Here is a 56,225-nt window from a genome sequence, read left to right as displayed (position 1 = left end):
CGCCGTGCGCCTGGTGCCCTCGGAGTCCTGAGACCCGCCGTTCGCCGGGCCCCGGCCACGGGCCGGGGCCCGGCGGCGCCGTGTGCGCCGCCGGTCAGTCGCCGCCGTTGCCGGGGGTGGGGGTGGTCTTCTGGATCTGGAGCAGGAACTCGGTGTTGGACTTGGTCTGCTTCATCTTGTCCAGGAGCAGCTCGATGGCCTGCTGCTGGTCCAGGGCGTGCAGGACCCGGCGGAGCTTCCAGATGATCTGCAGCTCGTCGCCCGCCATGAGGATCTCCTCCTTGCGGGTGCCGGAGGCGTCCACGTCCACCGCGGGGAAGATCCGCTTCTCCGAGAGTTTCCGGTCCAGCTTCAGCTCCATGTTGCCGGTGCCCTTGAACTCCTCGAAGATCACCTCATCCATCCGCGAGCCGGTCTCCACCAGCGCCGCGGCCAGAATCGTCAGCGACCCGCCGTCCTCGATGTTCCGCGCCGCACCGAAGAACTTCTTCGGCGGATACAGCGCCGTGGAATCCACACCACCGGACAGGATCCGCCCCGAAGCCGGGGCCGAGAGGTTGTAGGCACGGCCCAGACGCGTGATGTTGTCCAGCAGCACCACCACATCGTGCCCCAGCTCCACCAGCCGCTTCGCACGCTCGATCGCCAGCTCCGCGATCGTGGTGTGATCCTCCGCGGGACGGTCGAAGGTCGAGGAGATCACCTCACCCTTCACCGACCGCTGCATGTCGGTGACCTCTTCCGGCCGCTCATCGACCAGCACCACCATCAAATGGCACTCCGGATTGTTCACCGTGATCGAGTTCGCGATCGACTGCAGCACCATCGTCTTGCCCGCCTTCGGCGGCGCCACGATCAACCCACGCTGCCCCTTACCGATCGGCGAGACCAGATCGATGATCCGCGAGGTCAGCTGGTTCGGCTCGGTCTCCAGCCGCAGCCGCTCCTGCGGATACAGCGGCGTGAGCTTGTTGAACTCCGCCCGCGACCTGCCGCCCTCCGGCGAGGCACCATTGACCGAGTCCAAACGCACCAGAGCGTTGAACTTCTCCCGCCGCTCACCCTCACGCGGCTGCCGCACCGCACCGGTGACGTGATCACCCTTACGCAGACCGTTCTTACGCACCTGCGCCAGCGACACATACACATCATTCGGACCCGGCAGATACCCCGACGTCCGCACGAACGCATAGTTGTCAAGAATGTCCAGAATCCCGCCGACGGGGATCAGCACATCATCCTCGGCGATCTGCGGCTCAGCATCCTCACGCCCACCACGCTGCCCACGACGATCTCGGTAACGACCCCGACGACCACGCCGGCCCTCGCGTTTGGACTGACGGCCCTGCTCGGCGCCGGGGTGCGCGGACGTTTCGGTGGTGTCGTTCACAGAGGGCCTTCCGGATGGAGGATTCGTACGTACGTCCTCGCCTGCTGAAGCGGGGAGGACGGAGCCTCTGCCGTGCCCCGCGAGGCGGACCGGAGGTCCGGACGGACGGGGAGACGGCCGCAGGCTCTGGACGGTGGACGGACCACACCGTCATGCGTGGACTTCCCACGCTGGCCGCCGGGAAACACCCCGAGCCCGCCTGCTCGTCCCTCCCGCGGCCCGGGCGGAATAGCCGGGCGGAGTGCGGCGGTTCGCTTGTACGTTACAAACGATCCGAACAGCCGTCCGTCACGCAACGGAGTCCGCATGACCCATGCCCGCAGCGCCGCACCGTCCTCCTCCGCCGAGCCGCATCCGCGGAGCTCGGGGGCGGACGACGCCGGGGGAGGCACGAGCACCCGCGGCGGAGTGGCGGGCGCCGGCCCGCCCGGGGAGGGAACACCGAGCGCGAGCAGGGGAGTTGTGGCGATCCTGGCTTTCGCCGGTATCTCCGTCGCGGTCATGCAGACGCTGCTCGTACCCGTCGTGGCACGGCTGCCGCAGCTGCTGGGGACCACCGCGTCCGACGCGGCGTGGGTCGTCACGGCGACGCTGCTCTCCGGTGCCGTGGCCACGCCCATCATGGGGCGGCTCGGCGATCTGTACGGCAAGCGCCGGCTCATCCTCGCCAGCCTCGGCGCGATGGTGGCCGGTTCGCTGATGTGCGCGCTGACCTCGTCGCTCGTGCCGATGATCGCGGGACGTGCCGTGCAGGGGTTCGCGATGGGGGCCATCCCGCTGGGCATCAGCATCATGCGGGACGAACTGCCACCGGCCAGGCTCGGTTCGGCCATGGCGTTCATGAGCTCGTCGCTCGGCGTCGGCGGCGCGCTCGCCATGCCGGCCGCCGCGTACATCGCCCAGCACGCCGACTGGCACGTGCTGTTCTTCGGGTCGGCCGGTCTCGGCGCCCTGGCCATGCTGATGGTCGTCACCGTCGTGCCGGAGTCCGCGCAGCGCACCGGAGGCCGCTTCGACGTCCCCGGAGCGCTGGGCCTGACCGCCGGGCTCGTCATGCTGCTGCTCGCGATATCCAAGGGCGGCGACTGGGGCTGGAGCAGCGGAATCACGCTGGGCCTCTTCGCCGCCGCGCCGGTGGTCTTCGTGCTGTGGGGTCTGATGGAACTGCGCGTGCGCGAGCCGCTGGTCGACCTGCGCAGCACGGCACGCCGCCAGGTGCTGCTGACCAACCTCGCCTCCATCACCGTCGGGCTGGCCTTCTACGCCGCGACGCTGGTGCTGCCGCAGCTGCTTCAGCTGCCCCGGTCCACCGGCTACGGCCTCGGGCAGACGATGGTCGTGGCCAGGATGTGCGTGGCGCCCATGGGCATCGCGATGATGCTCGTCTCCTCGCTCTCGGCACGCATCTCCGAGACCCACGGCCCGAAGGTCTCGCTGATGGCCGGACTCGTGGTCCTCGCCGTCGCCTACCTGAGCGGTACGGCACTGATGGGCGCCGTGTGGCAGGTCGTGCTGACCGCAGTCCTCATCGGCGTCGGCATCGGCATCGCCTACTCGGCCATGCCCGCCCTGATCATCGGCGCCGTCCCGCCGTCCGAGTCGGGGGCGGCGAACGGGCTGAACACACTGATGCGTTCGATCGGCACCTCCACCTCCAGCGCAGTCGTCGGCGTGGTACTGGCACGCATGAGCATCCCGCTGGGCGGCACCGGCGTGCCCAGCCAGGAGGGCTTCCGCGTCTCGTTCCTCATCGCGGCGGGAGCCGCGCTGGCCGGGCTGCTCATCGCCTCGTTCCTGCCGGGGAAGCCCGGACACGACGTGCGCGGCTGACCCGGCGGGACAGGCGGACGTCCTGGGGAAATCCGTTCGCACAGGACCGGGCGCACGGCAAGGATGGGCCGCATGCTGATGACTCTGCTGTCCTTCTTGGGTGCTTGTACGCTGGTCGCCCTCTCGCCGGGCCCCAGCACCGTGCTGATCATCCGCAGCTCTCTGCGCAGCCGCCGCTCCGGCTTCATGACGGTGCTCGGGAACGAGACGGGGGTCTTCATCTGGGGCGTCGTCGCGGCGTTCGGGCTGACGGCGCTGCTTGCGGCTTCCGAACTGGCCTATGACGTACTGCGGTTCGGGGGAGCCGCCGTCCTGATCGTCTTCGGTGTGCAGGCGATCCGCGCGGCGAGGCGCGGCGGCAACTTCGAGGTGGCCGCGAGCTCCGGGCCGACGCAGGAGAGCGGATGGCGCTCCTACCGCGCCGGGCTGCTGCTGAATCTCGCCAACCCGAAGGCGGCGGTCTTCGCGATGTCCTTCCTGCCGCAGTTCGTCCCCAAGGGCGCTCCGCAGTTGCCGCTGATGGTCACGCTGGCGGCGATCTGGGCGGTCTACGAGATCGGCTACTACGGCACGTACGTGTGGTTCGTCGGGCGGATGCGGCGGGTACTGTCCCGCGCGGGGGTACGGCGCAGGCTGGAGCAGATCTCGGGCGGCGTGCTGCTGGCGCTCGGCATCCGGCTGGCGGTGGAGGGCTAGGCCCTGTCTGACGACGGTCCCGTGCGGCAGATCTCTTTCGAACAAGCGGCCGGGACTTGACGGCTTTCTTGATTGATTCCAGTTTTTGAGGCACGCTTCAGGTCGTGCCTACCACCTCGGACGTCGAGCGCATGCTGCGCGGGGCCTCGCTGCGAGTCACGCGGCCCCGTGTGGCAGTGCTGCACGCTGTGCACGACCATCCGCACGCCGAGACCGAATCGATCACCGGTGTCGTCCGTGAGAATCTCGGTGGGGTCTCCCACCAGGCCGTCTACGACGTGTTGCGCGCGCTGACGGCCGCAGGTCTGGTGCGACGCATCCAGCCGCCGGGCTCATTGGCGCGCTACGAGGCGCGGGTCGGGGACAACCACCACCATCTGGTGTGCCGGTCGTGCGGCGTCGTCGCCGACGTCGACTGTGCCACCGGTGAGGCTCCCTGCCTGACCGCGTCCGACGACCACGGCTTTGTGATCGACGAGGCCGAGGTCATCTATTGGGGCTTGTGCCCCGGCTGTTCCGCCGTAACAAGTTCCTGATCATCCCTGATCCATGTGGAAGGAATTCCGTGTCTGAGAACCACGAAGCAGTCGTCGACCAGGCGAACACGGAGAGTGCAGGTGGCTGCCCGGTCGCGCACGGCCGTGCCCCCCACCCGACCCAGGGCGGCGGGAACCGCGGCTGGTGGCCCAACCGCCTCAACCTGAAGGTCCTCGCCAAGAACCCCGCCGAGGCCAACCCCATGGGCAAGGACTTCGACTACGCCGAAGCCTTCAAGTCCCTCGACCTCGCGGCAGTGAAGCGGGACATCACCGAGGTGCTCACGGACTCGAAGGACTGGTGGCCGGCCGACTTCGGCCACTACGGGCCGTTCATGATCCGCATGGCGTGGCACAGCGCGGGCACCTACCGCATCAGCGACGGCCGCGGCGGCGCCGGAGCAGGCCAGCAGCGCTTCGCGCCCCTCAACAGCTGGCCGGACAACGGCAACCTCGACAAGGCCCGCCGCCTGCTGTGGCCCGTGAAGAAGAAGTACGGCCAGAAGCTGTCCTGGGCCGACCTGATGGTCCTCACGGGCAACGTCGCGCTGGAGAACATGGGCTTCGAGACCTTCGGCTTCGCCGGCGGCCGTGAGGACGTGTGGGAGCCGGAGGAGGACGTCTACTGGGGCCCCGAGACCACCTGGCTCGGCGACGAGCGCTACAGCGGTGACCGGGAGCTCGAAAACCCCCTCGGCGCCGTCCAGATGGGCCTCATCTACGTCAACCCGGAGGGCCCCAACGGCAACCCGGACCCGATCGCCGCGGCCCGCGACATCCGCGAGACGTTCCGCCGCATGGCGATGAACGACGAGGAGACCGTCGCGCTGATCGCCGGTGGCCACACCTTCGGCAAGACCCACGGCGCGGCTCCCGACTCCCACCTGGGCCCCGAGCCCGAGGGCGCCCCGCTGGAGATGCAGGGTCTCGGCTGGAAGGGCAACCACGGGACCGGCAGCGGCGGTGACGCGATCACCAGTGGCCTCGAGGGCATCTGGACGAACACCCCGATCACCTGGGACAACAGCTTCTTCGAGATCCTCTTCGGCTACGAGTGGGAGCTGACGCAGAGCCCTGCCGGGGCGAACCAGTGGCAGCCCAAGGGCGGCGCCGGAGCCGGTACCGTCCCCGACGCCCACGACCCGTCGAAGAGCCACGCCCCGACGATGCTCACGACGGACCTCTCGCTGCGCATGGACCCGGTCTACGAGCCGATCTCGCGCCGCTTCCTCGAGAATCCCGCCGAGTTCGCGGACGCCTTCGCACGGGCCTGGTTCAAGCTGACCCACCGCGACATGGGGCCCATCGACCGCTACCTCGGCCCCGAGGTTCCCAGCGAGACGCTGATCTGGCAGGACCCCGTCCCCGCCGTGGACCACGAGCTCGTCGGGCCCGATGACATCGCCGCCCTCAAGAGCCGGATCCGCGACTCGGGACTGACGGTGTCCCAGCTGGTCTCCACCGCATGGGCGTCGGCCGCGTCGTTCCGTGGCAGCGACAAGCGCGGAGGTGCCAACGGTGCGCGCATCCGCCTGGAGCCGCAGAACCGCTGGGAGGTCAACAACCCCGACCAGCTGGCGGCGGTCCTGGGCAAGCTGGAGGGCATCCAGGAGACCTTCAACTCCGCCCAGAGCACGAACAAGAGGGTCTCGCTGGCCGACCTGATCGTCCTCGGCGGCTGCGTGGGCGTCGAGGAGGCGGCCCGCAACGCCGGCCACCAGGTCGAGGTCCCCTTCACGCCGGGACGCACGGACGCGACGTCCGAGCAGACCGACGTGGAGTCCTTCGAGGCGCTGGAGCCGACCGCGGACGGGTTCCGCAACTACCTCGGGAAGGGCAACCGGCTTCCGGCCGAGTACCTGCTGATCGACCGGGCGAACCTGCTCACTCTGAGCGCGCCCGAGATGACGGTGCTCGTCGGTGGTCTGCGCGTCCTGGACGCGAACTTCGACAACTCGTCGCTCGGCGTGCTCACGGACAGGCCGGGGTCGCTGACCAACGACTTCTTCTCGAACCTGCTCGACATGGGTACGAAGTGGGAGCCCGTGACCGAGGCCGCCGAGACCTTCGAGGGCCGCGACACCGCCACGGGCAAGGTCAGGTGGACCGGCAGCCGCGTCGACCTCCTCTTCGGTTCGAACTCCGAACTGCGTGCGCTCGCGGAGGTCTACGCGTGCGACGACGCCGAGGAGAAGCTCGTGCGTGACTTCGTCGCGGCGTGGGACAAGGTCATGAACCTCGACCGGTTCGACCTCGCCTGAGTTCGCTGTCCGGGCCGGCAAGCGCCGGTCCGGACAACCTGGGCCGGGTGCCCGGGCTCCTGTTGCGGGAGCCCGGGCACCCGGCCTGTTTCTATGCGTCCTCCGGGCCGGCCTCGTCAGGGCCGTGCGCAGGCGTCATGCAGTAGCGGTGCTGGATGATGCGGTAGCCGGCCTTCGCGAACGCGGCCGCCATCGGCGCGTTGCCCAGATCCGTGGAGGCGGCGATCTTCCGTGCCCCCTCGGCGACGAGCAGGCGTGTGCAGTCGGCGAGCAGGTCGTAGGCGTAGCCGTTGCCGCGCTGCCGCGGCACCACGCCGATGAACCCGACGGCGTGGCCGCTCGGGATGAGGCCCGGCACGTGCAGACCGGCCAGCTCCCCGTCGGTCGTGTACGCCAGACGCCACCACTCGCGCCCGCCGTAGGAGGTCATCCACTGCAGGTGTTCCAGATCCTCGCGGGCGGCCCGTTCGACTCCGGCGCCAACGGTGTCCTCGGCGCCGAGGGCGTGCCGTGCGTGCGCGTCGAGCGTGCCGTGCTGGATCTGGCGCAGCACGTCGAGGATCACCTCGTCGTCCGGCTCGGGACGGAATCGGAGGCGGCCGGGCTGTTCGGGCAGGCCCTCGGCCCGGTCCTCGCGGCCCGGGCCCTGCCCCGGGGGCGTCCAGTCGTAGCGGAAGCGTTCGACGAGCGGGGCCCAGCCCGCCGCCGTGGCCGCGCCGATGCGTGCCTCGGCCGCCGCCCGCACGGCGGGGTCGTCCCGCCAGCCGGGCGGCAGTACGAGTTCGAACTCGACCTTCGGTGAGACGGCGCGCAGCAGCCGCACGGCCGCCTCGTCCTCACCGGGCTCGAAGTCGAACCAGTCGAGGAGCAGCGGCTGTTGGACGTCGCGCCCCTCGCCCCAGCAGGCTGCGCGTGCGACGACGCGCCCCGCCCGCTCGGCGACCCACGTCCATTCGGGGCGGTACTCGCCGCCCTCGGCGAGGGTGCCGTACGGACGGCCGAGAAGAGCCCGGCCCACGAGGCCGGGGTCGTGCAGGGACGTGAAGACGTCGCGCGCCTCGGACTCGCCGAGGGTGCGGACGACGAGATCTCCGGTCATGCCGGTCATGGTCAAGTGGTCCTTCCGGAAAGAGCGTTGCGCTCCCCGGGCGGACTACCTGTCCTGGTGCCGCTGCTGGGACGACGCCCTGGAGACGAGTCGGGGCACCACCCGGGCCGCGAGGCCCGGCGGGTGGGGGCACCACCCGGGCCGCGTGGCCCGGGGGGAGGAGCGCGTGGATGTGAACGTGCGCATCGGTTCTCGCCTCCTCTCCTCGGTCCTGGGCGTGCCCCCGGCCTGAGGCCGGAGGCGGCTGCAACGTAGCGCGGGGCGGGACCGCACGTCCACGGAGTTTTTCGCGGCGTGCTCCGGGGACGGGGGCCGGGCGCGGATGTATTGGTTCGGCTACTGCACAAGGCCGGGCCTGGACAGCGGGTTTGGGTGTACTGAGAATGCAGTACATGACATCTCTGGAGTTCGGTGCCCACCCGCCGCGGCTTTCCGACGCGGACCGGGAGCGTGCTCTCGAGGCGCTGCGTGAGGGGGCGGCGGACGGACGCATCTCGCACAACACGTTCGAGCGGCGCATGGATGTCATCCTCAAGGCCCAGTGGCAGGGCGAGTTGCACGAGGTGCTGCACGACCTGCCGACGCGGCGTCCGCGCAAGCGGTGGTTCGCGGAAGGCATCACCAGGCTTCTGTCCTTCCACCGTGCGCTGCGGCACGCGTGGCAGTCCGAACGCCTGCCGCAGCTGCTGCTTCCGGCCCCCGGGTCGCACGCGTACTCCATAGGCCGCGCACCCGGTTCGATGCTGCGGCTCAACCACTTCAGCGTCTCCCGCACCCACGCGCAGCTGCGCGCGACCGGTGACGGCTGGAGGCTGCGGGATCTCGGATCGAGCAACGGCACGTGGGTCAACGGCAGCAGGGTGACGGGCTCGGTCAGGGTGCGCCCCGGCGACGTGGTGAGGTTCGGGCAGATCGGCTTCAAGCTCGCCCCGGCACAGCCGCCCTCCCCGGAGCTGCCGCCCCGGTCCTGACGCACCGCAGCACCACGAGGCTGCGGTCCGCCAGCGTGATCCGGTCGCCCGTCCCCGCCTTACGGGGTTCCTGTGTGGACGGCGGCAATTCGTCGGCGGTGTCCAGGACGAGCTGCCACTGGCCCCCGGAGCCGTCGGACCACCCCTCGGGGCCGTCCGGGACGGTGAAGTCCACAGGTGTGTTCCGTGAGTTGAACAGCAGCAGGAATGAGTCGTCGGTGACGGGCTCGCCGCGGAGGCCGGGTTCGGAGATCGCGTCGCCGTTGAGCAGCACCGTCAGCGAGTGGGAGTCCTCCTCGTCCCAGTCCCGCCGGCTCATGGGCTCGCCGTGCGGGGTGAACCAGGCGATGTCCGCGGCGCGTCGGGGCTCCTCGCCGGTGCTCTGGGCCGCCGGTCCCCGGAAGAAGCGCCGCCGCCGGAAGACGGGGTGCTCGCGGCGCAGGGCGGCCATCTCCGCGATGAACGCGCACAGTTCGCCCTCCGCACGGAGTTCGCGCTCGCCGGCATCGCCGTCCGGCCAGTGCACCCACGTCAGTTCGCTGTCCTGGCAGTAGGCGTTGTTGTTGCCGTGCTGCGTGCGTGCGAACTCGTCGCCGTGAGAGATCATCGGCACGCCCTGCGAAAGCATCAGCGTCGCGACGAAGTTGCGCATCTGCCGCCGCCGCAGCCGCAGCACGTCCGGATCGTCCGTGGTGCCCTCGGCGCCGCAGTTCCAGGACCGGTTGTGGTTCTCCCCGTCCCTGTTGCCCTCGCCGTTGGCCTCGTTGTGCTTGCCGTCGTAGCTGACGAGGTCGTGCAGGGTGAAACCGTCGTGGCACGTCACGAAGTTGATGGAGGCCAGCGGACGTCTGCCCTCCCGGTAGAGGTCGGAGGATCCCGTCAGCCGGCAGGCGAACTCCGCTAGCGTGCCCGGCTCGCCGCGCCACAGGTCCCGCACGGTGTCCCGGTAGCGGCCGTTCCACTCCGTCCACAGCGGAGGGAAGTTGCCGACCTGGTAGCCGCCCTCGCCCACGTCCCAGGGCTCGGCGATCAGTTTGACGCGACTGACGACCGGGTCCTGCTGCACCAGGTCGAAGAAGGACGAGAGCCGGTCCACCTCGTGGAACTGGCGGGCCAGCGTCGCGGCCAGATCGAAGCGGAAGCCGTCCACGTGCATCTCGGTCACCCAGTAGCGCAGCGAGTCCATGATGAGCTGCAAGACGTGAGGGCTGCGCATCAACAGTGAATTACCCGTGCCCGTCGTGTCCATGTAGTAGCGCGGGTCCTCCGTCAGCCGGTAGTACGAGGGGTTGTCGAGCCCCCGGAAGGAGAGCGTGGGACCCAGGTGATCGCCTTCCGCGGTGTGGTTGTAGACGACGTCGAGGATGACCTCGATGCCCGCGGCGTGCAGGGCGCGGACCGCCTGCTTGAACTCCAGCACCTGCTGCCCGCGGTCGCCCCACGAGGCGTAGGAGTTGTGCGGGGCGAAGAAGCCGACGGTGTTGTAACCCCAGTAGTTCGCCATCCCCGCGTCGGCCAGCCTGTTGTCGGTGACGGACTGGTGCACCGGCATCAACTCCAGTGCGGTGACGCCGAGTTGCGTCAGATGGTCGATGACGGCCGGGTGCGCCAGGGCCGCGTACGTGCCGCGCAGCTCGGGCGGCAGCCCCGGGTGCAGCATCGTGAGGCCCTTCACGTGCGCCTCGTAGATGACGGTGCGGTCGTATCCGGTGCGCGGCGGCCGGTCGTCACCCCAGTCGAAGTAGGGGTTCACCACCACCGACGCCATGGTGTGCGGCGCGGAGTCGAGATCGTTGCGGCGGTGCGGGGCGCCGAAGCGGTAGCCGTAGACCGCCTCGTCCCAGTCGACGCTGCCGCTCATCGCCTTGGCGTACGGGTCGAGCAGCAGCTTCGCGCTATTGCAGCGCAGCCCGCGTTCCGGGTCGTACGGGCCCTCCACGCGGAATCCGTAGCGCTGCCCCGGCATCACGCCCGGCAGATAGGCGTGCCGCACGTAGCCGTCGGACTCGCGCAGCTCCACCGCCGTCTCCCGCCCCTCGTCGTCCAGGAGGCAGAGCTGGATGCGGCGGGCGGCCTCGGAGAAGACCGCGAAGTTGGTTCCGGCGCCGTCGTAGGTCGCACCGAGGGGGTACGCCCGTCCCGGCCACACCTGCATGCGATGCTCTCCTTCCGCCGCTGCCGTCCGGCTGCTGCCGCCGCACCGGGGCATCCTTGCCCAGGCGACGCGAAAGGGACGGTGTGTCGGGCTGCAATCCCTCGTACGGACGTACGGGCAGGGCAAGTTGATGGGGGTTCAGGGTGCGGCCCTTCCAGGGCCGCAGTAGTCTTCCTTGATCGCTCAACAGGGTCAGGAAGGCGGTGCGCGGGTGGGTGCGGGAGGGCTTGAGCTCCCCCCAGGTGAAGGCGGCGACGACGGTGACGGGGAGGCCGCCGGCGTACCGGCCGGTGCGGTGTCACTGGCGCGTCCCATGGAGATCGGCGCGGACCTCGACTGGGATGCCGACGCGTGGGCCGAGGTGCGCACCCGGGCCCGGCGTGCGGGGCGCGCGTACATCTGGCTGAATCTCGTCGAGCAGCGGCTGCGGGCCGTCGTGTCCGCCGTGCTGCGGCCCATCTACGAGCCGGTGCACGGCGACGAGTGGGTCATCGCCGCGGCAGGTCCCGCCGGTCAGGAGTGGGTCCAACGGGCCGTCGCAGTACGGGAGGTGAGCCGCCGCAAGGGCTATCTGCTCGACCCCGCCGACGACAACGTTCTCTGCTTCCTCACGCTGCCGCAGCTGCGCGAGCTGATGGTGCAGCACTGGCCGTGCTTCGAGCCGTACTTCGACGACCGGCGCGAGGTCGAACTCGCCCTGGACGAGCTGGAGGTGGCGCGCAGCGCCGTCGCCCGCAACCGCGCGCTGTCCGAGACCGTGCTCGCGCAGGCGGAGCGCACGTGCGCCCGGCTGCTGGAACTGCTGGGCGCCTCCCGGGACGACGCGCCCTCCGCGCACCGGCTGCCCGTCGACGCGGTCGAGGATCTCGTCGGTGACCGCTTCGCCGACGTGGTGGGCGTCCACTCCGACCGTGTCCGCCTCCAGCGGCGGCTGCCCGCCGAGGACCTCTTCGGCGGCGCCCGGCGGCTGGACGCCATGGGCATAGGTCTCAATCTCCTGGTGCAGAACTACTCGGGCCGCCGCCTGGTGCGCCTGGCCGCGTCCGGGTGCCGGCTGCGGCTGCTCTTCCTCAACCCGGCCAGCAGCGCCGTGCGCCGCAGGGAGCGCGAACTGGGCATAAAGAAGGGCGAGTTGAGCCGCACCGTGGAGATGAACATCCTCCACATGCGCCGCGTGCGGGCGCGGCTGCGCGACACCGGCGCGTTCGAGATCCATGTCTTCGACGAGACGCCGCGCTTCTCCGCGTACATGGTCGACGGTGACGGCGCGGACGGCCTGGCCGTCGTGCAGCCTTATCTGCGGCGGGTCCGTGGCATGGAGGCCCCCGTGCTGGTCCTGCGCGGCGGGGGAAGGGATCTCGTCCAGCGGCGCGGGGAGCACGACAAGCCGCAGGACGAGGGCGTGCACGGGCTGTTCCAGACCTACCGTGAGGAGTTCGAGTCCGCGTGGACGGACTCGCGTCCGGTGTCGTGAAACGCGGTGCGGCCCACTGCTGGCACACACCTCTTCTAAGCTGCCGCACATGACGACTTACGCGGCGCTACTGCGGGGGATCAATGTGGGCGGCCACAAGAAGGTGCCCATGGGCGAGCTGAGGAACGTCATGGCGGGCATGGGCTGGAGCGACGTCCGCACCTATCTGCAGAGCGGCAACGCGGTCTTCACCACCGACGACGCCGACCCGGGCGACCGCCTGGAGCGGGCCATCGAGGAGCACTTCGGCTTCGAGGTCCGCTGCCTGGTCCGCACGGCCGAGGAGTTGCGCACCGTGGCCGCCGCCTGCCCCTACCCGGCGGCGGAGCTGGACCCGGCCAAGCTGCTGGTCCTCTTCCTCGAAGAGGCCCCCGCAAAGGGGCACTTCGACTCGGTGGACGAGTCGAAGTTCGCCCCCGACACCTTCCAGCACGCGGGCAGCGCCGTGTACTGCTACTTCCCGGAGGGGATGGGCCGCAGCAAGCTCCCCGCCGCTCTCGAGGCCGTGCGCCCCAAGGTGACGATGACCGGCCGCAATTGGCGAACCGTCCAGCGGCTGATCGAGCTCGCGAGCTGAAACGTTCGCGAGCGGATCGCAGTCCGCTCAAGAGTTGAACGTAGGTGAGTCATGGCGGTCAGATATATGACCGAACTGACGCCTCGTCAGGTCAAGTTGGGGTGATACGGGGCGCTTTGGTGAGGCGCTTCGAAAGTTGTGTATGTCACACCCGCTCATACGGGTTGAGGTGAGCGGATCAATCAGACAGTGTTTCGAGTCACCCGGTTGCGGATCTTCGCGCCCGCGGACCGGGGGTGAAAACAGACATAAAACCCCCCACACCTCACGAGGAGGACCCTCGTCATGGCAACCAACACGCCCAGAAGCCCGGAGAAGTCCGCCAGGCGTCGTCGTATCACTGTGGCCACCGGTGTCGCCGCGGCGGTGATCGGGGCGGCCACGCTGCTGACGCTGCCTGCCGGCGCCGCACCGGCTGAGGGCCACGTGTTCGGCACCAAGGCCAAGGGCACTGTCGACGGCAGCTACATCGTCATGCTGAAGGACGACAAGGGTGCCAACTCCGTGAAGGCTGCGGGGAGCGACCTGGCCGAGCAGTACGGCGGCAAGGTCAAGAACACCTACGACTCCGCCATCAACGGCTTCTCCGCCAAGGGCCTCAGCGCCAAGGAGGCCCGCCAGCTGGCCGGCAACTCCCAGGTCGAGAAGGTCGTCCAGAACCACACCTTCACGGTGAACGAGACGCAGTCCAACCCGCCGTCGTGGGGCCTGGACCGCATCGACCAGAAGGAGACCAAGGGCGACAAGAAGTACACCTTCCCGGACAACGCCGGTGAAGGCGTCACGGCGTTCGTCATCGACACCGGCGTCCGCATGACCCACAAGGACTTCGGCAAGCGTGCGAAGTCCGGCTTCGACGCCATCGACGGCGGCGAGGCGGACGACGGCCAGGGCCACGGCACGCACGTCGCGGGCACCATTGCCGGCACCGACCACGGTGTCGCCAAGAAGGCCAACATCGTTGCCGTGCGTGTGCTTGACGACCAGGGCTCCGGCACCACCGAGCAGGTCGTCAAGGGCATCGACTGGGTGACCAAGAACGCCAAGGGTCCCTCCGTCGCCAACATGTCCCTCGGTGGCCCGAAGGACGAGGCGCTGGACTCCGCGGTGCAGAAGGCCGTCGACTCCGGCATCACCTTCGCCGTCGCCGCGGGCAACGAGAGCCAGGACGCCGACAACGCGTCGCCGGCCCGGGTGAAGGACGCCCTGACCGTCGCCGCCAGCGACGACGCCGACAAGCAGGCCGACTTCTCCAACTTCGGCAAGCTGGTCGACATCTACGCGCCCGGCGTCGACATCGTCTCGGCGACCAACACCGGTGACGACGCCACGGAGACGCTGTCGGGTACCTCGATGGCTTCCCCGCACGTCGCGGGCGCCGCGGCTCTCTTCCTCGGCGCGAACAAGGACGCCAAGCCGGCGGACGTCGCCAAGGGCCTGAGTGAGCAGGCGACGAAGGACGCGATATCCAACCCGAGCGAGGGCACGAAGAACGAGCTCCTGAACGTCGGCAAGTGACCGGCGGGTCTGCCCGCTGAGCACTGAGCGGGCAGCACCACGAGCTCCATCAGCACCACGGGCCGCCCGTCGCGCTCCTCAAGGGGCGCGGCGGGCGGCCGCGTTCGTGCCGCGCGCGTCCGGCCCCTACGGGGTCTCGGTGGCCGTTCCTCCTGCGGCCCGGCAGGGGTCCTGTGCGGGGCTTCTGCCCGCCGGTTGCGTCTTCCGCGCCCTCGCCCGGCCCGTGGCTGCGGTTTCCGCGCCGGCCTCTTCCGGTATTCGAGACGTTCCGTGAATTCATTGACGGCGCCCCGTAATTGCTGGCAAGCTCATTTCCGTGAATCAGTCTGCGATTCTTGTAGCGCGTCTGCACGTCGACCTGCGACGGCACGCCAGCGCCATCTGTGCCGCTGGTTCCTGAGCCCTGCGCTCGGCTGATTCCGGTTCCGCTCTGCTCTCCGCTCCGCCCCTCGCGGGGCCGATCCGAGCTGCGGTTCTTCCGTCCGTTCCATGATCACGCGAGGTCTCCGTGAACGACGGCTGTTTCCGGATTCGCCTTTCACCCGTCCACTGAGCGAATTCCCGCCGTTTCACCGCCGCTTGCCGCACGCGAGCCGCAAATCCCCGGTCCGCGTGGCACCGGTGTGCCGTGTCCCTCACGGCAGTTCGGACAGGGGCCTCACCCGTACCGGCCCGCTTTTGAGAATTCTCCGTGAAGGAGCTTCCGAATGACTTCCGCCCTTTCCGCCGCCGCGCGCCATCTGCGCGTGGTCGACGAGACCGCCTCCCACGATCCCGCCGCCCGCGACGAGCCCGGCGACCGGCAGCCCGGCGAACAGACGCCCCTGGTGGGCTACGTCGTGCTCGTCCCACAGGGCACCGACCCGAACGAACTCTTCACCGCCGACGGCACCAGAGTCCGGCTGCTCCCCGCGCTGCCCGCGGACCTGCCCCCGGCGAGGCAGCTGCCCGGCCAGCCGCCGCCGCAGCCCCCGGTCGCGGCGGCGGAGGGGCTGCACGTCGATCCGGACCGGCACACGGCGCAGACCGACGGACGCCAACTCGACCTGACCTACCTGGAGTTCGAGCTGCTGGCCCACTTCGTGGCGCACCCGCACCGGGTGCACAGCCGCAGCCATCTCGTGTCCGCGCTGTGGGGCTACAGCCACGTCGGTGACGGCCGCACCGTCGATGTGCACGTGGCCCGGCTGCGGCGCAAGCTCGGCCGCTTCCGGGACACGATCGTCACCGTCCGCCGCGTCGGCTACAAGTACGAGCCGGGCAGGGCGCTTTGAGGCCTGGCGCCCACGCCCGCTGAGAGGCGGGCAGCCGGAGCCGGGCGCGCGGTCCTTGCAGGGGCCCCGCCCGGCGCCGGACCAGGCCGTCAGGCACTCAGCGCCAGCGGCCCGCGCGCTGCCGCCTCGTCATAGCGCAGCACCAGCAGCTCCGCCAGCTCCGGCGCGGGACCCAGCACCGGTGCCAGCACGTCGGCCCGCGCCTCGATCGCGCCGTTGCGGATGCGGTCGGGAAGATGACCGGGCGCGATGACGTACGGGGCCACCGCCACATGCCGGATGCCGTCGGCACGCAGCCCGCGCACGGCGTCCTCGGTACGGGGAAGGGAGGCGGAGGCGAACGCAGGACGCACGGCACACCAGCCACCGGTGCGCCGCCACTCCCGCGCGGTCTGTGCGATCACTGCGATCGCCTCCGGGTCGGAGGAGCCCGCCGAGGCCAGCACGACCCCGGTCGAGCGGTGTTTCCCGGGCCGCAGGCCGGCCTCGCGCAACCGGCGCTCCAGGGCGCCGACGAGCAGCGGATGCGGGCCCAACACGTCGGCCTGCCGCACGCGCAGCCGCGGCAGCCGGGACGTCACCTCGTTCAGCACGGCGGGGATGTCGGACTTGGCGTGGAAGGCGCGGCTGAGCAGCAGCGGCAGGGCGACGATGTCGCGGACACCCTCCGCGTGCAGCCTCTCCAGGAGCCGCGGCACCGACGGGGCGTTGAATTCCAGATGCGCCGCCTCCACGCGCAGCGCGGGACGCAGCGCCCTCACGCGCGCACAGAGCGCCGCGACGGTCGCGGCGTGCCGCGGGTCGCGGCTGCCGTGTGCGATGACCACCAGAGTGGGTCGTGTCGCATCGTGCATGGCGGTCGTCCGTTCCCTTTCCGTCCGTGCCGGCCCGGTTCCGTTCCGACCGGGCTCTGGTCCTTCGCTGTCTCTCGTTGTTGCTGGTTGTCGTTCTCCGGGTTCAGTTGTCGCTCGTTCCCGGCGGGCCGCGTGCGGGCTGCCGGCGCTCAGTGGGCCGTCGCCAGGAGGCCGCGCTGGCGCAGCACCCTCCGCTCCAGCGGTGCGAAGATGAGCAGTTCGATGCCGATGCCGACGAGGAGGATGAGGAGGATCGCGCCCAGCACCAGCGGCATGTCCTGGTAGGCGCGTCCGGTCTCCAGCAACTGCCCGAGTCCGGCGCCGAGTTCGGGAGACGTGGCGATCAGTTCGGCGGCCATCAGCGAGCGCCACGAGAAGGCCCAGCCCTGCTTGAGACCCGCGATGTAGCCGGGCAGCGCACCGGGCAGCAGCACATGCCTCACCCCGTGGATCCCCGTCGCGCCGATGACGTGCCCCGCGCGCAGATGCAGCGGCTGGATGCGGTCGACGCCCGCGACCAGTCCGTTCGCGATGGACGGCACCGCGCCGAGCAGCACCACCGCGTAGATGGTGGCGTCCGTCAGCCCGAACCAGATGATCGCGGCTGGCACCCACGCTACCGACGGCAGCGACTGCAGCCCCGAGAGGATCGGCCCGATCGCCGCGCGCACGGACTTCACCTGCGCCACCAGCAGTCCGAGCAGCGTGCCCAGGACCAGCGCCACGGCGAAGCCCATCGCACCCCGCGAGACGCTCTGCCAGATGATCGACAGGATGGTGCCCTTGTACCACTCCTCGGCCAGGGCGTCCCACACCATCAGCGGACTCGGCAGCTGGTACGGCTCCTTGATGTGCAGCGCGAACGCCAGCTGCCACAGCGCCAGTACGAGCACGACGGCGATCGTCGGCGGCAGCGCCTTCCGGCGCAGCACCTGTGCGAGCGGCAGACGCGCGGAGGTACGGGCGTCGAGCGCGTCGAGGCCCGCCTCCAGACCCGCCAGGTCCCCGGCGTCGTCCCGCTTCGCATGGCCCGCGGACCGCTTGCTCTCCGCGTCCACGGGCCTGGAGTCAGTGCTGGCCATGGCGGCGGATCTCTCCCCTCAGCTCCTCGGTGATCTCCGCGGACAGGTTCGCCACGTCCGTGTCCTCGATGCGCCGCGGGTGGGGGATGTCCACGGTCCACTCGCGGGCGACACGGCCCGGCCGGGAGGAGAGCAGCACCACGCGCTGCGCGAGGCGCACGGCCTCCCGCACGTTGTGTGTCACGAAGAGGACGGAGACGCCGGTCTCCGACCAGATCCGCGTGAGCTCCTCGTGCAGCACGTCACGCGTGATCGCGTCCAGCGCGGCGAAGGGCTCGTCCATCAGCAGCAGCCGGCTGTCCTGGGCGAGCGCCCTGGCCAGAGCGACGCGCTGCCGCATACCGCCCGACAGCTCGTGCACACGCTTGCGGTGCGCGCCCTTGAGCCGCACAAGCTCCAGCAGCCGCTCCGCTTCCGGCCTCCGCTCGGGCTTGGGCACGCCCCGCAGTTTCAGGGCCAGTTCGATGTTCCGGCCGGCGGTGAGCCACGGGAAGAGCGCGTGCTCCTGGAACATCAGCGAGGGGCGGCCGCCGGGCACGTCGATGGTGCCCGCGGACGGCTTGTCGAGCGCCGCGACGAGGTTGAGCAGCGTCGACTTGCCGCAGCCGCTCGCGCCGAGCAGCGTGACGAACTCCCCGGGGCCGACGTCGAGAGCGATGTCGTCCAGCACCAGCTGCTCCGCGCCCGCGCGACCGAAGGACTTGGAGACGTGGTCGATGCGGGCGGCGTAGCCCGCCTCCTCCATGGCGGGGCGCGCGTCGGCGACGCCCGTGTGCGCCGTGCCGGGCGCGGGCCCGGTGGTCAGTGTCGTGGTCATCGCGCTCACCTCCATGGGTGTGGTGCGTGGTCGTGGAAGGTGCCGGCGGGCGTCAGCGGCCGAGCCCCGCGTCGTCGACGACGGGCCGTCCTTCGCCCTTCAGCACCCGGTTGAGGATCGAGAGGTCGTAGATGCCGCCGAGGTCGGCCTTCTTCATCAGCCCCGCCTCGACGCCGTGCTCGGCCTCCTTCGCCAGCGTCGTGGCCAGCGGGTCGTCGGTGACCTCGATGTCCTTGAAGGAGAGGTCGAGTACGTCCTTGGGCAGCGCCCTGCCCGAGTCCCGCTCCAGAGCGGTGTTGATGTGCTTCTTCGCCTCTTCCGGGTGCTCGCGGATCCAGGCGTTGGTGCGCACCGAGCCGCGGACGACGGCCTCGACCACGTCCGGGTGCTTCTCCAGGAAGTCCTGCCGCACCACCAGGTTCGTGGTGACGAACTTGCCGTGCTTCCACAGCTTCTTCTCGTTCAGCAGGACCTTCCCGCCCCTGGCGACGATGCTGGAGGCGGTGGGCTCGGGCACCCACGCGCCGTCGATGCCGCCCTGCTGGAACGTCGTCGGGATCTCCTTGTTGTCCTGCCGGAGGACGGAGACGTCGCCCTTGCCGGTGTCCGGGCTGACCCGCAGGCCCTTTCCCGCGAGGAAGTCGAGGAGCGCGACGTCCTGCGTGTTGCCGAGCTGCGGGGTGGCGATCCGCTTGCCCTTCAGGTCCCCGAGCGAGGGCACCTTCTTCGGGTTCACGACGAGCGACGCCCCGCCCGAGGTGGCGCCCGCGACGATCCTGAGGTTCTTGCCACCGGACTTGGTGTAGCCATTGACGGACGGGGAGGGGCCGACCCAAGTCATGTCGACCGCCTTGGCGTTGAGCGCCTCGATGGCTGCCGGCCCCGCGTTGAAGACCTGCGTCGAGGCCTTCGTGCCGCCCAGCTCCCGCGGGATCTCACCGCCGTCGCGCAGGCCCACCAGCGGGGTCGCGTGAGTGACGTTGCCGAAGTAGCCGACCTTCACCTCGTCGAGGCCGTCGACCTTCTTGCCGCCCGCGGCCGCCGGGCCGCCCTTGCCCTTCGGCGCCTTGGAGCCGTAGCCGCACGCCGTCGCCAGCAACGGCAGCGCGACCAGCACGGCGAGCGCGCGGAGCGTTCGCCGCTGTGCCGATCTGCTGGCGGGCATGGGGCAGGTCCTCTCGGAAGGCTGCCGGGCCTGGCGGGGCGGTTCTGGCCCGGGTCGGTGTCGGGGCGGTGCGGATACGGGCTGCCGTCTAGAAGTCCCAGCCGTCGTCGTCCGGCGCCCGTCCGGCCTCGGCCTCGGCGGTCTCCCGCACGGCGTCGGCGAAGGCGTGACCGGCCATGCCCGCGGTGAGCGTCGAGCCGTCCGCGGGGTCGATGAGGACGAAGGAGCCGGTGCGGCGCGAGTCGGCGTACGCGTCGACGGGCAGCGGCTCGGACGTGCGCAGTACGACGCGTCCGATGTCGTTGGCGACCAGGCGCCCCGGCTCGGGGTGCTGGGAGAGGTCGTCCAGCGTGAGCCGCGAGGGGATCTCCTTCACGATCGCCTTGACGGTGCGGGTGGTGTGCTTCAGCAGCACGCGGGCGCCGGGCGTCAGAGGCGTGTCATGAAGATGGCAGACGGTCGCGGTCAGGTCCTGGCTGGGAGTGACCGTCGCGTCGGACGGCACGATCATGTCGCCGCGGGAGATGTCGAGGTCGTCGGCGAGCAGCACCGTCACGGACTGCGGCGCCCAGGCCACGTCCACGGACTGGCCCAGCACGTCCAGGCCCTCGATCGTGCTGCTGCGTCCCGAGGGCTGCACCGTCACCCGCTGCCCGACGCGCAGCAGACCGGACGCGATCTGGCCCGCGTAGCCGCGGTAGTCGGGGCGTTCGGCGGACTGCGGGCGGATGACGTACTGGACGGGGAAGCGTGCCGGGTCGTCGCTGGGGTCGTCGCCGACAGCGACGGTCTCCAGGTGCTCCAGCACGGTCGGGCCGCCGTACCAGTCCATGTGGGCGGACGCGGTCACGACGTTGTCGCCGACGAGGGCGGAGATCGGAATGGCGGTGATCTCCGGGACCCCGAGGGAGGCCGCGTAGCGGGTGAACTCCTCGGCGATGCGCGCGAAGACGTCCTCGTCGTAGTCGACCAGGTCCATCTTGTTGACCGCGAGGACGACGTGCGGGACACGCAGCAGCGCGGCGACGGCGGCGTGCCGGCGCGTCTGCTCCACGACGCCGTTGCGGGCGTCGACGAGGACGACGGCCAGCTCGGCGGTCGAGGCGCCGGTGACCATGTTCCTCGTGTACTGCACGTGGCCCGGTGTGTCGGCGAGGATGAACCGCCGCCGCGGCGTGGCGAAGTAGCGGTAGGCGACGTCGATGGTGATGCCCTGCTCCCGCTCGGCGCGCAGACCGTCGGTCAGCAGCGCCAGGTCGGGAGTGTCCTGACCGCGGTTGCGCGAGGCGGACTCCACCGCTTCCAGCTGGTCGGCCAGCACCGACTTCGAGTCGTGCAGCAGCCGTCCCACCAGCGTCGACTTGCCGTCGTCGACGGAGCCGGCGGTCGCGAAGCGCAGCAGCGACGTCGCCGCGAGCGCGGCGTCGGCCGCGGCGTCCACCGGACCCTGACCGGAGAAGGAGGTGGTCATGATCAGAAATACCCCTCGCGCTTGCGGTCCTCCATGGCGGCCTCCGAGAGCTTGTCGTCGGCCCGCGTCGCACCGCGTTCCGTCAGCCGGGACGCGGCGATCTCGGCGATGACCTTCTCGATGGAGTCGGCGTCGGAGTCGACGGCACCCGTGCAGGACATGTCGCCGACGGTGCGGTAGCGCACCTTGCGCAGCTCCACCCGCTCGTCGTCGCCGGGGCCGCCCCACTCGCCGGGGGCAAGCCACATTCCGGAGCGCGAGAAGACCTCACGCTCATGTGCGTAGTAGATGGCGGGGAGTTCGATCTTCTCGCGGGCGATGTACTGCCACACGTCCAGCTCGGTCCAGTTCGACAGCGGGAAGACACGCACGTGCTCGCCCGGAGCATGGCGCCCGTTGTAGAGCTGCCACAGCTCGGGCCGCTGACGGCGCGGGTCCCAGCCGCCGAACTCGTCGCGCAGGGAGAACACCCGCTCCTTGGCCCGCGCCTTCTCCTCGTCGCGGCGTCCGCCGCCGAAGACCGCGTCGAAGCGGTTGGTCTCGATGGCCTTCAGCAGGGGGACCGTCTGCAGCGGATTGCGGGTGCCGTCGGGGCGCTCCCGCAGCTCACCGCGGTCGATGAACTCCTGCACCTCGGCCACGTGCAGCCGCAGCCCGTGCTGCGCCACGACGCGGTCGCGGTACTCGAGCACCTCGGGGAAGTTGTGCCCGGTGTCCACGTGCAGCAGCGTGAACGGCACCGGCGCCGGCGCGAATGCCTTGAGCGCCAGATGCAGCATGACGATGGAGTCCTTGCCGCCGGAGAAGAGGATCACCGGGCGCTCGAACTCGCCCGCGACCTCGCGGAAGATGTGCACACCCTCCGACTCCAGCGCGTCCAGATGCGAGAGCGCGTACGGGTTGTCCCGTTCCTCCAGCGTCGTGACAGCCGTCCTCACAGCAGTCCCCTCTCACTCAGCAGCGCGCGCAGCGCCGCAGCGGATTCCTCCACGCCCTGCCGGTGTGCCTCGATCCGCAGATCCGGCTGCTCGGGGGCCTCGTACGGATCGTCCACGCCCGTCAGTCCGGAGATCTCGCCCGAAGCCTGACGCGCGTACAGTCCCTTCACATCGCGCTGCGAGCACACGTCCACCGGAGTGGCGACGTGCACCTCCAAGTACCCGGTGCCGGCGGCCTGGTGGCGCTTGCGCACCGCCTCACGGCTGTCCGCGTACGGTGCGATCACGGGAACGAGGACGGTCACGCCGTGCGAGGCGAGCAGCTCGGCCACGAAGCCGATGCGCTGCACGTTCAGGTCGCGGTCCTCGCGGGAGAAGCCGAGCCCCGAGGAGAGGAAGGTACGGATCTCGTCCCCGTCCAGCACCTCCACGCGGCGGCCCTGCGCGGCGAGTTGCTCCGCCAGCACGGTCGCGATCGTCGTCTTGCCCGCGCTCGGCAGCCCCGTGAGCCAGACCGTGGCCCCGGACTCCTGCCGCTGTGTCGCTGTCGTCATCTCCCGCTCCCTGTCACGGAGTTCACCCTCACAGGTGGATCCCGCACTCGGTCTTGGCCTGGCCCGACCAGCGTCCGGCACGTGCGTCCTCGCCCTCGAGAACCCGCCGTGTGCACGGGGCGCATCCCACCGAGGGGTAGCCGTCGGAGAGCAACGGGTTGGTCAGCACGCCGTGTTCGGCGATGTAGGCGTCGACGTCGGCCTGACTCCAGCGGGCGATCGGCGAGACCTTGACCTTCTGCCGGCGCTCGTCCCAGCCGACGACGGGCGTGCCGGCACGAGTCGGCGACTCGTCGCGGCGCAGGCCAGTCGCCCACGCGTCGTACTGGCGCAGACCCTCCTCGAGGGGCGCCACCTTCCGCATCGCGCAGCACAGATCGGGATTCCGGTCGTGCAGCTTCGGGCCGTACTCGGCGTCCTGCTCGGCCACGCTCTGCTTCGGCGTCAGCGTGACCACCTCGACGTCCATGACGGCGGCCACGGCGTCACGCGTGCCGATCGTCTCGGGGAAGTGGTAGCCGGTGTCGAGGAAGACGACGCGGACGCCCGGGGCGACGCGTGACGCGAGATGCGCCACCACCGCGTCCTCCATGGACGAGGTGACGCAGAAACGGTCACCGAAGGTGTCCGTGGCCCAGCGCAGCACCTCCAGCGCCGGTGCCTCCTCCAGATCCCGGCCCGCCTCCTCCGCGAGCCGCTGCAGCTCCTCGGCGGAATGCCGTTGTGCGGCTGTGGTCATGGCGTGCGCCGTCCTTCCTGGCTGCTGCCTTCCTGACTGCCTTCGCCGCCCGTGCCGTCCGGGCCGGCGCCTCCGCGCTGCAGGCCCCTGGCCAGCAGCCCGAGGAACGCGAGCTTGAACGCCCGGTTGCAGGCGGTGCATTCCCAGGCCGCGCCCTTGCCCGCGCCCGCTGCCTCACCGGTCTCCTCCGAGGGGCGCAGGTCCTCGTCGCCGCAGTAGGGGCAGTAGAACGGCGCGGCACGCTCGCTCACTGTGTCCCCCGCTCAGCCTTGGCGCGCTTTGACGCGTCGGCTTCCCTCGTTGCTGCTCGCTCCTTCGTCGCTGCGCGGCTCCTTGGTCCAGCCGACGCCGCGCGCCGCGGCTCGCTCACTGTGCCTCCCGCTCAGCCTTGGCGCGCTTGGACGCGTCGGCTTCCCTCGTTGCTGCTCGCTCCTTCGTCGCTGCGCGGCTTCTCGGTCCAGCCGACGCCGCGCGCCGCGGCTCGCTCACTGTGCCTCCCGCTCAGCCTTGGCGCGCTTTGACGCGTCGGCTTCCCTCGTTGCTGCTCGCTCCTTCGTCGCTGCGCGGCTTCTCGGTCCAGCCGACGCCGCGCGCCGCGGCTCGCTCACTTCAGCGCACCCTCTTCCGCGCGAGCCGCCCACTGGGCGAAGCGCTCGCCGTCCTCGCGCTGCTCCTGGAAGTTGAGCAGCACGCGCTCGATGTAGTCGGGCAGCTCCGTGGCGGTGACCTTCAGGCCGCGGACCTTCCGGCCGAAGCCCGGCTCCATGCCGAGGGAGCCGCCCAGGTGCACCTGGTAGCCCTCGACCTGCTCGCCGTCCGCGTCCGTGACGAGCTGGCCCTTCAGACCGATGTCGGCGACCTGGATGCGGGCGCAGGAGTTGGGGCAGCCGTTGAGGTTGATGGTGACCGGCTCGTCGAACTCGGGGAGGCGGCGCTCCAGTTCGTCGATGAGCGACGAGCCGCGTGCCTTGGTCTCGACGATGGCCAGCTTGCAGAACTCGATGCCGGTGCAGGCCATGGTGCCGCGGCGGAAGACCGACGGGCGGGCCGTGAGGTCGAGCGCCTCCAGCGCCTCCGTCAGGGACTCCACCTGGTCCGCGGCCACGTCGAGGACGATCATCTTCTGCTCGGCAGTGGTACGGACGCGGCTCGAGCCGTGCGTCTCCGCGAGGTCCGCGATCTTGGCGAGCGTGCCGCCGTCGACGCGGCCCACGCGCGGTGCGAAGCCGACGTAGTAGTTGCCGTCGCGCTGCTCGTGCACGCCGATGTGGTCGCGCCACTGCTGGACGGGCGCCTCGGGCGCGGGGCCGTCCGCCATCTTGCGGAGCAGGTACTCGTCCTCCAGCACCTGACGGAACTTCTCCGCGCCCCAGTCGGCGACGAGGAACTTGATGCGGGCGCGGGTGCGCAGCCGCCGGTATCCGTAGTCCCGGAAGACCGAGACGATGCCCTCGTGCACGTCCGCGACGTCTTCGATGGGCACCCAAGCACCGAGCCGTACGCCCAGCTTGGGGTTGGTCGACAGGCCGCCGCCGACCCACACGTCGAAGCCCGGGCCCAGCTCGGGGTGTTCGACGCCGACGAACGCGACGTCGTTGATCTCGTGCGCCACGTCGAGCAGCGGCGACCCGGAGACCGCGGTCTTGAACTTCCGCGGCAGGTTCGAATAGGCGGGATTGCCGATGACCCTGCGGTGGATCTCGTCGATGGCGGGCGTGCCGTCGATGATCTCGTCGGCGGCGATGCCCGCGACGGGGGAGCCGAGAATGACGCGGGGGGTGTCGCCGCACGCCTCGGTGGTCGAGAGGCCGACGCCCTCCAGCCGGCGCCAGATCTCCGGCATGTCCTCGATGCGGATCCAGTGGAATTGGACGTTCTGCCGGTCGGTGATGTCCGCGGTGCCGCGCGCGAAGTCCTGCGAGATCTCGCCGATCGTGCGCAGCTGCTGTGTCGTCAGCTGGCCGCCGTCGATGCGCACCCGGAGCATGAAGTACTCGTCGTCCAGTTCCTCCGGCTCCAGCACGGCGGTCTTGCCGCCGCTGATCCCGGGCCTGCGCTGGGTGTAGAGACCCCACCAGCGCATGCGGCCGCGCAGATCGGCGCCGTCGATGGACTCGAAGCCGCGGTGTGCGTAGATCGTCTCAATGCGCGTCCGCACATTGAGACCGTCGTCGTCCTTCTTCGTCTGCTCGTTGCCGTTGAGCGGAGTGAAGTGACCGGCGGCCCACTGCCCCTCGCCGCGATGGCGTCCGGCCTTGCGGCGGCTCGGTGCGGAAGCGGGACGCTTGGAGGTGTCGGCCATGGCAGTTGTCCTTCGGGGTCCTTCAGGTGTCCTTCGGGCGGAGCCCGGCCGGGCGGCCGGGCAGCCGGACACAGCCGGTCGTCGAAGACGGGTGCAGGTCAGCGGGTACGTGCGCGCGACACACCTGTGTTGTCCCTGCGTGCGGCATTTCGCGCACGCGCGGAAGGCAAGGGAGGGCCGCGGCGGTTCAGTCGGTGGGAGCGCTTCCCCCTGGGGGAACCTCCCGGGCCGTCAGGCCCAGGGGACTTCGGCCGGGGGTGCCCCCGCGCGACATTGAGGGGGGCGGCTCGAGATGGTTGGTGCTGGGACTGTCAGCCCGCGCGACAGATGGCGCTGGACATGCGGCCGAAGTCGACGTGGCGTCGACTCACCAAGGCGATTCCAGCGCGAGACATGACGGAAGCCTCGCACGGTGCCGAACGGGCAGTCCACCAATATCCAGTATGTGGACAATCCTGTCCTGAATGACGGGACGATGCCCTCTTGACAGTCAGGCGGACGGGACCCTCACTCCGCAGCCGGGCGCTGTGCCGGCGGCCTCGGGGCGGACGCCGCATCCCCCTTCTCCCCGGGAATTTCACGGGTCACTTCCTTGGCGAAGATGCGGAAGCCGCGCCCCTGGTAATTGCCCAGGGCGTACGGGCCGTCCTTGCTGCATGTGTGCAACCACACGCGGGAGGTCGGCGGGCGCCCGTCCCACCGGTCCGCCAGATCCCAGGCGCGGCGGGTGCCGTGCGCCAGCAGCCGCCCGCCGATGCCGCGGCCCCGGAACTCGGGAAGAAGGCCGAAGTAGCTGATCTCCACCGTGCTGCCCGGACGGGCGCCGCGCCCCGAGGTGTCCTCGGTCGCACCGTCCAGCTCGATGTAGCCGGCGGGCGTGCCCCGTTCATAGGCCACCCAGGTCTCCACGCCCGGGCGCTCCAGCCAGAGGCGCCACTGCTCCCGCGTCCACGGCAGTCGGTCCGTCCACTCCACGTCCTCGCCGACCTCGCAGTAGAGGAACCGGCTGAAGGCCACGGAGGGCAGCTCGGACCGCACGATCCGCAGTCCGGTCGCCTCGTCCACGGGACGTGCGTCGATCAGGTCACCGGGAGCGGTCTGCTCCAAGGACCACGTCGTGACGGTTCGCGTCGCGTTCTCGCTCAACCCGGTCTCTCCGTACTCGCTCCAGGCATGCTTGCCGCTCTGCGGACGCGCAGACCGCGCACACGGTTGAGTGCCGCCGCCGTCTCGAAGCGGCGCGGGACGGCGAAGTCCTCGTCCCGCACGGCCAGCAGCGCGTCCGCGCCCGCCGACGCCAGATCGGCGTCGAGCAGGTCCAGCGCTTCCGCGAGCGTACGCGTGCCGTCCACGTGCCCGCGGCGCACCATCAGGTCGAGCGCGAGGCCGATCCCCGCGACCTGACGGGAGTCCGCGATCTGCTCGACGGAGCGCAGATCGACCTCGTGCTCCCCGAACGTCAGCGCGTCCTCGCCGCGCGAGCGCACGCGCCTGCGCCCGCGCGACTCCGGTTCCAGCGACGCCGGGTCGGGGCTGCGGTGCACCACGGGCGGGAAGCTCTCGGCCTCGGCGTGCCGTCCCGTGGGTACGGAGGCGACCTCGCGCGCGCGTTCCGTGACGTCGGAGGGCCGGTAGGCGTCCATCATCAGCACGAGGTCGGCGACCTCCAGATAGTCGCCGGAGCCGCCCATGACCAGCACCGTCGAGACGCCGTGGTCGCGGTGGAGGGAGCGCACGGAGTCCACCAGCGGCGTCAGCGGCTCACGTTCCTTGGCCACCAGGGCCTGCATGCGGGCGTCACGGATCATCAGGTTGGTCGCCGCGGTGTCCTCGTCGATGAGCAGCACCCGCGCTCCCGCCTCGACGGCCTCGCACAGGGACGCCGCTTGTGAGGTGGAGCCGGAGGCGTTGTCGGTCGAGAAGTCGGTGGTGTCGGAGCCGTCCGGGAGATGGCCCACGAAAGCGTGCACATCCACCCGCTCCACGCGCCGCCCGTCCTCGGCACGCAGCTTCACCGTCTCAGGGCGTGAGACGACGAGTTCACGTCCGTCGCCCGGCACGTGGTCCCAGATGCCCGTCTCCAGGGCGCGCAGCAACGTGGACTTCCCGTGGAAGCCGCCGCCGACGATCAGGCTCACGCCCTCGCCCAGCCCCATGCCGGTCACGTTGCCCGCGTTCGGCAGCCGGACCGTCACCCGCATCCCCCCGGGCGAGGAGAACGGCACGACACCCTCGCCCTTCGCCGGGCGGTCGTCCACGCCGCTGCCCCGCGGCAGCACCGCTCCGTCGGCGACGAACGCGACCAGACCGAGTCCGGGCAGCGCCTCGCGGAGCGCGTCGGAGTCCTCGACCGTCTCCACGAACTCGTCCACGGCCGCCGCGTCCAGCGACACGTACCGCAGCGCACGTTCGGCGATGTCCGGCACGAGCCGGCACAGCAGCCGCTGCGCGGTTCGGGCGTCGATGCGGCGGCCGTGACCGGGGAGCGCGAGACCGAACCGGAGCGTCACCGCGCCGTCATCGGCCGAGACCTGGCACGAGCCACGGTCGAGCACCTCCTGGCCGCCCGCGTCGATCCGCAACGCCCGCTCACCGGCCGCGACCTGGGCCGCGCGGCGCGCGAGGAAGCTCGCGAGGGCGCGGCGGCGGACCGGCGTGCTCCACAGCGCGGACGGGAAACCGGCACGCTCCGCGGGCACCCGCACGGCCACGCGGGCCGGCGGCGCGAAGGGGTCGGACTGGCCGCGCACGAGCCGCAGGCTCTCCCCGGTCGTCTCCGCGCCCGGCATCTCCCATGTACCGACGAGGCCCTTGTACCTGCCGTACGAGGCGCCCTCCAGGCGCGCGAGTTGCTGCTCCAGCCCGGCGCGCGGAGTTCCGTGGGTGTGCGAGTCGCCGTCCCCGCGCGGACCACGGGCGCCGGTGCCTCCCCCTGGACCTGGCCGCCCGGGCGGACCCCCCGCCGGCCGGGCGTGCGGTCCGTGTCCCTCGCGCCGGGCGTACGGTCCGCCGCGGCTGCTTCGCGCTCCGCGGTGCGCCCGGTGGCCGCCGGGGCCGCGGCCTTGCTCACGTGGCACTGCGCCTTCCCTTCCCGACGGAGGCTGTCTGCGTCCGGACGATACATACCGGACGGCTCCGGGGCGGTCGCCGGGGAGCGGCTCACGCCCGGCGTGACCGGGTCACCGGCATGCACCCCGCCCGGTACGCCTGCACGGCTGCCCGCGTCACGCCCGTATGCACGGGGGCCTCGTTGACAGGGTCACAGGCGGCTGCTGGACTCCAGCGCGAGCCGTGCGCCCGGCCCGTCGCCCCCGGTCGCCCCCGGTCGCCGCATCCCGAAGCCACCCCGCCCCGAGCCCGAATCCGTGAGGTCCGCATGCCCGCGCCAGTCCCCGCCGCCGACGCCGCCCCCGTCGCCGTGCTCGGCGAATGCGTCGCCGACGCGTTCGTCAGGCCCCCGGCCACGGAGGCGCAGACCCCGGCGATCGGACTGGACGTGCTGCCCGGCGGCGGCCCCGCCAACACCGCGGTCGCACTGGCACGGCTCGCCACCCCCACCCGCTTCCTCGGACGCATCTCCGGGGACGTCTTCGGGCGGCTCTTCCGCGACCATCTGTCCGGCTCCGGCGTCGACTTGAGCCGAACGGTCGCCGCCCGCGAACCCAGCACCCTCGCCGTCGCCGACGTCGACGAGGACGGCCGCGCCGACTACTCCTTCCACGCGGAGAACACCGCCGATTTCCAGTGGACGCCGCGGGAACTCGCCGCCGCGTCCGACGGGCCCCTGTCCTGCCTGCACACCGGTTCCCTGGCGCTCGTACGGCCACCCGGCGGGAAGGCCGTCGAGGACCTGCTGTCGGATGTACGGGAGCGCGCGACCGTGTCGGTCGACCCCAACGTCCGTCCCCTGCTGGTCGATCCGGCCGCCTACCGCAGCGCTCTGCCGCGCTGGTGCGCCGCGGCCGACATCCTGCGCCTGTCCGACGACGACCTCGCGCACCTCGCCCCCGGCGCCACCCCGGAGCAGGCCGCCGAGACCTTCCACGCGCAGGGCGCCCGCCTCGTTGTCGTCACGCTCGGCGCCGACGGCGTCTTCGCCTCCCTCGACGGCGAGCGACTGCGTGCGCCGGCGCCGCCGGTGACCGTCGTGGACTCGGTCGGTGCGGGCGACTCCTTCATGGCCGGCTTCCTCCACTCCCTGCACGGCGCCGGGGCGCTGGGCGGCCGCCTGGACGGCCTCACGCCCGAACAGGTCGCCGCCGCCCTGGACTTCGGCGCCCGCGTGGCCGCGGCGGTGTGCGCGGTCCGGGGGGCGAATCCGCCCTGGGCGGGCGAGGTCTAGCGGCCCGGCACCGCAAACGCTTTCCTCGGTCCGCGCGGTAACAGCGAGGAATTTCGGGCCAGTTGAAAGCGCGGGTTGCTGTGAAGAGCCTTATGAGAATGCCTTCGGCGGACGACAGGGCTTACCGAAACCGCGGCCCGAACAAGGCGGTCGGCGTTATCGCACGGCGAATTCCATGGCGATCTCCACGGCAACTTGTCGAACTCCTCGGCAGCGAGCAGGCGTTCGTGAGCGGGAGTCGTGCCTTGGTGGTGAGTGCGATCGACGACTTCGCCCGTCGCCTGTACGGACCGGGCAGTAGCCTCGGCTGGGCTTCGGCGCCCGCCACCAACGCCACCGGGGTGGCCTCGGCACTGGGCCGAGGCCACCCCGGTGGCGGATGCCCGGGCGCTTACTGCGCGCCGAGGAGGGACTTCACCGGCTCGATGGCGAAGTAGATGAGGAACAGCGCGGCGCTGCCCCACAGCAGCCAGTGGATCTCGCGGGCCTTGCCCATGAACGACTTGATCACCACGTACGCGATGAAGCCGGCGCCGATGCCGTTGGTGATGGAGTACGTGAACGGCATGACCGCGATGGTCAGGAAGGCGGGGATGGCGAGTTCGTAGCGGTCCCAGTCGATGTGCTTGACCTGGGTCATCATCAGGAAGCCGACCACGACGAGCGCCGGGGACGCCGCCTGGAGGGGCACGATGGTCAGGACCGGGGTGAGGAAGAGGGCGAGACCGAACAGGCCTCCTGTGATGAGGCTGGAGAAGCCGGTCCGTGCGCCTTCGCCCACACCTGCCGCGGATTCGATGTAGGTGGTGGCGGACGAGGCCGATGAGGCGCCGCCGGCGACCGCGGCCGCACCGTCGATGAGCAGGACGCGGCCCAGACCGGGGACCTGGCCGCGCTCGTCGAGGAGTCCGGCCTCGGCGGTGACGCCGACGATCGTGCCCATGGTGTCGAAGAAGTCGGACAGGATCAGGGCGAAGACGAGCAGGACGACCGTCAGTATGCCGACCTGGCCGAACGCGCCGAAGATGTCGAAGGCGCCGATGAGCCCGAAGTCGGGGGCGGCGACGGGGTTGTCGGGCAGGGTCGGGGAGGTGACACCCCAGTTCTTCACCTTGGCGAACTCGTTGATGACGATGGCGACGACGGTCATCAGGATGATGCTGATGAGGATCGCGCCCTTGATCTTGCGGGCGACGAGCACGATCGTCACGAGCACGCCGAGGCAGAAGACCAGCATGGGCCAGCCGGTGAGGGTGCCGGTGCCGAGCTGAACGGGGACGGTGGTCTTCGCGGCGTCCGGGATGCGGGTGACGAAGCCGGCGTCCACGAAGCCGATGAAGGCGATGAACAGGCCGATGCCGACGCTGATCGCCTGCTTGAGAGGTTGCGGGATGGCGTGCATGACGGCCTCGCGCAGACCTGTCAGCACCAGGATGCTGATCAGCACGCCCTCGACCACGATGAGGCCCATCGCGTCTTCCCAGTGCATGAGGGGAGCGACCTGGAAGGCGACGATGACGTTGATGCCCAGACCGGTGGCCAGGGCGAGCGGCAGGTTGCCGCCGACGCCCATGATCAGGGTCATCACGCCGGCCACCAGGGCGGTGGCGGTGGCCAGTTGGGCTCCGTCCAGCTGGTTGCCGAACTTGTCCTCCGCGCTGCCCAGGATGATCGGGTTCAGCACGAGGATGTAGGCCATCGTGAAGAACGTGGCGAACCCGCCGCGTATCTCCCGGTTGAACGTCGAACCGCGTTCGCTGATCCGGAAGAACCGGTCGATGGGGCCCCCGGCTCCGGTGTGCGGCGCCGCGGGTGGGCGATGCGTGTTCGTCTGCATGTCTGAGTCTCCTGGACCAACAGGTGTGAGGGGGAAGCGGGGCGCCTGGAGCGTGTGACGGTCGGTGTTACGCATGTGACGCCTTGCCGAGCGGATCATACGCGGCAGGGAGAATTTCACAATTGTCTTGCCGCATCCGAGGTTTAAAGCCTCGAGTCGGCCTCGTGGGTTCCTACAGAATCAGCCCCGATCTATCTCCCAAAAGGGATGCAGGGACTGCAACCCATGGAGTTGCCGTGTGTAACCCCCTACTCTCTCCCCGTGCATCCACCGATCTCCTTCAACGCGCGCGCCGCCCGAACCATGCGCGAGAGACTGGGGATGGCCCCTGGCCACGTCGCTTACGGCATGCGCGCCTCCTACGGCATGAGTCACGTCAGCCCCGACCACATAACCGCATGGGAACGCGGCGACGCCTTCCCGAACGCCAACGAGGTGACAGCCCTGGCCGGCGCCTTGTGGTGCCATCCCGGCGAACTCATGGGCCGGCCCCGTACGTTGCTCGAACACCGGCTCGCCCGCGGCATGTCCGCCGACGACGTCGCCCGTCTCATCGGCCTCGACCTCGATGCGTACCGGCGCATGGAGGAATCGGGCCGTTGGACGGGTGACAAACGGCAGTCCGCCAACCTCGGCAGCCTCTTCAAGCTTCCGCCACGTGACTTCATCGCGGTCACCGGTCAGGAGGAGGAGCTCGCCCGTCTCCTCACCGAAGCCGTCAACACCCGCTGGCAGGCTCACGTCCGCGCCATCGCCAAGCTGGTCGCCATCGATCGCAAGGAGCTCCAGGAACCCCTGCGGGACATGCAGCAGGAGTACCAGGGGCTCATGGCCGCCACCCTCGGCCGGGCCAGCAGCAACGCCACCGCCGAGGAAGGGCGCCGCTTCATGGAGGAGATCGTCGAGCGCTTCTGGGCGCGGCTCCCCGAACACTGACGGGGATTCCCTCAGCCGTCAGCCCTCGGCTCCGCGCGCGGAGCCTTCCGCGCGCCGCCTCCCGGGGCACGGGACCGCCTTCCGGGGCCGCCTTCCGGGTTACGGCACCGCCGGCCGGGCCCGGTCGGCGATCGCGGCGAGGTCCAGCGTGCGTGGCAGCGTGCCGAAGGCCGCTCCCCAGTCGCCGCCGAGGCGCGAGGCGCAGTACGCGTCGGCGACGGCCGCGGGCGCGTACCGCACCAGCAGCGAGCCCTGCAGGACCTGTGCCATGCGCTCCACGAGGCGACGGGCGCGGCCCTCGATGCCCTCCAGGTCCGACAGCTCGGTCAGCAGGTCCTTCATCGCCGCGTCCAGCCGGTGGTCCGCGCCGCGCGCGTGCCCGGTCTCGACGAGGAAGGCGTTCAGCGCCTCCGGCGACCGCTGGAGCGCACGCAGCAGGTCGAGTGCCTGGACGTTGCCCGAGCCCTCCCAGATCGAGTTGAGCGGCGCCTCACGCAGGAGCCTGGGCATCCCCGACTCCTCGACGTACCCGTTGCCGCCGAGGCACTCCAGCGCCTCACCCGCGACCGGCGTCGCGCGCTTGGTCACCCAGTACTTCGCCGCCGGCAGGGCAAGGCGCAGCAGCTGCCGCTCCTGCTCGGCGTCCTCACCGCCGCCGTGTGCCGCGTCGAAGGCCGAGGCGAGGCGCATCGTGAGTGCCGTCGCAGCCTCGGACTCCAGCGCCAGGTCCGCCAGCACGTTCTGCATCAGCGGCTTCTCCGACAGCAGGCCGCCGAACGCGCTGCGGTGCGCGGCATGGTGGGTGGCCTGCGCGACGGCCTGACGCATCAGCGAGGCCGAACCGGTCACGCAGTCCAGACGCGTCGCGGCGACCATCTCGATGATCGTGGCCACGCCACGGCCCACCTCGCCCACGCGCCGCGCCCACGTCGTCCCGTCGAACTCGACCTCGCTGGAGGCGTTCGAGCGGTTGCCGAGCTTGTCCTTCAGGCGCTGGATGCGGAAGGTGTTGCGTGACCCGTCGGGCAGCACTCGCGGCACCAGGAAGCACGTCAGCCCCTCCTCGCCGCCGTCTCCGCCGCCCTCACCGGTGACCTGTGCCAGCACCAGGAAGACGTCGGACATCGGTGCCGAGCAGAACCACTTGTGGCCGCGGAGCGTGTACTCGCCGCTCCCGGCGCCGTCGCCCGTCAGCGGCACGGCGACCGTCGTGTTGGCCCGTACGTCGCTGCCACCCTGCTTCTCGGTCATGCCCATCCCGGCGATGGCACCGGCCTTCGCCCGAGCCGGACGGTCCAGCCCCGGCTCGTAGACGTGCGAGGAGAGCAGCGGCTCCCACTCGGCGGCCACATCGGGCTCCCTGCGCAGGGCCGGCACCGCCGCGTGCGTCATCGAGACCGGGCAGCCGTGACCCGCCTCGACCTGGCTCCACACGAAGAAGCCCGCGGTACGCCGCAGTTGGCCGTCCGGCCGTGACCAGGCGTCGGTCAGGCCCGCACCGACGGCACGGTCCATCAGCCGGTGCCAGGCGGGGTGGAAGTCGACCTCGTCGATGCGGTTGCCGTAGCGGTCGTGCGTACGCAGCACGGGCGGCACCTCGTTGGCCTGCCTGCCCCACTCCTGGACCTCCGCGGAACCGGCGCCGAGGCCCAGCTCGCTCAGTTCGGCACGCACGGCCTCGGAGTGCGCGGGCGAGGCGTGCCGGTCGACCGCCTCGGTGAGGGCGGGGTCCGCCGCGAAGATGTCGTAGTCGACAAGGGGCGGCGGCTGATTGGTCACGGTGTGAGTCGAGGCTGGCATGGCAGATACGTTAAGGAGGTGCAGCCAGCCGACGAAACCCCACCGCGCCAGGGCGGACGCTTCCGCAGGGTGCGCGTCATCTACAGGAACGTACCGAAACGCAAGATGACGTGGCTGTTGCTCAAGGACACCGTCAACTCGTGCATGGAGTACCGGGTGCTCGGCCTCGCGGCCGAGGCGGCGTTCTTCACCCTGATCTCCATCCCGCCGCTGCTCCTGGGCCTCATCGGCCTGCTGGGCTATCTGGACGCCTGGATCGGCACCGACACCATCGCCTCGATCAGGCAGAACTTCCTGGACGCCTCCGCCGCGGTGCTCTCCGACCGCGGGGTGCGGCAGCTGGCCCGGCCCCTGATCGACGACGTCATCCGCGGCGGGCGGCCCGACGTGATCTCTCTCGGGTTCGCGCTGGCGCTGTGGTCCGGGTCGCGTGCCGTGAACGTCTTCATCGACACCATCACGGTGATGTACGGGCTGGACGGGCAGCGCGGCATCGTCAAGACCCGGCTGCTGGCCTTTCTGCTCTACCTCGTGGCCCTCCTCGTCGGCGCCGTCGCGCTGCCGCTGATGGTGGCGGGGCCCGAGGCCGTGGTGCGGCTCGTCCCGCAGGCGCAGTGGGCGGTCACCGCCTTCTACTGGCCCACGGTGCTGCTGCTGTCGGTGGCCTTCCTCACTACGCTCTACCACGTGTCCGTGCCCGTGCGTTCGCCGTGGCGGGAGGACATCCCTGGCGCGCTCGTGGCGCTGGTGATGTGGGTGCTCGGCAGCGTGCTGCTGCGCCTCTACATCACCAACACCGTCGAAGGGCCCACGATCTACGGGTCGCTGGCCGCCCCGGTCGCCGTGCTCCTGTGGATCGGTGTCTCCGCGTTCGCCGTGCTGGTGGGCGCGGCCGTCAACGCGGCGATCGACCACGTCTGGCCGTCCGTCGCGACGGCCGCGGCCCGGCGCATGAACGAGCGGGCGCGTGAGGAGGCCGCCGCGGAGGTCGTCGCGGCGGCGGCCGCGCGGCGCGCGATGCGCAGCGCGGAGAGCACGGGCGGCGACGACGAGTCGGACGCGCCCGCGGAGTTCCCCGAGCGCTGGACGAAGTTCATCCCGCACGCCGACTTCCGGGCCCGGCTGCGTTCACGCCGCCACCGCTGAGGGGCGCGTGGGGGCCTCGTCCTCGTCGCTCACTCTGCTCGGTCGACGACTCCGCTCGGGCCACGACTCCGCTCGGCGATGACGCCGGCCGGCCATGGCTCGGTCCCGGTGCGCCTGCGGTTCGCGGAGAAAACCGTTCGCGGCGGGGCGGAGGCCTGGCTAGGCTCCCGGACGAGACGAGTGACGAGCGGCCCCTGTGACGCGGGGGTGTTCGTGAAGCCGCGAGTGAGCGGGAGGTGAGGACCGATGGCCGTCGTTGTGGTGGGCGCTGCCCGCATCCCGAAGTCCGTTGTCTCCACCTCCGTGGTCCCCGGCTGACCCACGGCCGTCTGCCGTCGGCGCGCTGACCGTGCCCCACCGGGCCCGTACCGGAAGCGCGCACAGCCGGAGCCACCCTTCGCGAAGGGTCACTCCCGTGAACTCTCTCAACGGTTCAGATCTCCATGGCTTCATCAACTCCCCGGATACCCAGGGCTCCCCGGACTCCCCGGGCCCGTCCGATTCCACGCGCTCCTCCGCCCCTGCCTCGGCTTCCGATGCGCATCCCCTGCGGCGCTACGGCTGGGACAGCCGCGTCGCCGACGCCTTCGCCCCCTACGAGGACGAGGGCCTGCTTCCCGGGCGCATCGTCCGCGTCGACCGCGGGCTGTGCGACGCCGTCACCGCCGAGGGCGTCGTACGCGCCGGCACCGCCCCCGTCGCGACCAGCGATCCGACCCGGACCGTCTGCACCGGCGACTGGGCCGCGCTGAGCACGGGCACCGCACGGGACGGCTCCGGAGCACAGGCAGGACCGGGCGGCATGCCGGAGGTGCGGGCGGTGCTCCCGCGGCGAACCGCCTTCGTGCGCTCGACGTCCAGTAACCGCTCCGAGGGCCAGGTCCTCGCCGCCAACGTGGACATCGCCCTCATCGCCGTGTCGCTCGCGGAAGAACTCGAACTCGCCCGCGTCGAGCGGTTCGTGGCGCTGGCGTGGACGAGCGGCGCCCGGCCGCTGATCGTCCTGACGAAGGCCGATCTCGTCGGGGACGCGGGAACGCTGGCCCAACTCGCCGCCGACGTCGAGGCGTCGGCGCCCGGCGTCGAGGTGCTGGCCGTCAGCGCCACCGAGGAGGAGGGGCTCGAAGCACTGACCGCGGTCGTCGGCGGCGGGACGTGCGTACTGCTGGGCCGGTCCGGCGCGGGCAAGTCCACCCTGGCCAACGCGCTGCTGGGGGAGGAGGCGCAGGACGTACGGGCCATCCGCGACAGCGACGGCAAGGGCCGGCACACCACGACCACCCGCGATCTGCTGCCGCTGCCCGGGCCGGCGGGCGGCGTGCTCATCGACACCCCGGGTCTGCGCGGTGTCGGCCTGTGGGACGCGGAGGCCGGCGTCGGCAGCACCTTCTCCGAGATCGAAGCGCTCGCCGAGGAGTGCCGCTTCCACGACTGCCGGCACGAGTCCGAGCCCGGCTGCGCGGTGCTCGCCGCCGTCGACGACGGCACGTTGCCGCAGCGCCGCCTGGAGAGCTATCGCAAGCTGCTCCGCGAGAACGCCCGCATCGCCGCCCGTACCGACGCGCGGCTGAGGGCAGAGCAGAAGCGGCGGTTCAAGGAGATGTCGGCGGAGGGACGGTACAACGCGGAACGCAAACGCGGACCACGGCGCAAGCCCTGACCCGACCGGCGGCAGAACGCCGGTCGTCCGCCCGGAGCACGACCTGGAGGAGACCTCAAGAGACCGAAAGAGACCTGAAGAGACCGGAACAGAGGGGAAGTGAGGGGAACGCCGGAGGGCGTACGGCGGGAGCGGGGTGCGGCGGTTGCTACCGTCACCGTGCTCCGCCCCGCCGATGCCCTCAGCGGCAGGACACCATCGAAGGGCCACCGTTGACCACGTTCGGACCTCGCGAGTTCCAGCTCGTACTGCTGCGCCGCATGGCCGACTTCCAGCAGGACCTCGTTCTCGAGGCCCTCGCCGAACTGGGCTCCGGCCGGGCAGAGATGAGGGAGGCCAACCGGCGCTGGCAGGCCATGCTGCACGCGCAGCGCGGGCGGCGCAGCGCCGTCGGCCGCTACCGCTCCGTGCTGGGCCCGCCCGAACGGTTCGAGCACCGCCCGCTCGGCGACCTCGACTGCGAGGTGCTGGCCTGGCCCGTGCCGCTCTGGCCGGACCTGCGCTTCGAGGTGCTGACTGTGCCGGGCGGCGGCGTCGTGACCGAGTGGCTGGTGCGGGCCGCCGGGGCTCCGGCTCCCACGCTCCGTACGGTCGAAGACCTCCGCCCCTGGTCCTGCACCGTCGACGAAGCGGCGCGCGCATTCGCCCCCGCGCGGCCGCTGGAGGGCTCGGCGCCGACGCGCTGGCGGCTCGGCTTCGTCGCGCCGGACGCGGCGGGGGAGCGGTACGACGTGATCGCGGAGTTCTCGTGGGGGCTGCTCCAGCGGCTGCCGCGAATGGAGCGCGTGGGGCCCGCGCAGCAGGAATGAGACGCGGAGGCGGGCGGCGGGGCCGGCTCGCGCAGCCGCCCTCCCGGTCCGGCGGAAAAGGGCGTGCCCTCACGCCGTGCGCGGGCTTACGCTGAACGCATGATCCGGCGACATTGAGCCTCATCCGAAACCTCCGCGACAGCTGCGGCGAAGGCAGCACCGGCCGCCGCAGCGGCCAGGCTTGCCCGCCGGCTGTACGCGTACGCGTTCCTCGAAGACCTGATCCTGCTCTACCCGGTCTACGCGCTGCTCTTCGCCGAGCACGGGCTGTCCGCCGCAGAGATCTCGACGCTCTTCATCATCTGGTCGTGCGTGACGTTCGTCGTGGAGATCCCTTCCGGCCTGTGGGCCGACGTCTTCTCCCGCCGCCGGCTGCTGATCGTCGCCCCGCTCGTCACGGGAGCGGGCTACGCGCTGTGGACGTGGCTGCCCTCGTATCCGGCGTTCGCGGCGGGATTCGTGCTGTGGGGCGTGGGCGGTTCGCTGTGCTCGGGGACCCTTCAGGCCCTGGTGTACGAGGAGTTGGAGCGGTGGGGGAAGGCCGGTTCGTACGCGCGGCTCATGGGCCGCTCCCAGGCGCTGGGCACCACGGCGATGATGGCGGCGACGGCCCTGGCCGCGCCCGTGATGCACCTCGGCGGCTACGCGGCCGTGGGGTCGGCGAGCGTCGCGGTCTGTCTGCTCGGCGCTCTCGTCGGCCGGTCCTTCCCGGAGGCCCGTGGCGAGCCTGGTGCGGTACGAGCGCCTGAGCAGACGGCGACCGCTTCCAGCGAGCCGGACACCGCAGAGCATGCGCCCGGCTTCCTCACGGTGCTCCGCGCCGGCCTCGGAGAGCTGCGCGCCTCGCGCTCGGCCCGTAACGCCGTGCTGCTGACCTCGGCGGTGACGGGTGCCCTGATGATCGACGAGTACGTGCCGCTGCTGATCGGTTCCATGGACGTCGGCGACTCGTCCGTACCGCTGCTGATGCTGCTCGTGACGGCCGGCGTCGCCGTGGGCGGCTGGTGCGCCGGGCGAGGCGCCCGCCTGCTGGGCCCGGCCCTGGCGGTTGCCGCACTGGCGCTGGCGGCGGGCGCGTTGAGCGGTCCCGCGGGTGCGGTGCTGCTCGCGCTCGCCTTCGGCATCTTCCAGTGGGCGATGGTCACGTGCGACGCGATGCTTCAGGACCGCGTCACCGACCGTGCCCGCGCCACGGTCAGCTCCGTCGCCGGCTTCGGTGCCGAGGTCATCTCGGTGCTGCTGTGCGCCGGTTACGCCCTGGGCTCGCAACTGTGGGATCACAGCACGTTGTTCGTCCTGTCGGCCGTGCCGTATCTGCTGATCGCGCTCGCGCTGCAGTGGCACGCGCATGCGCGGGTCCGCAACCGGACGCGGGCTGGGGAGCGTGAGGAGCGCCGGAAGGGGAGTTCAGGCCGGAGGAAATCAGGCTCCGGGCATCGTGTCCGATTTCCGCGAGTGGACGCCTCGGAGCAGGCGCACACTGGGGGACGTGATGACGGATGAGAGCAGGTACGAGGCGGTACGAAGCCGGGACGCGCGCTTCGACGGGGTGTTCTTCCTCGGAGTTCGCACCACCGGCATCTACTGCCGTCCGAGCTGCCCCGCGGTCACCCCGAAGCGGGAGAACGTGCGCTACTACCCTTCGGCGGCGGCCGCTCAGCGCGCGGGCTTCCGCGCCTGTCGCCGCTGCCGGCCCGACGCCGTTCCCGGCTCGGCCGAGTGGAACGTGCGGGCGGATCTCGTCGGGCGTGCGATGCGGATGGTCGCGGACGGCGTCGTGGACCGGGAGGGCGTCGCGGGGCTGGCCGCCCGCCTCGGCTACAGCGCCAGGCAGGTGCAGCGTCAGCTCACCGCCGAACTCGGCGCGGGGCCGGTCGCCCTCGCACGGGCGCAGCGCGCCCACACCGCCCGCGTGCTGCTGCAGACGACGCCGCTGCCCGTGACGGAGATCGCCTTCGCGTCGGGCTTCGCGAGCGTGCGGCAGTTCAACGAGACGATGCGCGAGATCTACGCCCGTACGCCCAGCGCCATGCGGGACGCGGCGGCCCGCGGCGGTCACGGCCGGCTCACCCGGCACGCTCACGGCGGAGGCGGACCCGGGCCCAGGGGAGTGCCGCTGCGCCTGGCGTACCGCGGTCCGTACGCGCACGGGCAGATCTTCGGCTTCCTGGAACGCCGCGCGATCCCCGGCATGGAGGAGATGACGGGCGAGCCCGGAGCGCGCACCTACCGGCGCACCCTGCAGCTGCCGTACGGAAGCGGAATCGCGGAGGTCGACGAGCCGCCCACCGGCGCGGTCGACGCGGGCCGGTGCGGCGGATGGCTCGACTGCCGGCTCCACCTCACGGACCTGAGGGATCTGACGACCGCCGTGCAGCGCGTACGGCAGCTGTTCGACCTGGACGCCGACCCGTACGCCGTCGCCGAGCGGCTCGCCGCGGACGAAGTGCTCCGCCCCCTCGTCGAGGCCGATCCCGGTCTGCGCTCTCCCGGCGCCGCCGACCCGCACGAACTCGCGGTGCGAGCCGTGCTCGGGCAGCAGATCACCGTCGCCGCGGCCCGTACGCTCGCGGGGCGGCTCGTCGCCGCGTACGGAAAACCCCTCGCGGCGCCCGACGGCGGCCTCACACACCTCTTCCCTGAAGCCGACGCGCTCGCCTCGGCGCCCCTCGGCGAGCTCGGCATGCCGGAGAGCCGCCGGGCCACGCTGCGGACCGTGGCGGAGGCCGTCGCTGAGGGCGCCGTCGCCCTCGGTCCCGGAGCGGACCGTGACGAGGCGGAACGCGCGCTGCTCGCGCTGCGCGGCATCGGCCCGTGGACCGCGGGCTATGTGCGCATGCGGGCGCTCGGCGACCCGGACGTCTTCCTCGACGGAGACGTGGGCGTGCGGCACGGTCTGGCCCGCAGCGGTGCCGATGCGGGGCGGGCCGAGTCGTGGCGGCCGTGGCGCTCGTACGCGCTGCACCATCTGTGGCAGGTCGCCTCGAACGGCGGGCCGGACGGGGCGGACGGCGGCGCGGGCGACGGAACGGCGGGCCCGAACGGCACGCGCCATGCCGGTACCACCCGTGAGTCCGCGTCCGTCAGAGGCCGATGAGGCCCCAGCTGTGCACCCAGTGCGGATGCACTCGGATCAACTCGTCGCTCATGCCCTTCGCGAGGTCGTGCGGCCCGACGAGCAGCTCCGCCTCACCGCGGATCTCCACGCCCCGGACCGTCCAAGGGTCGACGCTCACCAGGTCGTCGATCACGAGCGCCAGGCGCGGATTGGAGTGGAGGTTGCGCCAGCGCTTGGTCTCGGCGAGGGCGAGGCCGCCGGAGAGGATCGTGCCGTCGTCCTGGAGGAAGAAGCCGACGGGGTTGACCTGCGGCTGGCCCGAGGGGTCCACGGTGGCCATCCGGCACAGCCGCTGGCTCGCGAGATAGGCGCGCTCGGCCTGGTTCAGGCCGCGCCGACGGGTGGTAGCGCTCATGCTCGAAGGCTCACACGCACCGGGCCGCCGCGCATCGGGCGCCGGTCCGATCAGGGCCTGCGACCGAGGGCTTGCGTCGCCGGACGGAGAACGGGGCGCGGGGCGCCGGAAGCGGTCATGCCCTGCCCGACGGCGGGGCAACAATATGAGCATGAGTCAGCAGGGGTGGTCGCGGAACCCGCATTCCGGCCAACAGGACGACTGGTGGAGCCAGTTGTACGACCCGGGATCCCCCGACACGGGTCGCGGAGGCTCGGGGGACACCCTCGACGACCGGTACGCGTCGGTGCGGCGCACCGTGGGACCCGGCACCGCCCCCGGAGGGACCGGCGCGGGACGGACCGCGCGGCCGGACGAGCGCGACACGGACGACGGCAGACCGGAGGAGGAGTCCGGCAGCGGACCCTCCCGGGAAAGTGACCCCGGACCTTCATCTGACGGCGCGGCGGGGACCGGCGACGAACCCGGCACCCCGGCCGAGGAGCCGCCGCCCGACCCCGACCCCGACGCCGACGCCGATGCCGACCCCGACGCCGACCTCGACCCCGACCCCCGCCCCCGCGCCGACGCGCCGGGTTCGCCGCAGGCGCCGCCCGCTCAGGATCCTCCCCCGGGGCAGGCCGGGTCGCTGCCGACGGCAGCCGGGCTGACATTCCCTGCCGCACCGCCGTCGCAGTACGAGGTTCCCGCTGCGGAGGAGGCCGACGGCTCCGCGCAGCCCGTGGCCCCACTTCGTCCGGACCACGTCGGTGACCGCCCGCCGACCTACGAGGCCGAACCGGCCACCTTCCCCGCCGCCGACCCCTCGTCCCTTTCCGAACTCGTCCCCGACACGGTCCTCGACGGGGCCCACTACGGCGGACTCACTCTCCGCGCCGCCTCGATACGCGGCGACTCGGCCCGCCACAGGGGAGCGCTGCGCCGCGACGCCCTGCTCACCGCGCGCTTCGGCTCGGGGGAGTCCGCGCTGCTGCTGGTCGCCGTCGCGGCCGGGGGCCGTGCCGCGACCGGCGGGCACCGGGCGGCCCGGGAGATCTGCCACTCCATAGGCGGCGTCGTCGGCCGGAGCCACGCGCGTCTCGCCGAGGACATACGCGCGGACAGGCGCTCCGAGCTCAAGTCCGGACTGCAGCGGCTGACCGACCGCTGCTACGGCAAGCTGCGCGCACAGGCCGCCGCCTGGGAGATGCAGCCCGAGGAGTACACGGCGGATCTGCGCTGCCTCCTGCTGTCCGCCGACCCCCGGTGCCGCACCCGTGTCTTCTTCGGCGCGGGTGAGGGAGGTCTGTTCCTGCTGCGCGCCGGTGCCTGGCGTGAGATCGAGCCGGGTGCGCGTCCACAGGACGGCGGCCGCCCGTTGCCGATTGCCGGCTCCGGCGCGGATGCCGCCCTGAACGCGCTCGACCCCTCGGAGCTGGGCGACCCGGCGGCGCTCAGCGTCCCCCTCGGCCCGCGCAGCGGAAGCCGCCCCGAGCAGAAGCCGGACCGCTCCGGGCCGACGGGCCGGCGGGAAGCGGACCCGCCGACCATGGACCTGTCCGCGGCGGCCGCCGGCGCGCGCACACGGCCACCCCTCCCGCAGCCCGCACGGCCGGAGCCCGAACCGTTCCGCTTCAGCGCGACCGTCTCCCGGCGCGGCGACACGCTGCTGCTGTGCAGCCCGGGGCTCGCCGAGCCGCTCCGCGCGGAGCCCCCGTTCGCGCACCGGCTGGCCCAGTCATGGAACGACCGGGAGGAACCTCCGGGCCTGGCCGCGTTCCTCGCCGACGTGCAGCTGCGTGTACGGGGCTACGCGGACGACCGGACGGCTGTCGCCGTCTGGGAGTCGTGAGAGTCCCGGACGGGGAGCGGCGCGCGCCGGCTCAGCCGAACTGCCGCTCGATCTCGGCGAGTTTCTCCTCGAGCGAGTCCAGCCGCGGACCGGCGGTGCCGGCAGCGCCGTCGTCCCCGCGTCCACCCGTGCTCTGAGCGGGCAGCGACGGCATCGCCACGGCCGGGTCCGCGGATACCTGGGACGCGGGAACCGCGGCCTGGTACTCCGCCCGCGTGCCGTCCGGCTTCCCGGGTCCACGTCGGCCGTGTCCCCGGTGCTGCCTGCCCAGGGCCTTCACCTTGGCCCGGTCGAGTTTCTGCTGCTCCTTGCGGCGGAGACGTTCCTGCTCGTGCTGCCGGCGCTCGTCCCGCACCTCCTCGACGGCCTGGTCCAGCGTCCGTACGCCCTCGAGCAGCATCAGCGACCAGGCGCGGAAGGTCTCGCGGGGAGCGCGGAGCCACCGTACGACCCGGATCTGCGGCAACGGTCGTGGGACCAGGCCCTGTTCGCGCAGTGCGGCGCGACGGGTCTGCTTGAGTGCGCGGTCGAAGAGGATCGCCGCGGAGAGCGACATCCCCGCGAAGAACTCGGGCGCCCCGGCATGGTCGGTGCCGCGCGGAGCGTGCACCCAGTTGAACCAGGCGGCCGCACCCGCGAACGCCCACACCAGCAGCCGCGATCCGAGCGACGCGTCGCCGTGGCTCGCCTCGCGCACGGCGATGACGGCGGAGAACATCGCCGCGCCGTCCAGCCCGAACGGGACGAGGTACTCCCAGCCGCCCGACAGCCGGAGGTTCTGCCGCCCGAAGCCGACGAGGCCGTGGAAGGAGAGCGCCGCGGCCACCGCCGCACAGCAGAACAGCAGCAGATAGGCGGCCGTCGCGTAGACCGTCTCCTTGCGGCGGCGGCGCTGCTCCATCTGCTCCCAGGAGTCGGACGGACCGTCGTCGCCGCCCGCCCGCCTGTTCGCCCGTCTTCCCCGTGCCATCAGCACGACCGCCGCGAGGGCGCCGACGAGCAGCACCGCGCCCGCCACCGCCCCGCTCAGCGGTAGATCCGTCATTGTCATCCGATGCCCCTTGCCGCCCGTCGGCCGCCCGTTGCGCCGGCCTGGTCCGCTCTGACGCGAGGCATCCTGGCGCAGCGGACCGCGCATCAAGGGGGATTCGGCACAAGAGAACGCCAACGGGGGCCAGTGGGTGCCGAGTTGGGCGTTTGGGGTCGAACTTCTCAGCGAGTCGTGGACAGTCGCTCGATGCGCTCCGCGTCGCACGTGCGGGGGCACGTCACACAGGTGTCCTGGGGGCGCAGCGTGTAGTAGAGGCAGCAGCTCGCCCTGTCGCGGGTGGGCAGCAACTCGCCGCTCTTCCCGGTCAGTTGGCGGAAGCCGGCGGGCTGCGCGTACGGGAGGACGGCACCCGGGAGCAGCAGCCCGGCCTCATGCACGGCCCGCTTCTCCTCGCCGAGCAGATGGCCGAGATACCAGAGTCCTTCGGTGATCTCGTCCGTCGCCAGGCCCCACAGGGCCCTCGGGCCACGCCGTATGCGGGGGCGGAAGCCCTCGAGCACCGGGGTGAGATGTTCCGCGAGCGCCGCCCGCACTTCCGCGCGCAGCGCCTCCTCGTCCGGGACGACACGCGCGCCGGGGGACTGCGCGGCCGCATCGCCCGGCAGGCAGGCGAACTCCTCGATCCGCACTGCCAGTTCGCCGGGGGTACGACGGCAGGCCACCGCCTCGACGGGAACGCGGGGGACCCGGCGGTGCAGGAACCACGGGATGGTGACCAGCAGGCACACCGGCCAGGCGTACCGGTGCAGGCCGAAGGTCGCGGCGACGTCGGCGCGCGGCCGGCGACCGTAGTCGCGCAGTGCCTGCTCCGCATCCTGGGCGATGAACTCGTCGACGGACGCCCCGCCTTCGGCCAACCAGGTGGCGGGCACCCACTCCGGGCCCACGGGAAGAGCGCCGCCGGGTCCGACCTCACGCACGCGCAGCCCCTGGAACACATCGCTCAGCCGTGCGTACGCCGCGGTGAGCGGCGAGATGCCGGCGGGCTCTGCGGGGGCCGGGGCGAACGTGGGCATGGCCATCGGGGACCACCGATCGAGATCAACAGCAGGTTAGCCTTACCTTAGCCGATGCCGCGAAGGTTTGATCTCGCGCCGGGTCCGCCTATGGTGCACAGCGAGACCTGGAGGGCACATGGAGCAGACCGCAGCGGATGCGCCCGTACCGGCGGGAGATGCCGCGCTCCACCCCTGCAGCTCCCCTCGTCCGGGCCCGGCAGGACAGCAGCACCCCGCCGGGGTCGACGGCGACGAGGGGGCACGGGGCGAGCATGTGCACAGCGAACCCGCGGCGCCGCCGGTGACGGGCGCCGCCACGCCTGGTGGGCCCGGGGAGTCCGGCGTGCCGGGGCAGCCAGGACCGCCCGGGGGGCGTCCTTCCCACTTCCGGCAGTCCCGCTCGGCGAAGCAGCCCGAGCGGCACTCCGTGCGCGCCCAGGTGCTCACCGCCCTGCGCGAGGCCCTGCTCTCGGGTGAACTCGCTCCGGGCGAGGTCTACTCCGCGCCCGCCCTCGCCGAACGCCTCGGCGTCTCGGCGACGCCTGTACGCGAGGCGATGCAGCGCCTGGTGTGCGAGGGCGCCGTCGAGACGGTGCCCAACCGCGGCTTCCGCATAGCGGTGTGCAGCGACCGGGACGTGGCCGAACTGGCCGAGATACGGATCCTGTTGGAGATCCCCTCGGTGCTTGAGACGGCCCGCACGATGCCGCCTGAGTGCTGGGAGAGCCTCCGCCCGTACGCCGACGAGGCGCTGGCCGTTGCCGGACGCGGCGACCGTGCCGCCTACGCCGACGCCGACAGCGCCTTCCACTGCGCGCTGCTGGAGCTGACCGGCAACCGCCAACTCGTCGCCATAGCAGCGGACATACAGCGCCGCGCCCATCGCCGTCCCGCCCCCGCGGCCCGTTCGCTGTGCACCGAGGAACTGCTCAGGGACGCCTCCGACCACATGGCTCTCCTGGACGCGCTGCGCGAACGGGACCTCGCCGCGGTCGAACGTCTCCTGCGCGCACACGTGACGGCCTGAGCCGCCCCGCGCCGCCGGGCCGGCGGCGCGACGGCAGGACCAGGTCACTTCGCGTCAGCAGCCTTCGGATCAGGCCGCGTTCAGGCCGCGTTCAGGCCGGGGGGAACTGTCCGGCGAGCCATGTCGGGACACCGCCCAGCAGCCGGAAGAGGCGCCCGGCCTCTTCGCGCAGACGGGTCGCCTCCGGCTCCGGCTCCACGTCCGCCAGCGCCGTGAGGGCCGGCGCCATGCCGACCAGGAAGCCCAACTCCTCGCGCAGCCGCAGCGATTCGGTGAATCCGTGCCGCGCCTCCGCGATCTCGCCCTCCCGCAGTGCGAGCCCGGCCAGATGCCGCCAGGTGAAGGAGCACAGGAGCAGGTCGTCGAGCGCCGCCGCGGCGGCGTGCGCACGCCGGTAGGCGGCCTGGGCCGACTGCGGTGTGTCGCTGAGGTGTTCGGCCAGCAGTCCACGCCGGTAGTCCAGCATCGCCCGTCCGCGTGCCGTGGGCGGCAGCAGGGCGGCCGCCCTGCCCAGCGCGGCGCGCGCCTCGTCCGAGCGGTCGCGTACACCCAGGACCGTTGCCGTGTAGGCGAGTTGGCCCCGTTCGCACGCTGCCGCACCGCGCTCCTCGTCGTCCTGTGCGAGCGCCTCCGCGGCGCGCAGCGCGGACTCCGCGGCGTCCCAGCCGTCGTTCGTGAACATGCACTGTTCCACCAGGAGCGCGGCCCGCCGCAGGGAAGCCGCCGTGTCCGTCGCCGCGTAGGGCTCCAGGAGCGCGGCCGCGTCCTCCCAGCAGCCGCGTGAGCGCAACCGCCACACCGCGCCGTCCACGGGCGAGACCTTGCCCGGCCCTTCCGGTGGCGCGCCAGCACCGAACACCGGAGACGGTTCGCCGTCGCCGGCCTCCAGCTGTACCGAACGTGACATGGCGGTTTCCGCCACAGTTGCCCTCCCAAGCGCGCCATTGAGCTTCGAGCCGGATGTGAGCGCATCTCAGCACGGAGTACGGGACCCGGCCAAGGGTTTACTGTGAATCAGTTCACAAAGTTTTACTCGGCGCCCCTGATTGCCAACCGTGAGGCCACCGGAGGCGGCAGCAGCGGAGGCCAGGCGGTGGCTCACATGGAGCAGCGCGACTTGAGCCAGGCGGGGCCCGGCAGCGGCATTCCGCGCCGACGGCTGCAGCTGCCGGGCGCACCTCGGGTGCCGCCGGCCACGCGGGACCGGCCACGCTCGGCTGCTCTGGAGGGCCGGTGCCCCGGCATCCCGGCGCTTGGCCCACGGCCAGGAGCACGGACACGGCGCTCCCGCGGAGACGGGCAGGGCTCCCGGCGGCGCGGCGCGGCGCGGTCGCGGGCCTGGCGGGCAGCGCACCATGAGCGCGCGGGCGGCGGCCCGGCGACACCCTCACCTGATCAAGGTGGGGTGCACCGTCAACGTGGGGTGCATCACCGCGCAGGCCAGTGGGACCGCACTGATGGCCCGCCCGGTCGCTCGGCGTGTTACCGTTCATTTTGGTTGCAGTTGTGGTTCCCGAATACTTCAAGTGCTCTTACCGGCCTTTGAGCTGGTGAGCGCACTTTTTTGTGAGGCCGGTGATTTTCCGGCGGGGCATCATCGCGGCGACGCGGGGTTCGCAGAGTGCGGGCCTCGGGCACTGCCCCGAAGGAGAAAATGCATGGCTACCGGCACCGTGAAGTGGTTCAACTCGGAAAAGGGCTTCGGCTTCATCGAGCAGGATGGCGGCGGCGCTGACGTCTTCGCCCACTACTCGAACATCGCCGCCCAGGGCTTCCGTGAGCTGCACGAAGGCCAGAAGGTGAACTTCGACGTCACGCAGGGCCAGAAGGGCCCGCAGGCGGAGAACATCACTCCTGCCTGACACTGAGGCGTTCTTCGAAGCTGGGCCCGCACCCTCGGGTGCGGGCCCAGCTCGTTGGTCTTCCGGGACCCATCCATCGTGCGCGGCAACGGCGCCGCCGACGTCGAGGGCAACGCCCTCCTGTCTCTCCGGTACGGGCGGCACTCCCTTCGGACCCCGGTCCCACACCAGCCCGCTCCGACTCGTCTTTTCCGGCACCCGGGCCGCAGGTCCGTCAGGTGCCGTTCCCCTCGAAGTGCAGGGCTCGGATCGGTTCCGAGCAACCGCGCTTCTTCTCATCTTGCTTTTCGGCTCGTTCTTGCGATTCCCCGCGCCACATGGGCGCCGCGAATTCCTCGATACGCGCCGCATCGAGGAAGGTTCTGCATGAACCGCACAGCACGCACGAACGACCGCAACTTCCGCGACCGCTCCGCCGGCTCCGGCAAGGGTGGCGGGCGCCGCTTTCAGTCCCCGAGCGGCAGGACCGGCCAGAAGCGGTCCGGAACCTCCGCCCGTTCCGGCGGCAAGGGGCGCCGTCCTGCCGCACTGCAGGGAGAGTTCGCGCTCCCGGAGACCATGACCCCGGCGCTGCCCGCCGCAACGGCGTTCGCTGAACTGGACATGCCCGCGCCTCTGTTGGCGGCGCTGCGCGCCGAGGGCGTGACCGTACCGTTCCCCATTCAGGGAGCCACCCTGCCCAACTCCCTCGCGGGGCGGGACGTCCTGGGCCGCGGGCGCACCGGGTCGGGCAAGACACTCGCCTTCGGCCTCGCCCTGCTGGCCCGTACTGCGGGCCAACGAGCGGAGTCCCGCCAGCCGTTGGCTCTGGTTCTCGTCCCCACGCGGGAGCTCGCACAGCAGGTCACCGATGCGCTGACCCCGTACGCCCGGTCGATGAGCTTGCGGATTGCCACCGTCGTCGGCGGCATGTCGATCGGCCGTCAGGCCGGCGCACTGCACGCCGGAGCCGAGGTCGTCGTCGCGACCCCGGGCCGGCTGAAGGACCTCCTCGGGCGTGGCGACTGCCGACTGGACCGAGTCGCCATCACCGTGCTGGACGAAGCCGATCAGATGGCGGACATGGGCTTCATGCCCCAGGTCACCGAACTGCTCGACCTGGTGCGTGCCGGGGGCCAGCGGATGCTGTTCTCGGCCACCTTGGACCGCAACGTCGATCTCCTGGTCCGCCGTTACCTGCACGACCCGGTCGTGCACTCCGTCGACCCCTCCGCCGGCGCGGTCACCACGATGGAACACCACGTCCTGCACGTCCACAGCGCGGACAAGTACGCCACCACCACCGAGATCGCCGCCCGCGACGGCCGGGTGCTGATGTTCCTGGACACCAAGCACGCCGTGAACAAGCTCACCAAGCACCTGCTGAAGAGCGGCGTACGGGCGGCCGCCCTGCACGGGGGCAAGTCACAGCCCCAACGCACGCGCACCCTCGCCCAGTTCAAGTCCGGCGACGTCTCTGTGCTGGTGGCCACCAACGTCGCGGCCCGCGGCATCCACATCGACAGCCTCGACCTCGTGGTCAATGTCGACCCGCCGAGCGACCACAAGGACTACTTGCACCGCGGTGGCCGCACCGCCCGTGCCGGCGAATCGGGCAGTGTCGTCACGCTGGTGCTGCCCGAACAACGCCGCGACCTGACACGCCTGATGACCGATGCCGGCATCACGCCGAAGATCGCCCAGGTCCGCTCCGGCGAGGCGGAACTGAGCCGCATCACCGGTGCCCGGAGGCCCTCCGGCGTCGCTGTCACCATCGCCGCCCCCGTGACGGAACCGGCCAGGCGAAGCGCCTCCTCGGCCCGCGGCCGACGCGGCCGCCCCGCCCAGGCCCGGCGCACCTCCGGGTCATCCCAGGGCAGCACCGGACGGCCGAAGCGCCAGTCCGTTCCCCAGCCGCAGCGGCGACGGGCGGCCTAGCTCCACGTGTGAGTGCGCCCGCCTCCTCGTGCCAAACCGTGCTGGTCTGCCGGCGTTGCCCGGCGCTGCCAACCACGAATCGGGTCACGTCCCGCTGCTTGCCGTACAGGGGAGCGCGTGGAGGCGGGCGATGCGCGTCCAGCTCGCTCCACGCGCTGCGCGATGGTGTGCGGACCGGTGAACGCCCATTCCATAGGCACCTGTTGGCCGGCGGTCGGCGCAGTGCCCGATCTCGAGGCCGCGTCAGCGCTGCAAGGCCGCGCGGAGTCGCAGTCCGTGGTGGTTGCGGAGCCGGTACATCTCCCAGACGGACAGTGCCGTCACGGTCACAGAGGCGCCCAACATGAAGGCGATCCGGGCGAGCAGTGGAAGCTGCCGCACCGCGCCTCGGGCCGTGAAACAGAAGGCGCCGGCTTTCGAGACCACTGGCACCGCGCCGGGCGGCTAACCGATGTCACAAATCGAGTCGGTGGGTTCGTCTTCAGGAGAAGGACATCCCACGACCGAGTGCCCGGCAGTAGTACTCCCGTTGAAACGGAGAATCGTGTTCGCCGCCTACGTCACGGTCACCATGCTCGGCGCGGTCTTCAACGGTGCCGCCGCGGTCTTCTACCTGATCGGCCACGAATACCCCAAGTCCCAGGCGGACATGAAGGGCGTGCCCCGGAAGTGGGTACCGGTGCTGGGAATGCTGCTGGCAGCGGGTGCCATGGGTCTGCTGGCGGGGTTCGCCGTGCCGCTCCTGGGGACCCTCGCCGCCTCCGGCCTCGTGCTGTACTTCATCGGCGCGATCATCGCCCACCTGCGGGTGGGGTCCCGCGACATCGTGGGCGGGATCGTGTTCCTTGCCACCGCTGCTGCCGCCCTGGCTCTGGGACTGGGCTACCACGGTCCCTGGTAATGCGGGCTATCAAGGTCGCGGTGGGCGCCAGCGCAACGTCGGCGGCTAATCTCCGGCGCGGAGTGCTTGGTCGAGATCGCTCCACAGGTCGTCAACGTCCTCAAGGCCCACCGAGACGCGCAGAAGTCGGGGCGAGACGCCGGCCCCGTCGCGGGAACCGGGGTCCATGACGTGGTGGCTGAGCGAGACCGGGTGCTGGATGAGGCTGTCGACGCTGCCCAGGCTGACCGCTGGGGTGAAGAGCCGGACTGCGCCGATGACGGTGTGCGGGTCGGCGTGGGTCTCGAAGGAGACCATCGCGCCTCCGCTGCTCATTTGGCCGCGGGGCCGGGCGGCACCCTCAAGCCCCGGGTAGTGCACCCTGCTTACGGCCGGGTGGTCCGCCAATCGGCCTGCGAGCTCAGCGGCGTTTGCCGACGCGGCTCGCACTCGCACTTCCAGCGTCGAGAGCCCCCGCAGGAGTTGGTATCCCGCGACCGGGTGCAACACTCCGCCGGTCATGAACCGCACTCGCCGCAGTGCCTCCACGAACGTGTCTTCGCCAGCCACGATTCCGCCCATCGCGTCGCCATGACCGCCGAGGTACTTCGTCGCACTATGCAGCACGATTGCCGCCCCCAGTGCCAGCGGCCGCTGCAGGACGGGCGTCGCGAAGGTGTTGTCCACCAGTAGCGGTACCGGTGCCACGCTGTCGGCCAGCGCCCGGATGTCGACCTCGCAGAGCGTCGGATTGGCCGGCGTCTCCACCATGACGAGGCCGGTCTCGGGGCGCACCGCCGCAGCGACCTTCTCCACGGGCGCCCACGTCACGGAAGTGCCCAGCAGTCCGGAGGTGAGCAGGACATCGCTCGTCCCGTACAGCGGACGTACGCCGACGACGTGCGGGCGCCCAGAGGCAACTTGCGCGATCAGAACCGCGGAGAGCGCCGCCATCCCGCTGGCGAAAGCGGCCGCTGCCTGCGCGCCCTCCAGTTCGGCCAGGGCTGTTTCGAAGCGAGCAACAGTCGGGTTGCCGAGCCGGCCGTAGACGGGGAGACCACCGTCAGTGGCACCCGTGCCGAGGATATCCAGGCGGTCGGCCTCGCCGGCGCTGTCGCGACTCGGATAGGTGGTGGACAGGTCGAGTGGAGGCACATGCAGGCCGAGGCCGACGAGGTCGTCACGTCCCGCGTGAAGTGCGCGGGTGGTCCAGGAAGTCATGGAGCAAGCGTGGGTGCCCGTTCGCGAATAGTGGTCCGTGACTGTTCTAGATTCGGTCCATGAGCGAAAGTGTGACTTTGGATTCGATAGATTCAGCGATCCTGCGTGAGTTGCAGAAGGACGGTCGGCTGGCCAACAAGGTGCTGGCAGGGCGGGTCGGGATCGCTCCCTCAACCTGCCTGGCCCGGACCCAGCGTCTGCAGCGGGCCGGCGTGATCTCCGGCTTCCATGCGAAGGTCAGTCCGCAGGCTGTCGGCCGTGGAATCGAGGCGGTGCTGGCGGTGCAGTTCGTCGCCCACTCCCGGCCTCTCGTGGACCCATTCGTCGCCTGGGCACAGGCTCTGCCCGAAACCCGCAGCCTCCAGCACGTCACCGGGCCCGACGACTTCCTCGTCCAGGTGGCCTGCGCCGACACCGCCGACCTGCAGCAGCTGGTACTCGCCTTCACCGCCCGACAGGAGGTCGGCCGACTGCAGACCTACCTCGTTTTCGCGTCGTGGGAGGGAGGCCCAGTCCTCGCGCCACAGGGCCGGGAACGGAGGGGCTCTTGACCGTGGGCAGCCCTCCCTCACCCGAGCGGATCCGGCCTAGAGCTCTGTCAGCAACGTCCTGCCCCCCAACAGCCAGGTGACGCCGCCCGGCGTGAAGGTTCAGGTGGGGGTTGGTGCCCGATCTGGCCCTTCGTCCCTGAGCGGTCTGCCTCGTTGGGCGGTTCCGCTGCGTCAACTGCTCACGCCACGGTCGAGCTCGCAAAGCTGAAGCAGCGCCGAGGAGTTGAGCGCCCACTCCACGCTTGTGGAGGTCATCGCGGGTGCGAGCGAAGCTCTTCGTGGCGTCCGCGCGGTTGGGCTGCCGCCGGGTCCGCGGGATCAGTTCGTCCCGCCGGGGACCCGTGTGTCGCGAGCGCATCGAAAAGCGCATACGCCCGCAACACAGTCTTCCTTCTTCACTGGGGGCATGGACCACAGCACATCACCGTCAGCCCCAGCCCGTCGTACGCGCAGGATCGTGATCGTCAGTCTGGCGATCACCGGAGCAGCAATCGCTGCGTTCGGCCCGGTCGACGCGGTACTGAAGATCTTGTCCATGCCGTTGCACAGGCCGGTCTGGCACGTCTGGGTCGGAACGTTCAATGGCGTGGCACTCATCACGGTGGCCGCGCTGCCGTTGGCCGCACTGGCGGTGTGGGCTCTGGCCCGCCGTCGGAGTGTCTCCGGCACCACGCCGGCGCGGGCGTGGCGGACGTCGCTGGCCGAGGTCGGCATGGTCTACGGAACGGTGCCGTGGGTCTGGATGATCATGCTGCCGGGCGACGAGGCCGGTGCCGTCATGAGCCTGGTACCGCTGCGGGATCTGCTGACGATGGACACGGGCCAGGTCGTCGGCAACCTGCTGGTGTTCGCGGCGCTGGGGTTCCTCGCCCCGCTGCGGTTCGGGGCGCTGGCGTCGGTGCCGCGGGTCCTGGCGCTCGGGGCGGGCTGCTCTGTCCTGGTCGAGGCCGCACAGTACGTCCTGCGGCTGGACCGGGTGTCCTCTGTCGACGACGTGCTGCTCAACGCCGCCGGAGCCGGGCTGGCCGCGCTGGCGTCGCGCCGATGGTGGCGCGCCACGGCCACAGCGTCCTCGGATCGGCCTGGACACCTCGCAGCCGGCCACCCGTCAACTCCCTGAATCCTCACCGGACCTGTCCGTGTGCGGGGATACCGCGGGTAGTTCCACAGCGATGCGGATCCCGCCGCCGGAGCGCGGGGTGAGGGTGAGTGTTCCGTCGTGCGCGTGGGCGATTGTCTCGACGATGGTCAAGCCGAGGCCGACGCCTGCGTGATCGGTGTGTATGCGCCCGGTGCCGCGCTGGAACGGACTTGTGAGCGTCGAGGCCGTCTCCGTGGTGAGCTTCTCGCCGGTGTTCTCGACAGTGAGCACCACACTGTTGAAGCGGACGCTGGTGTTGACCCACACAGTGCCCTGCTCAGGCAAGTTGTGGACGATCGCGTTGTGCACGAGGTTCGTGGTCAGCTGCAGCAGGAGCGCGTGTGAGCCGATGGCGAGGCTGATGTCGCCGGATGTCTCGACGGTGACGCCATGCTTTTCGGCAAGGGGGAGGAGCGTTTCGGTGGCTTGTTCCGCCATGAGGGACAGGTCGACATGTTCCCGGGTGAAGGACCGCTGGTTGGCGCGGCTGAGCACGAGCAACGCTTCAGTGAGGTCGATCGCTCGGGTGTTGACGGCGTGGAGGCGGTCGATGATTTCGCCCGTGTCGCGGGTCGGATCGCTGCGGGCCACGTCGAGAAGTGTCTTCGAGATCGCGAGCGGGGTGCGCAGCTCGTGAGAGGCGTTGGCTGCGAATCTCTGCTGTTCGGCGACGTGCACCTCGAGCCGCTCGAGCATGCCGTCGAAGACGTCGGCGAGTTCGCGGAACTCATCTTTGCGGCCCGGTAGCCGGATCCGGTGGGAGAGCGATCCGGTCGAGGCCAGCCGGGCGGCGTCGGTGATGCGGGTCAGCGGGGCGAGCATCCGGCCGGCGAGGATCCACCCTCCCACGAGGCCGAACACCAGCAGGAACGCCAGTACTGCGGCTGCCCTCGGAGCGAAAACGTCCAGGAGGGCGGACCGGACGGGGAAAACACCATTCGCGGGCCTGTCATCGGGGTTGATGAGCATCGCACGGTCGGGGACATAACGGAGGAGGAACACCCATACCGCCGCGAGCAGCAGGACACTGGCAAGCATGAGGAATCCGGCGTAGCTGAGGGTGAGCTTGAGGCGCACGCTCAACCCAGGTGCCCTATCCACGCTCGCCTCCCTCGCCTCCCTCGCTTCCGGCCTCCTCTGGTTGCGTGTCGATGCGGTAGCCGACGCCCGGCACGGTGGCGATGATCCAGGGTTGGCCGAGCCGTTTGCGCAGCGCCGAGACGGTGATGCGCACGGCGCTGGTGAACGGGTCTGCGTTCTCATCCCACGCGCGTTCCAGCAGCTCTTCGGCGCTGACGACACCGCCTTCGGCAGCGACGAGGAGTTCGAGCACTGCGAACTGCTTTCGGGTCAGCGCGACGTAGCGGCCGTCCCGGTGGACCTCTCTGCGGAACGGGTCCAGTCGCAGGCCTGCGAGCTCTCGCACGGGAGGCCTGTGGTGGGCACGTCTGCGGTCGAGTGCTCTGAGCCTGAGCACGAGTTCTTGGAGTTCGAAGGGCTTGGTGAGGTAGTCGTCGGCGCCGAGTTCGAACCCGGAGGCCTTGTCGTCGAGACGGTCGGCCGCGGTGAGCATGAGGATGGGCTTGCCGCTGCCGGAGGCGACGATGCGTTTGGCGATCTCGTCACCGGAGGGGCCGGGAATGTCGCGGTCGAGGACGGCGATGTCGTAGGTGTTGATGCTCAGCAGTTCCAGAGCGGTGTCGCCGTCACCGGCGATGTCGGCCGCGATCGCTTCCAGGCGCAGGCCATCGCGGATGCCTTCCGCCAGATAAGGTTCGTCCTCGACTATCAGCACACGCATGCTCCGAATGCTACGAGTAGGCGCATATCGTCGGCGTATCGAAAACCACATACGTGCTGGGCAACGCCGCGCTGCCTTGACCGGCGATATGGCTCGAACCACTGAGTGCCGGGTGCCTCAGCGAGGGGGAAGATGACGAATCTGAACGCCGTGGTGACGTGGGTGGACGCACGCGAGAGGCTGCCTTGGAGCGGTGCACCCGTGGCAGCAGCGATCACGGGCCGGTATCC

The 56,225-nt window shown here is 71.0% G+C and carries 49 protein-coding genes and 1 pseudogene (2 of these 50 running past the window's edge); 26 read left to right on the top strand and 24 right to left on the bottom strand.

The annotated features are described in order from the left end of the window. Positions 1–31: the 3' portion of a peptide-methionine (R)-S-oxide reductase MsrB gene (msrB, locus tag G4Z16_RS05790; protein ID WP_197349518.1), read on the top strand. The gene continues 377 nt to the left of window position 1, outside the view; only the last 31 of its 408 coding nucleotides appear in the window; its start codon lies beyond the left edge, outside the window; it ends in the stop codon at positions 29–31. A 63-nt stretch (positions 32–94) separates the two neighbouring features. Here the strand turns inward: msrB and rho are convergent. After that, positions 95–1,327 (bottom strand): annotated as a pseudogene (gene rho / locus G4Z16_RS05785) (transcription termination factor Rho); the annotation flags it as partial. A 369-nt stretch (positions 1,328–1,696) separates the two neighbouring features. Between rho and G4Z16_RS05780 the strand changes: the two are divergent. The 4 genes from G4Z16_RS05780 (at position 1,697) to katG (ending at position 6,713) form a co-directional block, all read left to right on the top strand. Then, a complete protein-coding gene (locus G4Z16_RS05780; protein ID WP_197349516.1) occupies positions 1,697–3,220 on the top strand; it encodes an MFS transporter in 1,524 nt (507 codons plus the stop codon). Between the two features lie 72 nt (positions 3,221–3,292). Further along, complete coding sequence (locus G4Z16_RS05775; protein ID WP_197349515.1) at positions 3,293–3,916, top strand: LysE family translocator; 624 nt, start codon at positions 3,293–3,295, stop codon at positions 3,914–3,916. Positions 3,917–4,047: 131 nt separating this feature from the next. Beyond that, a complete protein-coding gene (locus G4Z16_RS05770) occupies positions 4,048–4,452 on the top strand; it encodes a Fur family transcriptional regulator (protein ID WP_281393792.1) in 405 nt (134 codons plus the stop codon). A 29-nt stretch (positions 4,453–4,481) separates the two neighbouring features. Beyond that, positions 4,482–6,713: a catalase/peroxidase HPI gene (gene katG / locus G4Z16_RS05765; RefSeq protein WP_197349513.1), complete on the top strand. Its 2,232-nt coding sequence runs from the start codon at positions 4,482–4,484 to the stop codon at positions 6,711–6,713. A 91-nt stretch (positions 6,714–6,804) separates the two neighbouring features. Here the strand turns inward: katG and G4Z16_RS05760 are convergent, their stop codons facing one another. After that, complete coding sequence (locus tag G4Z16_RS05760; protein WP_197354190.1) at positions 6,805–7,812, bottom strand: GNAT family N-acetyltransferase; 1,008 nt, start codon at positions 7,810–7,812, stop codon at positions 6,805–6,807. Positions 7,813–8,213: 401 nt separating this feature from the next. Here G4Z16_RS05760 and G4Z16_RS05755 point away from each other — a divergent pair, with 401 nt between their 5' ends. Next, positions 8,214–8,792: an FHA domain-containing protein gene (locus tag G4Z16_RS05755; protein ID WP_197349512.1), complete on the top strand. Its 579-nt coding sequence runs from the start codon at positions 8,214–8,216 to the stop codon at positions 8,790–8,792. Here the strand turns inward: G4Z16_RS05755 and glgX are convergent. Next, positions 8,740–10,947: a glycogen debranching protein GlgX gene (gene glgX, locus G4Z16_RS05750; RefSeq protein WP_197349511.1), complete on the bottom strand. Its 2,208-nt coding sequence runs from the start codon at positions 10,945–10,947 to the stop codon at positions 8,740–8,742. The two genes, G4Z16_RS05755 and glgX, sit on opposite strands and share 53 nt — an antisense overlap. A 211-nt stretch (positions 10,948–11,158) precedes the next feature. Here glgX and G4Z16_RS05745 point away from each other — a divergent pair, with 211 nt between their 5' ends. The 5 genes from G4Z16_RS05745 to G4Z16_RS05730 all read left to right on the top strand — a co-directional run bounded on the left by G4Z16_RS05745 (position 11,159) and on the right by G4Z16_RS05730 (position 15,790). Next, the gene (locus G4Z16_RS05745) at positions 11,159–12,421 is read left to right on the top strand and encodes an SAV2148 family HEPN domain-containing protein (RefSeq protein WP_197354189.1); all 1,263 of its coding nucleotides are present in this window, start codon (positions 11,159–11,161) and stop codon (positions 12,419–12,421) included. Positions 12,422–12,470: 49 nt separating this feature from the next. Continuing rightward, positions 12,471–12,998, top strand: a complete 528-nt coding sequence (locus G4Z16_RS05740; protein WP_197349510.1) for a DUF1697 domain-containing protein — start codon at positions 12,471–12,473, stop codon at positions 12,996–12,998. Between the two features lie 285 nt (positions 12,999–13,283). Continuing rightward, entirely contained in the window at positions 13,284–14,516 is a 1,233-nt protein-coding gene (locus G4Z16_RS05735) for a S8 family peptidase (protein ID WP_197349509.1), read from the top strand. A gap of 316 nt (positions 14,517–14,832) precedes the next feature. Continuing rightward, complete coding sequence (locus tag G4Z16_RS33055) at positions 14,833–14,916, top strand: putative leader peptide (RefSeq protein ID WP_343070934.1); 84 nt, start codon at positions 14,833–14,835, stop codon at positions 14,914–14,916. A 307-nt stretch (positions 14,917–15,223) separates the two neighbouring features. Next, positions 15,224–15,790, top strand: a complete 567-nt coding sequence (locus G4Z16_RS05730) for a winged helix-turn-helix domain-containing protein (RefSeq protein ID WP_197349508.1) — start codon at positions 15,224–15,226, stop codon at positions 15,788–15,790. Between the two features lie 89 nt (positions 15,791–15,879). Here G4Z16_RS05730 and G4Z16_RS05725 read toward each other — a convergent pair whose 3' ends face one another. From G4Z16_RS05725 to G4Z16_RS05670, 12 genes are all read right to left on the bottom strand, one after another. Beyond that, positions 15,880–16,644 carry a sirohydrochlorin chelatase gene (locus G4Z16_RS05725; RefSeq protein ID WP_197349507.1) on the bottom strand — a complete coding sequence of 255 codons (765 nt, stop codon included), beginning with the start codon at positions 16,642–16,644 and terminating at the stop codon, positions 15,880–15,882. Positions 16,645–16,793: 149 nt separating this feature from the next. Next, entirely contained in the window at positions 16,794–17,726 is a 933-nt protein-coding gene (locus G4Z16_RS05720) for an ABC transporter permease (RefSeq protein WP_197349506.1), read from the bottom strand. Next, complete coding sequence (locus tag G4Z16_RS05715; protein ID WP_197349504.1) at positions 17,713–18,543, bottom strand: ABC transporter ATP-binding protein; 831 nt, start codon at positions 18,541–18,543, stop codon at positions 17,713–17,715. The genes G4Z16_RS05720 and G4Z16_RS05715 overlap by 14 nt, the downstream gene beginning before the upstream one ends. A gap of 52 nt (positions 18,544–18,595) precedes the next feature. Further along, positions 18,596–19,708 (bottom strand): aliphatic sulfonate ABC transporter substrate-binding protein, encoded by a 1,113-nt coding sequence (locus G4Z16_RS05710; protein ID WP_197349502.1) that lies wholly within the window; start codon positions 19,706–19,708, stop codon positions 18,596–18,598. 88 nt (positions 19,709–19,796) lie between these two features. Beyond that, positions 19,797–21,179 carry a sulfate adenylyltransferase subunit 1 gene (locus G4Z16_RS05705; protein WP_197349500.1) on the bottom strand — a complete coding sequence of 461 codons (1,383 nt, stop codon included), beginning with the start codon at positions 21,177–21,179 and terminating at the stop codon, positions 19,797–19,799. A 2-nt stretch (positions 21,180–21,181) separates the two neighbouring features. Then, positions 21,182–22,117 carry a sulfate adenylyltransferase subunit CysD gene (gene cysD, locus G4Z16_RS05700; protein WP_197349499.1) on the bottom strand — a complete coding sequence of 312 codons (936 nt, stop codon included), beginning with the start codon at positions 22,115–22,117 and terminating at the stop codon, positions 21,182–21,184. Continuing rightward, the gene (gene cysC / locus G4Z16_RS05695) at positions 22,114–22,671 is read right to left on the bottom strand and encodes an adenylyl-sulfate kinase (protein WP_197349498.1); all 558 of its coding nucleotides are present in this window, start codon (positions 22,669–22,671) and stop codon (positions 22,114–22,116) included. Before cysC ends, cysD begins: the two co-directional genes overlap by 4 nt. A 28-nt stretch (positions 22,672–22,699) precedes the next feature. Then, positions 22,700–23,410: a phosphoadenylyl-sulfate reductase gene (locus tag G4Z16_RS05690; RefSeq protein ID WP_197349497.1), complete on the bottom strand. Its 711-nt coding sequence runs from the start codon at positions 23,408–23,410 to the stop codon at positions 22,700–22,702. Continuing rightward, on the bottom strand, positions 23,407–23,661 hold the full coding sequence (locus G4Z16_RS05685; RefSeq protein ID WP_197349496.1) for a hypothetical protein: 255 nt from the start codon (positions 23,659–23,661) through the stop codon (positions 23,407–23,409). Before G4Z16_RS05685 ends, G4Z16_RS05690 begins: the two co-directional genes overlap by 4 nt. 353 nt (positions 23,662–24,014) lie before the next feature. Continuing rightward, positions 24,015–25,712, bottom strand: coding sequence for a nitrite/sulfite reductase (locus tag G4Z16_RS05680; RefSeq protein WP_197349495.1), 1,698 nt, complete (start codon positions 25,710–25,712; stop codon positions 24,015–24,017). A gap of 507 nt (positions 25,713–26,219) precedes the next feature. Further along, positions 26,220–26,858: a GNAT family N-acetyltransferase gene (locus G4Z16_RS05675; protein WP_197349494.1), complete on the bottom strand. Its 639-nt coding sequence runs from the start codon at positions 26,856–26,858 to the stop codon at positions 26,220–26,222. After that, positions 26,855–28,789, bottom strand: a complete 1,935-nt coding sequence (locus G4Z16_RS05670) for an ABC-ATPase domain-containing protein (RefSeq protein ID WP_197349493.1) — start codon at positions 28,787–28,789, stop codon at positions 26,855–26,857. Before G4Z16_RS05670 ends, G4Z16_RS05675 begins: the two co-directional genes overlap by 4 nt. A gap of 299 nt (positions 28,790–29,088) precedes the next feature. Between G4Z16_RS05670 and G4Z16_RS05665 the strand changes: the two genes are divergently transcribed. Next, positions 29,089–30,054, top strand: a complete 966-nt coding sequence (locus tag G4Z16_RS05665; protein ID WP_197349492.1) for a carbohydrate kinase family protein — start codon at positions 29,089–29,091, stop codon at positions 30,052–30,054. A 391-nt stretch (positions 30,055–30,445) separates the two neighbouring features. On the opposite strand, the gene G4Z16_RS05660 is transcribed toward G4Z16_RS05665, so the two are convergent. After that, on the bottom strand, positions 30,446–31,891 hold the full coding sequence (locus G4Z16_RS05660) for an NCS2 family permease (protein WP_197349491.1): 1,446 nt from the start codon (positions 31,889–31,891) through the stop codon (positions 30,446–30,448). A gap of 261 nt (positions 31,892–32,152) precedes the next feature. Here G4Z16_RS05660 and G4Z16_RS05655 point away from each other — a divergent pair, with 261 nt between their 5' ends. Continuing rightward, entirely contained in the window at positions 32,153–32,827 is a 675-nt protein-coding gene (locus G4Z16_RS05655) for a helix-turn-helix domain-containing protein (RefSeq protein WP_246530695.1), read from the top strand. A 99-nt stretch (positions 32,828–32,926) separates the two neighbouring features. Here G4Z16_RS05655 and G4Z16_RS05650 read toward each other — a convergent pair whose 3' ends face one another. Further along, entirely contained in the window at positions 32,927–34,627 is a 1,701-nt protein-coding gene (locus G4Z16_RS05650; RefSeq protein WP_197349490.1) for an acyl-CoA dehydrogenase family protein, read from the bottom strand. A gap of 18 nt (positions 34,628–34,645) precedes the next feature. Between G4Z16_RS05650 and G4Z16_RS05645 the strand changes: the two genes are divergently transcribed. From G4Z16_RS05645 to G4Z16_RS05625, 5 genes are all read left to right on the top strand, one after another. Then, the gene (locus tag G4Z16_RS05645) at positions 34,646–35,773 is read left to right on the top strand and encodes a YihY/virulence factor BrkB family protein (RefSeq protein ID WP_197349489.1); all 1,128 of its coding nucleotides are present in this window, start codon (positions 34,646–34,648) and stop codon (positions 35,771–35,773) included. A 547-nt stretch (positions 35,774–36,320) separates the two neighbouring features. Beyond that, complete coding sequence (gene rsgA / locus G4Z16_RS05640; RefSeq protein ID WP_246531220.1) at positions 36,321–37,433, top strand: ribosome small subunit-dependent GTPase A; 1,113 nt, start codon at positions 36,321–36,323, stop codon at positions 37,431–37,433. Between the two features lie 260 nt (positions 37,434–37,693). Then, positions 37,694–38,242, top strand: coding sequence for a hypothetical protein (locus tag G4Z16_RS05635; protein WP_246531219.1), 549 nt, complete (start codon positions 37,694–37,696; stop codon positions 38,240–38,242). A gap of 192 nt (positions 38,243–38,434) precedes the next feature. Then, positions 38,435–39,745, top strand: a complete 1,311-nt coding sequence (locus G4Z16_RS05630) for an MFS transporter (protein WP_197354185.1) — start codon at positions 38,435–38,437, stop codon at positions 39,743–39,745. Continuing rightward, positions 39,735–41,339, top strand: coding sequence for an AlkA N-terminal domain-containing protein (locus tag G4Z16_RS05625; RefSeq protein ID WP_197354184.1), 1,605 nt, complete (start codon positions 39,735–39,737; stop codon positions 41,337–41,339). The genes G4Z16_RS05630 and G4Z16_RS05625 overlap by 11 nt, the downstream gene beginning before the upstream one ends. On the opposite strand, the gene G4Z16_RS05620 is transcribed toward G4Z16_RS05625, so the two are convergent. Then, positions 41,326–41,715 (bottom strand): PPOX class F420-dependent oxidoreductase, encoded by a 390-nt coding sequence (locus G4Z16_RS05620; protein WP_197349488.1) that lies wholly within the window; start codon positions 41,713–41,715, stop codon positions 41,326–41,328. The genes G4Z16_RS05625 and G4Z16_RS05620 overlap by 14 nt on opposite strands. A 151-nt stretch (positions 41,716–41,866) precedes the next feature. Between G4Z16_RS05620 and G4Z16_RS05615 the strand changes: the two genes are divergently transcribed. Continuing rightward, positions 41,867–43,546, top strand: coding sequence for a protein phosphatase 2C domain-containing protein (locus G4Z16_RS05615; protein WP_197349487.1), 1,680 nt, complete (start codon positions 41,867–41,869; stop codon positions 43,544–43,546). Between the two features lie 31 nt (positions 43,547–43,577). Here the strand turns inward: G4Z16_RS05615 and G4Z16_RS05610 are convergent, their stop codons facing one another. Together G4Z16_RS05610 and G4Z16_RS05605 are read right to left on the bottom strand one after the other, a co-directional pair. Next, complete coding sequence (locus G4Z16_RS05610) at positions 43,578–44,597, bottom strand: DUF2637 domain-containing protein (RefSeq protein WP_197349486.1); 1,020 nt, start codon at positions 44,595–44,597, stop codon at positions 43,578–43,580. Positions 44,598–44,758: 161 nt separating this feature from the next. Further along, complete coding sequence (locus G4Z16_RS05605; RefSeq protein ID WP_197349485.1) at positions 44,759–45,619, bottom strand: (2Fe-2S)-binding protein; 861 nt, start codon at positions 45,617–45,619, stop codon at positions 44,759–44,761. Positions 45,620–45,731: 112 nt separating this feature from the next. Between G4Z16_RS05605 and G4Z16_RS05600 the strand changes: the two genes are divergently transcribed. Beyond that, the gene (locus G4Z16_RS05600; protein ID WP_197349484.1) at positions 45,732–46,622 is read left to right on the top strand and encodes a GntR family transcriptional regulator; all 891 of its coding nucleotides are present in this window, start codon (positions 45,732–45,734) and stop codon (positions 46,620–46,622) included. 91 nt (positions 46,623–46,713) lie between these two features. On the opposite strand, the gene G4Z16_RS05595 is transcribed toward G4Z16_RS05600, so the two are convergent. After that, positions 46,714–47,529, bottom strand: a complete 816-nt coding sequence (locus tag G4Z16_RS05595) for a hypothetical protein (protein WP_246530694.1) — start codon at positions 47,527–47,529, stop codon at positions 46,714–46,716. A gap of 751 nt (positions 47,530–48,280) precedes the next feature. On the opposite strand from G4Z16_RS05595, the gene G4Z16_RS05590 reads away from it, so the two are divergent. From G4Z16_RS05590 to G4Z16_RS05580, 3 genes are all read left to right on the top strand, one after another. Continuing rightward, positions 48,281–48,484 (top strand): cold-shock protein, encoded by a 204-nt coding sequence (locus tag G4Z16_RS05590; protein WP_028436804.1) that lies wholly within the window; start codon positions 48,281–48,283, stop codon positions 48,482–48,484. A gap of 366 nt (positions 48,485–48,850) precedes the next feature. Next, positions 48,851–50,401 carry a DEAD/DEAH box helicase gene (locus tag G4Z16_RS05585; protein ID WP_197349483.1) on the top strand — a complete coding sequence of 517 codons (1,551 nt, stop codon included), beginning with the start codon at positions 48,851–48,853 and terminating at the stop codon, positions 50,399–50,401. 544 nt (positions 50,402–50,945) lie between these two features. Beyond that, a complete protein-coding gene (locus G4Z16_RS05580; RefSeq protein WP_197349482.1) occupies positions 50,946–51,302 on the top strand; it encodes a DoxX family protein in 357 nt (118 codons plus the stop codon). Between the two features lie 45 nt (positions 51,303–51,347). Here G4Z16_RS05580 and G4Z16_RS05575 read toward each other — a convergent pair whose 3' ends face one another. Continuing rightward, positions 51,348–52,502: a trans-sulfuration enzyme family protein gene (locus tag G4Z16_RS05575; protein WP_197349481.1), complete on the bottom strand. Its 1,155-nt coding sequence runs from the start codon at positions 52,500–52,502 to the stop codon at positions 51,348–51,350. 59 nt (positions 52,503–52,561) lie between these two features. Between G4Z16_RS05575 and G4Z16_RS05570 the strand changes: the two genes are divergently transcribed. Together G4Z16_RS05570 and G4Z16_RS05565 are read left to right on the top strand one after the other, a co-directional pair. After that, the gene (locus G4Z16_RS05570) at positions 52,562–53,053 is read left to right on the top strand and encodes an Lrp/AsnC family transcriptional regulator (protein WP_197349480.1); all 492 of its coding nucleotides are present in this window, start codon (positions 52,562–52,564) and stop codon (positions 53,051–53,053) included. Between the two features lie 406 nt (positions 53,054–53,459). Further along, on the top strand, positions 53,460–54,173 hold the full coding sequence (locus tag G4Z16_RS05565; protein WP_197349479.1) for a VanZ family protein: 714 nt from the start codon (positions 53,460–53,462) through the stop codon (positions 54,171–54,173). Here G4Z16_RS05565 and G4Z16_RS05560 read toward each other — a convergent pair. After that, positions 54,162–55,295 carry a sensor histidine kinase gene (locus G4Z16_RS05560; protein ID WP_197349478.1) on the bottom strand — a complete coding sequence of 378 codons (1,134 nt, stop codon included), beginning with the start codon at positions 55,293–55,295 and terminating at the stop codon, positions 54,162–54,164. The genes G4Z16_RS05565 and G4Z16_RS05560 overlap by 12 nt on opposite strands. Next, positions 55,288–55,995, bottom strand: a complete 708-nt coding sequence (locus tag G4Z16_RS05555) for a response regulator transcription factor (RefSeq protein ID WP_197349477.1) — start codon at positions 55,993–55,995, stop codon at positions 55,288–55,290. The genes G4Z16_RS05560 and G4Z16_RS05555 overlap by 8 nt, the downstream gene beginning before the upstream one ends. Before the next feature lie 132 nt (positions 55,996–56,127). Between G4Z16_RS05555 and G4Z16_RS05550 the strand changes: the two genes are divergently transcribed. Next, a protein-coding gene (locus tag G4Z16_RS05550) for an AQJ64_40280 family protein (RefSeq protein WP_197349476.1) crosses the window boundary here: on the top strand, positions 56,128–56,225 show its beginning. The gene runs 286 nt beyond the window's last position; 98 of the gene's 384 nt are visible here — the first part of the coding sequence; it begins with the start codon at positions 56,128–56,130; its stop codon lies beyond the right edge, outside the window.

The organism is Streptomyces bathyalis (assembly GCF_015910445.1).
Classification (GTDB): domain Bacteria; phylum Actinomycetota; class Actinomycetes; order Streptomycetales; family Streptomycetaceae; genus Streptomyces; species Streptomyces bathyalis.
The sequence above is the reverse complement of the archived record's forward strand: the minus strand, read 5'-3'. Positions and strand labels throughout refer to the sequence as shown.

What these genes read in the sequence shown, in the direction of transcription:
- G4Z16_RS05780 (WP_197349516.1), top strand. Translation starts at nt 1,697, where the DNA reads ATGACCCATGCCCGCAGCGCCGCACCGTCCTCCTCCGCCGAGCCGCAT.
- G4Z16_RS05775 (WP_197349515.1), top strand. Translation starts at nt 3,293, where the DNA reads ATGCTGATGACTCTGCTGTCCTTCTTGGGTGCTTGTACGCTGGTCGCC.
- G4Z16_RS05770 (WP_281393792.1), top strand. Translation starts at nt 4,048, where the DNA reads ATGCTGCGCGGGGCCTCGCTGCGAGTCACGCGGCCCCGTGTGGCAGTG.
- G4Z16_RS05760 (WP_197354190.1), bottom strand. Translation starts at nt 7,812, where the DNA reads ATGACCGGAGATCTCGTCGTCCGCACCCTCGGCGAGTCCGAGGCGCGC.
- G4Z16_RS05755 (WP_197349512.1), top strand. Translation starts at nt 8,214, where the DNA reads ATGACATCTCTGGAGTTCGGTGCCCACCCGCCGCGGCTTTCCGACGCG.
- glgX (WP_197349511.1), bottom strand. Translation starts at nt 10,947, where the DNA reads ATGCAGGTGTGGCCGGGACGGGCGTACCCCCTCGGTGCGACCTACGAC.
- G4Z16_RS05740 (WP_197349510.1), top strand. Translation starts at nt 12,471, where the DNA reads ATGACGACTTACGCGGCGCTACTGCGGGGGATCAATGTGGGCGGCCAC.
- G4Z16_RS05735 (WP_197349509.1), top strand. Translation starts at nt 13,284, where the DNA reads ATGGCAACCAACACGCCCAGAAGCCCGGAGAAGTCCGCCAGGCGTCGT.
- G4Z16_RS05730 (WP_197349508.1), top strand. Translation starts at nt 15,224, where the DNA reads ATGACTTCCGCCCTTTCCGCCGCCGCGCGCCATCTGCGCGTGGTCGAC.
- G4Z16_RS05725 (WP_197349507.1), bottom strand. Translation starts at nt 16,644, where the DNA reads ATGCACGATGCGACACGACCCACTCTGGTGGTCATCGCACACGGCAGC.
- G4Z16_RS05720 (WP_197349506.1), bottom strand. Translation starts at nt 17,726, where the DNA reads ATGGCCAGCACTGACTCCAGGCCCGTGGACGCGGAGAGCAAGCGGTCC.
- G4Z16_RS05715 (WP_197349504.1), bottom strand. Translation starts at nt 18,543, where the DNA reads ATGACCACGACACTGACCACCGGGCCCGCGCCCGGCACGGCGCACACG.
- G4Z16_RS05710 (WP_197349502.1), bottom strand. Translation starts at nt 19,708, where the DNA reads ATGCCCGCCAGCAGATCGGCACAGCGGCGAACGCTCCGCGCGCTCGCC.
- G4Z16_RS05705 (WP_197349500.1), bottom strand. Translation starts at nt 21,179, where the DNA reads ATGACCACCTCCTTCTCCGGTCAGGGTCCGGTGGACGCCGCGGCCGAC.
- cysC (WP_197349498.1), bottom strand. Translation starts at nt 22,671, where the DNA reads ATGACGACAGCGACACAGCGGCAGGAGTCCGGGGCCACGGTCTGGCTC.
- G4Z16_RS05690 (WP_197349497.1), bottom strand. Translation starts at nt 23,410, where the DNA reads ATGACCACAGCCGCACAACGGCATTCCGCCGAGGAGCTGCAGCGGCTC.
- G4Z16_RS05680 (WP_197349495.1), bottom strand. Translation starts at nt 25,712, where the DNA reads ATGGCCGACACCTCCAAGCGTCCCGCTTCCGCACCGAGCCGCCGCAAG.
- G4Z16_RS05665 (WP_197349492.1), top strand. Translation starts at nt 29,089, where the DNA reads ATGCCCGCGCCAGTCCCCGCCGCCGACGCCGCCCCCGTCGCCGTGCTC.
- G4Z16_RS05660 (WP_197349491.1), bottom strand. Translation starts at nt 31,891, where the DNA reads ATGCAGACGAACACGCATCGCCCACCCGCGGCGCCGCACACCGGAGCC.
- G4Z16_RS05650 (WP_197349490.1), bottom strand. Translation starts at nt 34,627, where the DNA reads ATGCCAGCCTCGACTCACACCGTGACCAATCAGCCGCCGCCCCTTGTC.
- G4Z16_RS05635 (WP_246531219.1), top strand. Translation starts at nt 37,694, where the DNA reads ATGGCCGACTTCCAGCAGGACCTCGTTCTCGAGGCCCTCGCCGAACTG.
- G4Z16_RS05625 (WP_197354184.1), top strand. Translation starts at nt 39,735, where the DNA reads ATGACGGATGAGAGCAGGTACGAGGCGGTACGAAGCCGGGACGCGCGC.
- G4Z16_RS05620 (WP_197349488.1), bottom strand. Translation starts at nt 41,715, where the DNA reads ATGAGCGCTACCACCCGTCGGCGCGGCCTGAACCAGGCCGAGCGCGCC.
- G4Z16_RS05615 (WP_197349487.1), top strand. Translation starts at nt 41,867, where the DNA reads ATGAGTCAGCAGGGGTGGTCGCGGAACCCGCATTCCGGCCAACAGGAC.
- G4Z16_RS05610 (WP_197349486.1), bottom strand. Translation starts at nt 44,597, where the DNA reads ATGACAATGACGGATCTACCGCTGAGCGGGGCGGTGGCGGGCGCGGTG.
- G4Z16_RS05605 (WP_197349485.1), bottom strand. Translation starts at nt 45,619, where the DNA reads ATGGCCATGCCCACGTTCGCCCCGGCCCCCGCAGAGCCCGCCGGCATC.
- G4Z16_RS05600 (WP_197349484.1), top strand. Translation starts at nt 45,732, where the DNA reads ATGGAGCAGACCGCAGCGGATGCGCCCGTACCGGCGGGAGATGCCGCG.
- G4Z16_RS05595 (WP_246530694.1), bottom strand. Translation starts at nt 47,529, where the DNA reads ATGTCACGTTCGGTACAGCTGGAGGCCGGCGACGGCGAACCGTCTCCG.
- G4Z16_RS05590 (WP_028436804.1), top strand. Translation starts at nt 48,281, where the DNA reads ATGGCTACCGGCACCGTGAAGTGGTTCAACTCGGAAAAGGGCTTCGGC.
- G4Z16_RS05585 (WP_197349483.1), top strand. Translation starts at nt 48,851, where the DNA reads ATGAACCGCACAGCACGCACGAACGACCGCAACTTCCGCGACCGCTCC.
- G4Z16_RS05575 (WP_197349481.1), bottom strand. Translation starts at nt 52,502, where the DNA reads ATGACTTCCTGGACCACCCGCGCACTTCACGCGGGACGTGACGACCTC.
- G4Z16_RS05570 (WP_197349480.1), top strand. Translation starts at nt 52,562, where the DNA reads ATGAGCGAAAGTGTGACTTTGGATTCGATAGATTCAGCGATCCTGCGT.
- G4Z16_RS05565 (WP_197349479.1), top strand. Translation starts at nt 53,460, where the DNA reads ATGGACCACAGCACATCACCGTCAGCCCCAGCCCGTCGTACGCGCAGG.
- G4Z16_RS05555 (WP_197349477.1), bottom strand. Translation starts at nt 55,995, where the DNA reads ATGCGTGTGCTGATAGTCGAGGACGAACCTTATCTGGCGGAAGGCATC.